Genomic DNA, 54604 nt, shown 5'->3' with positions numbered 1-54604 from the left:
GGGTTTCCTGGGCGCCTTCGTCGTAGCGACACGGCCACAGGGCAGCGCCTGTCCGCCGGGTGGGCGACCAACAGAAGTTCTACGCACTTTATGGTGCAACCAGCCTCCACCGAATTTCTAGGCGCAAGCGTTGCAAAGCGCCCGCCCGAGGGGGCGGACGGGCGCTGCCCGGCGGCGCCAAGGCGCCTTGATTCCGGGCAAGAAGCAGGGAGTTCAGGGCGGACAACGGAAAAGGCCGCCCCTTTCGGAGCGGCCTCTCTCATTCCATGAGCCCGAAAGCCCCCGCAGATCAGATCTCGTCCAGCGCCTCGATGGCCTTTTGCAGATCGTCCTTGCCGATTTCCTTGTCGGTGACCTTGGCCCCGGCAACGATGAAGTCCACGACCTTGTCCTCGAAGATCGGGGCGCGCAGCTGCTGCTGCACCTGGGCGTTCTTCTGCACGAATTCGAAGAACGCGCGCTCCTGCCCCGGATACTGGCGCGCCTGCGCGAGCACGGCCTGGGTCATCTCGGCATCGGTCACTTCGATCTTCTGCTTGCGGCCGATCTCGGCCAGCAGCAGGCCAAGGCGCACGCGGCGCACGGCGAGCGCCTTATGCTCGTCGGTCACCTCGACATTGCCGTGGTTGTGGTCATGCACGTCGGGGTTCTCTTCGTGCCACAGCTGGTGGGCGATCTGGCCGGCTTCGGCCTCGACCAGCGCTTCGGGCAGATCGAAGGTCACGAGGCCATCGAGCTGGTCCAGCAGCGCGCGCTTCAGCACGGCTCGGGCGGCGCCCTTGTATTCGGACTCGAGCCGCTCCGAGATCTGGGTCTTCAGCGCGTCCAGATCGTCGGCGCCGAATTTCTTGGCCAGCTCGTCATTGATCTCGGCGGCTTTCGGCGCCTTGACTTCCTTGACCTTGCACTCGAACACGGCTTCCTTGCCGGCCAGATGCGCCGCGCCGTATTCGGCGGGGAAGGTCACGGTCACGTTCTTCTCTTCTCCGGCCTTCACGCCGACCAGCTGCTCTTCAAAGCCCGGGATGAACGAGCCAGAGCCGAGGACCAGCGGGTAGTCTTCCGCCGACCCGCCCTCGAACGCCTCGCCATCGACCTTGCCGAGGAAGTCGAACACCACCTGATCGCCGTCTTTCGCCGCCGCGTTCTTCTTGCGGGGTTCGAAATCCTGCGAGGATTTGGCAAGGTTTTCCAGGGCCTCGGTCACCGAGGCCTCATCGGCCTTCACCACGAGGCGCTCCAGCGTCACCGCCGAAGTGTCCAGATCCGGAATCTCGGGCAGCGCGTCGTAGCTCATCGCCACGACCACGTCCTGGCCCTCTTTCCAGGTCTCGCCATCCTGCATCTCGACCTTGGGCTGCATCGCCGGGCGGTCGCCGGTGGCGTCGAAATGGTCCTTCATGGCGCCGTCAATGGCGTCCTGCATGGCCTCGCCCATCAGACGCTGCCCATACTGCTTGCGCAGCAGTGCCATCGGCACCTTGCCTTTGCGGAAGCCCTTCATCTCGATCTCGGGCTGCGCCTCGACGAGTTTCTCGGTGACTTTCGTTTCCAGCTCGGCGGCGGTGAGCGTGATGGTGTAGCCGCGCTTGAGGCCGTCTTTCAGGGTCTCGGTGACCTGCATTCGTATCCGTCCTTTTTCAACCTGGTGCGGGTGGAGGGACTTGAACCCCCACGCCTTGCGGCGCCAGAACCTAAATCTGGTGCGTCTACCAGTTTCGCCACACCCGCAATACCAAAGGAGCGGCCCTCCCGTAAGACCGCTTCCAAATCCGCGCCCTTCTAGCAACTCCGCCTTGCGGATGCGAGCACAAAAAGCGGCCCGGCTGCGGCCATGAAAATGCTCGCCAGAAACGGGTTCTTCACCTAATCTGGCGAAAAATGCCAAAGGCAGAGCAGAGACAGGAACAGGCCCATGACCGACAAGGATCAATGGCGCACACCCGGCCGGCAAGCCGGTGCGCACGCATGCGGCAATGCCACGGATTTCGGCGCAGGTCTGGCGCGCGGCACCCGGGTGCTGACGCTGGAGGGCGCGCTGCCGGTCGAGTATCTCTCGCCCGGCGACCGGGTGGTCACCAGGGGCGGCGCGCGGCTGCTGCGGGCGGTGCGCGCGGGGCGGATGACCGGCCAGATGGTGCGGCTGCGGGCAGGCGTCTTGGGGCTCGACCGGCCCGAGGCAGAGCTGCTGCTGGCGCCGGGCACCGGGGTGCTGATCCGCGACTGGCGGGCGCTGGCGCTCTATGGCGCGAAACAGGCAGTGGTTCCGGTGCGGCGGCTGATCGACGGTGATTTCATCGCCGCGGTCAGCGTGCAGGACCTGCCGGTCTATGCGCTGGAGTTCGATGCCCCGCAGGTGATCTATGCCGAGGGCATCGAGATCGAGGCGCTGCCGGCGCTGGTCACGGCGCGCTAGCTCAGGTTTCGCAATACGGCGGGAAGCTGCTCGGGCAAGTCCTCGGCGATCAGGCCGGGGCCGAAGCTGCGCGCCGCCTCGACATGCAGCCAGGCCGCGGTGCTGGCGGCGCTGAACGGCTCCAGCCCGCGGGCGAGGAGGCCGGTGAGGATCCCCGCCAGCACATCCCCTGCCCCGGCCGTCGCCAGCCAGGGCGCGGCGCGGTCGTAGACGGCGGCGTTGAGAGCGGCGCGGCCCGAGGGGGCGGCGATCACGGTATCCGGGCCCTTGAGCAGGACGGTGCAACCTGCGCGGGCGGCGGCCTCTCGGGTGGCATCTACCTTTGAGTATGCCGGGCCGGTGGTGGCGGGCGCCGCCAGCTTTGCCGCGATGTCCGGGAACAGCCGCGCGAACTCGCCGGCATGGGGGGTGAGCAGGCAACTGGCGTGGAGCAGGGCGAACAGCGCGGGGTCGCCCGCCAGCGCCGTCAGCGCGTCGGCATCCAGCACCGTGGCCCGCTTCGCGGCAAGCGCCACCGGCAGAAGCTCCCGCGCCCGTTCCACCCCCAGCCCCGGGCCGAGGCAGAGCGCATTGATCCGGGCATCCTCCAGCAGCGTCGCCAGCGCCTCCGCCTCGCTCTCGCCCCGCAGCGGACGCAGCATGATCGCGTCGAGCCGGGCGGCATTCTCGATCAGCGCCGAGGGTGGGCAGGCGACGGTGACCAGCCCCGCCCCGATCCGCAGTGCGCCGCGGGCGGCAAGGCGGGCGGCACCGCCCCGTCCGACGGCGCCGGAGAGGATGAGGGCGTGGCCGTGGGTGTATTTGTGGCCCGCCGCTTTAGCGACAGACTGGGCAACCGATGCTTGCGCGATAGCTTCGACCGTGTCTTGCCGGGGTGGCAACCCCGGCTCGCGCCCGCCCCGCCCCCCCGGGGCGGGCGCGAACGCCCACCCCGCGGGCCGGGCGCGAGCCTCTGCGCCAGGCGCCAACCGTTGCCCAAGGCCGATGTCGGCGACCACGAGCCTTCCGCAGCTAACCGGCCCATCTGCAAGAAGATGCCCCAGCTTGGGCGCGTGAAACGAGACCGTCAGGTTGGCCAGCGGGGCGAAATCGAGAGGCTGGTCATCACCGAGCCAACGGCCGCTGTTTGAACACAGCCCGCTCGGAAGATCGACCGCAACGACCTTCGGAGAAGGGCCGCCCTTGCGCGACAAGGACTGACAGCTGTTCAGGGTCATGGCGAGATGGCGATGCGCGCGATATGGGCGCACGAGGCCGGTGCCGAATATCGCATCGACGATGACAGCATGGCCGGACGCGGCGTTCGGCCAACCGTCGAACCTTTCATCGTCCAGCGGCAGCACCGCCCCCATCCCGCACCACCGCTCATAATTCACCCGCGCATCCGGCGGCAGCTTGCCCGGCTCGCCGTAGAGGAACACCTCCACCTCCCAGCCCCAGCCTTTCAGCAGCCGCGCCACCACGAAGCCGTCGCCGCCATTGCTGCCCGGCCCGCAGAGCACGACGGCGCGGTGCGGGGCGGCCGCCAGCGCCGGCCATTCGGCGAACACCGCCTCGACCACGCCCTGCCCCGCCCGCTCCATCAGTTCCAGCCCTGTGACGCGGCCCGAGGCGATGGCGGCGGCTTCGATGGCGCGCATTTGGGCAGATGTGAGGATCTCGGTCATGGTTCCGCCCGTCTTTTTCGCAAACTGCCTACGCCGCAGACAGGTTGCATATTTTTTAATCGCACCTCGCGGATTCCCGCCAAGGGACCGCAGGTGTCCAGCCTACCCAATTGTGGCCCTGCTGTGAAAGTGGTCTGACACGTCTCCGACAGGTCAGTTACCAAGGGAGTCGGCGGATGAAGAAGATCGAAGCGATCATCAAGCCCTTCAAGCTCGACGAAGTGAAGGAGGCCCTGCAAGAGGCAGGCGTCCAGGGGCTTTCGGTGATCGAAGTCAAGGGCTTCGGACGCCAGAAGGGCCATACCGAACTCTACCGCGGCGCCGAATATGTGGTGGATTTCCTGCCCAAGGTGAAGATCGAGGTGGTGCTGGCCGACGACATGGTCGATGCCGCCATCGAGGCCATCGTTTCGGCCGCGCGCACCGACAAGATCGGCGACGGCAAGATCTTTGTCTCGACCGTCGAACAGGCGATCCGCATCCGTACCGGCGAGACCGGCGACGACGCGGTCTGACGATTTCGCGGGCCGCGCCGGCAAGCGGCGGCCCCCATGCTCAATCTAAAAGGGAAGAAGGTCACATGAGCATCAAAGACGCCCTCCAGCTGATGAAGGATGAAGAGGTCGAATATGTCGACATCCGCTTCACCGATCCGCGTGGAAAACTTCAGCACGTGACCCTGGTCGCGGATCTGGTCGACGAGGAGTTCTTCGACGAAGGCTTCATGTTCGACGGCTCCTCGATCGCCGGCTGGAAGTCCATCGATCAGTCCGACATGAAGCTGATCCTGGACCCGGACTCGGTCTATATCGACCCGTTCTATGCCGAGAAGACCATGTGCGTGCATTGCACCGTGGCCGAGCCCGACACCAACGAGCCCTACAGCCGCGACCCGCGCGGCACCGCGATCAAGGCCGAGGCCTATCTGAAATCCTCGGGCATCGGTGACACCTTCTATTGTGGGCCCGAAGCCGAATTCTTCATCTTCGACGACGTGCGCTACAGCGTGAAGATGAACAAGGTCTCGTTCGAGGTCGATGCCGTCGACGGCGCCTGGAACACCGACACCCAGTACGAAATGGGCAACATGGGCCATCGCCCGGGCATCAAGGGCGGCTACTTCCCGGTGAACCCGGTCGACCCGGCGCAGGACCTGCGCGGCGAGATGCTGAGCACCATGAAGCGCATGGGCATGAAGGTCGACAAGCACCACCACGAGGTTGCTTCCAACCAGCATGAACTCGGGCTGATCTTCGGGCCGCTGACCAAGCAGGCGGACGAGCTGCAGAAGTACAAGTACGTCATCCACAACGTCGCCCATGCCTATGGCAAGTCGGTCACGTTCATGCCCAAGCCCATGAAGGGCGACAACGGCACCGGGATGCACGTGAACATGTCGATCTGGAAGGACGGCAAGCCGCTCTTCGCAGGCGACAAGTATGCAGACCTCTCGCAGGAAGCGCTGTGGTTCATCGGCGGCATCCTGATCCATGCCAAGGCGCTGAACGCGATCACCAACCCGTCCACCAACAGCTACAAGCGGCTGATCCCGGGCTTCGAAGCCCCGGTGCTGCGCGCCTATTCGGCCCGCAACCGCTCTGGCTGCGTCCGGATCCCGTGGACGGAATCGCCCAAAGCCAAGCGCGTGGAAGCCCGCTTCCCCGATCCGTCGGCGAACCCCTACCTGTGCTTTGCCGCCCTGCTGATGGCCGGCCTCGACGGGATCAAGAACAAGATCGATCCGGGCCCGGCGTCCGACAAGGACCTCTACGACCTGCCGCCGGAAGAACTGGCGGAAATCCCGACCGTCTGCGGCAGCTTGCGCGAGGCCCTGGACGAGCTGGAGAAGGATCACGAGTTCCTGCTGGCCGGCGACGTGTTCACCAAGGACCAGCTCGACGGGTACATGGCGCTGAAGTGGGAAGAGGTCTACGCCTACGAGCACACGCCGCACCCGATCGAGTACATGATGTACTATTCCTGCTGATTTCGGGAACAATGACAGCAAAGGGCGCCCTCGGGCGCCCTTTTCATTTGCGCGGACAATGCCGGACAGCGGGGGAAACCATCCTCGGCACGCTCGGGGAATGTTCTCGAAATCGCCTCAATCCCATCCAATTCGGAGCATATTCGATTCGTAATGTGAGAATGCACGAATAAGGAGAGTTCCGGCGATGCATCATGCTTCAGCAACGATCGTCGCGACCCTGCTGTATAAAGAAACAATGTTGAGTGAGTTCGAAGACCTCATCGAGCAGTTCGACGAGGCATTTCGCAGCAGGCCGCGCGCAAGCTATCACCACGGTCGTCCCTATGACGATTTCGCCACCTTCCAGATCGACGGCGCCCGCGTGGTGCTGGCCTATTGCGACCAGCCGACCGAAGGCTTTGGCGAGGGTTTCGGCTCTGGTCATCAGGCCGGGCTGGTGCTTGCGGTCAGCTTCGGCGTGAACGAGGGCCAGCCGGTCGTGCTGGCCGAACGGCGCGAGGCGCTGTGCAGGTCGATCTCAGCCAAGATCGCCGCGCGCTATCCGGCGGATCTGACGCTGTGGAGCGAGACCGGGGGCGAATTCGGGCCCGACGAGTTCGACGGGATCGTGCGCGATATCTGCCGGGTGCAGATGGAGGTGGCAGAGGCGTTTGCAGAGGCGGTTGCCGAGGCGGCGCCCGAGGTGGTTCCCGAAGCCGCGCCGGTGCCGATGCGCCAACCCATCGCCGCCCGCCTCGCCAAGGCCCGCGCCAAGATCAGCCTGCGCCCGACCGCCCCCGAGGCTTTCGCCAACTCGCAGCCCGACCTGCCGCATCCGATGGTGTCCGAGGCGGCACGGATCCGCGAGGCGCTGTATGAGGCGGAGGCGCGGGAAAACTCGGGCAAGGCCCCGCTGGTGCAGCGCCTGACGCTCTATTCGATGAACCTGACGCTGATCATCGTGGTGGCCCCGGTCGGCGCGGCGCTGCTGACCTACAACGCCCTTGGGCGCGAGGACCTGAAGCTGACCGCGCGGGCCCTGTCGCTGACCGGCATTGCGGTGGCCTGCGCGCAGACCCCGCTGGGGATGTCGCTGATGCAGATGATCTGAAAGATCTCAGGCGGCGTGGCGGATCGGGAACTCCCGCAGCAACGCCGCCTGTTCGGCGCTCAGCGCCTCGGGGCGCAGCACATAGGTGTGGACCGAGAAGACCACCGCACGGCTCTGCGGCAGCCGCAGCAGGCATTGCCGTTCGACCCGCAGGAAGGGCAGATCGCCGGTGATCGCCCGCCCCATCGCCTCGGTCCGCGGATTGAACAGCGGCGCGTTCGAGTGGTGGGCGGTGCCGCGCACCAGCGGCCGTCCCGGCTGCACCCCGTCCAGCAGGCGTTGGACACGTCTGGCCACATCCTCGGTATAGATCGCCACCGGCACATGGATGCGGCCCATCGGCTGGCCGAACTTCTCGGCCAGCGTCCAGCCCGCGGGGAAGCACAGCACCGCGCCGGCCAGAACATGCTCGGCAGACAGGCCATCCGCAGGTGGCGGGCCAGGCAGCATCAGCATCAGATCCTCTTGCACCAGCCGCCCCAGCGTCAGCAGCGGCTGGCTTGGGTCCAGCGGCACCGTCACCCCGTCGGGGCGCAGGGCCGTGCCCGGGCCGATGGAGAACCCCAGCCCCGGCAGCAGCGGCAGCAACAGCCCGTAAAGCTCCTCCGCAGCCGGGCGTGCCGCCTCGGCCAGCGCATGCACCGCCTTGGGCCGCTCCGCGATCAATCCATCCCGCAGCGCCATCTGCCCGGCATAGGCATCATCGATGTCGAGCCAGTCGGCCATGTCGAGCGGAATGATCCCCGGCAGCCGCCGCGTGCGCGGATCGGCCCAGGGGGCGAAGGGAAGGCGGGATTGCAGGACGGTGCTCATGATCGGCAGCCTAGCGCCGCGCTGCGGCGGGCGAAAGCCGAGGAGCGACGTGGCCCGCCTGTTTGCGGCACCTGTTTGCGGCGCGCGCGTGGCTGGCCAGACGGGGGCTTCGCGCCCCCGCACCCCCGCGGGATATTTGTCCCAGCAAGAAGGGGGGAGGCGCGACCTTGCGGCAAGGGCGGGTTTGGGAGTAACAGACCCGCGACCCCAGCCGCAGAAGGACGCCCCGATGATCCCGCGCTATTCCCGCCCCGAAATGGTCGCCATCTGGTCGCCCGAGACCAAGTTCCGCATCTGGTTCGAGATCGAGGCCCATGCCTGCGACGCGCAGGCCGCGCTTGGCGTGATCCCCAAGGCCAATGCCGAGGCGGTGTGGAAAGCCAGGGACGTGACCTTCGACGTGGCGCGGATCGACGAGATCGAGGCCGTCACCAAGCATGACGTGATCGCCTTCCTGACGCACCTCGCCGAGCATATCGGCGCCGATGATGCGCGCTTCGTGCATCAGGGCATGACCTCGTCGGACGTGCTCGATACCACGCTGAACCTGCAGCTGGTGCGCGCGTCGGACCTGCTGCTGGCCGGCATGGACCGGGTGCTGGCGGCGCTGAAGACCCGCGCGATGGAGCACAAGGATACCGTGCGCATCGGGCGCAGCCACGGCATCCATGCCGAACCGACGACGATGGGCCTGACCTTCGCGCGCTTCTATGCCGAGATGGCCCGCGGCAAGGCCCGCCTGCAGGCGGCGCGGGCCGAGGTGGCGACAGGGGCGATTTCCGGCGCGGTCGGCACCTTTGCCAATATCGACCCGGCGGTGGAGGAGCATGTGTGCAAGATGCTGGGCCTGACGCCCGAGCCGATCAGCACCCAGGTGATCCCGCGCGACCGCCATGCGATGTTCTTTGCGACCCTGGGGGTGATTGCCAGCAGCATCGAGAACATCGCCATCGAGATCCGCCACATGCAGCGCACCGAGGTGCTGGAGGCCGAGGAATTCTTCAGCCCCGGCCAGAAGGGATCTTCCGCCATGCCGCACAAGCGCAACCCGGTGCTGAGCGAGAACCTGACCGGCCTTGCGCGGCTGGTGCGGATGTCAGTGGTTCCTGCGATGGAGAATGTGGCGCTGTGGCATGAGCGGGATATCTCGCATTCCTCGGTGGAACGCGCGATCGGGCCCGACACCACCATCACCCTCGATTTCGCGCTGCACCGGCTGGCGGGGCTGATCGAGAAACTGGTGATCTATCCCGAGACGATGCTGGCCAACATGAACAAGTTCAAGGGCCTGGTGATGAGCCAGCGGGTGCTGCTGGCGCTGACGCAGGCGGGCGTCTCGCGCGAGGACAGCTACCGGCTGGTGCAACGGAACGCGATGAAGGTCTGGGAGAAGGGCGCGGATTTCAAGACCGAGCTCTTGGCAGATCCGGAAGTGACCGCGGCGCTGACCCCGGCCGAGATCGAGGAGAAGTTCGACCTTGGCTATCACACCAAGCATGTGGACACGATCTTTGCGCGGGTGTTCGGGGCGGCATGACGCGCTCAGGCCGCCCGCATGAGGCGGCCCCTGTCACGGCGCTGTGATTATGCGAGAATCGGCAGCCGTGGTCCCATCGGGAATGGACCGAACAAAGGAGGTTCCCGATGACCACCCGTGCCTTGACCACCACCCTTGCCGCGCTGTGCCTGTCCTTGCTGCCGATGGCGGCCTCTGCCGCCTGTGGCCATGACGAGGCGCGCATGAGCTGCGCCATGGGCACCGCCTGGGACGAGGCAAGCAAGGCCTGCATCGCCACCACCAGCTGAGGCAAGTAACGCGGCCTTAAGGGCCCGGCGTCCAGACTGCCCCGAGATGCGGGTTGCAGGAGGAACGGGATGGCGGGCTTCACCCCCCTTCCGCCATTGGGCGGCGGGGCAGGATTTGGTGGCTCCGGTTTCGCAGGAGCGGTGTTTGACGCGCCTGCCTTTGGCCTCGCCAGGGGCGCCAGCAGCGCGGGCCAGCTGACCGGGCCGCAGAAAGCCGCGATCATCGTGCGGCTGCTGCTGGCCGAGGGCGCGGAATTGCCGCTGGCGCGGCTGCCCGACCGGCTGCAGGCCGGGATCACCGAAGAAATCGCACGGATGCGCAGCGTGGACCGGGCCACGCTGGAGGCTGTTGTGCAGGAATTCGCCGAAGGGGTCGAGAAGATCGGTCTGTCCTTCCCCGGCGGGCTGGAAGGCGCGCTGGCCCTGCTTGATGGACATCTCTCGCCCGCCACCTCCAGCCGGCTGCGGCGCATGGCCGGGGCCTCGGGCACGTCCGATCCGTGGGAGCGGATCGCGGGGCTGGAAGCCGACCGCTTGCTGCCGGTGCTGGAGGAGGAGAGCATCGAGATCGGGGCGGTGCTGCTGTCGAAGCTGGCCGTGTCCAAGGCCGCCGATCTGCTCGGCCGCCTGCCCGGCGACAAGGCGCGCCGCATTACCTATGCCGTATCGCTGACCGGCAATGTCGATCCGGACACCGTGCGCCGCATCGGCCTGTCGCTGGCCGCACAGCTGGAGGCGCAACCTGCAAAGGCTTTCGATACCGGCCCGGTAGAGCGGGTGGGAGCGATCCTGAACTACTCGGCGGCCGCGACGCGCGACTCCGTGCTCAAGGGGCTGGAGGAGGAAGATGCCGGTTTTGCCGAACAGGTGCGCCGCGCGATCTTTACCTTCACCAATATTCCGGTGCGGATCGATGCGCGCGATATTCCCAAGGTCATCCGAAATGTCGATCAGGCCGTGCTGGTGACGGCACTGGCCGGGGCGCGGGGCAAGGAGATCGCGGCGGCGGAGTTCATCCTGACGAACATGTCGCAGCGGATGGCCGCCAGCCTGCGCGACGAGATGGCGAACCTCGGCAAGGTCAAGGACAAGGATGCCGAGGCGGCGATGGCCACGGTGGTGACCGCAATCCGCGAGATGGAGGCGGCGGGAGAGCTGTTCCTGGTGGCGGGGGACGAGGACTAGCACGTGCCACAACCAGGTATCGCTGCAGCGCAGCATCGGCAGGATCGGCGGAAACCTGCCCGGAACGCGCAACTTGCCGGCCGCTTGCGCGGAAAATGCCGCGCCCGCGCGCCCGTTAGCGCCACCACGATTGCGCGATGCCGCAGGCGCACCTAGACCTGCGTCAAGTCCATTCCAGTCGAGGAGACGACAATGCGCGCGACGAGAACCGTTCAGAAGATCCTGTCGAATTACGAGGGCGACAATGCCGGCGTGAAGGGCAACCTCTGCCGGATGCTGATGGAAGGCAAGCTCGGCGGCACCGGCAAGATGATCATCCTGCCGGTCGACCAGGGCTTTGAACATGGCCCGGCCCGCACCTTTGCGCCGAACCCGGCCGGCTATGACCCCCATTACCACTATCAGCTGGCGATCGATGCCGGCCTCAACGCCTATGCCGCGCCGCTGGGGATGCTGGAGGCCGGCGCCGACACCTTCGCCGGCCAGATCCCGACCATCCTGAAATGCAACAGCGCCAACAGCCTGATGTCCGACACCTCGGGCAAGAACCAGGCCGTCACCGCCAGCGTCGATGATGCGCTGCGCCTTGGCTGCGCCGCCATCGGCTTCACCATCTATCCGGGTTCGGACGCGCAGATCGAGATGTACGAAGAGATCGTGCAGATGCGCAAGGAAGCCGCCGCCAAGGGCATCGCCACGGTGATCTGGTCCTATCCGCGCGGTGAGGCGATCAGCAAGGACGGCGAAACCGCCATCGACGTCGCCGCCTATGCCGCGCAGATCGCGGCGCTGATCGGCGCGCATATCATCAAGATCAAGCTCTCGACCGACCATCTGATGCTGGGCGAGGCCAAGAAGGTCTACGAGAAGCAGGAGATCGACATCGCCACCCAGGCGGCGCGGGTCAAGCACTGCATGGAGGCCAGCTTCAACGGCCGCCGCATCGTGGTGTTCTCGGGCGGCGCCAAGAAGGGCGAGGACTCGGTCTATGACGATGCCCGTGCGATCCGCGATGGCGGCGGCAACGGCTCCATCATCGGCCGCAACAGCTTCCAGCGTTCGCGCGAGGATGCGCTGGCGATGCTGGCCAAGCTGGTCGACATCTACAAGAACCGCGCCTGATCTGCCCCAAGCGGCAAGGAAGGTTTCCCCCGCGCAAGTGACCGCTTGCGCGGGGTTTTCAATGCGAATCGCCTGTGGCATGATTCGAAAGGCAAAGGCCCGCAGCAGATGGGCCACAGAGGTAAGAGATGAGCGGACCCAAAAATCGACCGGCGCTTGGCGCCCTGTTCTTCTTCGCGCTGGCCCTCGTGCTTGGCGGCTACTTCACCTTTGCCGCCGTGCAGGGCGATTACGGCGTGTTCCGCCGCGTGCAGCTGGCCGCCGAGGCCGAACAGCTGACCGATGAGCGCGACCGCCTGCGGCTGGAAGTGGCGCGGATGGAAAACCTGACGCTGCGCCTGTCCGACGATTACCTCGACCTCGACCTGCTGGACGAACGCGCCCGCGCGATGCTGGGGCTGGTGCGCGGCGACGAGATCGTCATCCGCTGACGGCGGGGCCCTGCCGCTACGGCAAACGGGACTGGCTCTGGGTTGCGGGATCGGCTATGGATGGTTTAACGTTGAACTATCTGCCGCCACCCAGCCGACACGGAGGTTCCCCGCAATGGCCGCGCGCAAAGTCCCTGATTTGCCGAACGTCTCGAAAGACGACCTGCTCAAGTATTACCGCGAGATGCTGCTGATCCGCCGATTCGAGGAAAAGGCCGGCCAGCTCTATGGCATGGGTCTGATCGGCGGCTTCTGCCACCTCTATATCGGGCAAGAAGCGGTGGTCGTCGGCCTTGAGGCTGCGGCCGAGGAAGGCGACAAGCGCATCACCTCCTACCGCGACCACGGCCACATGCTGGCCTGCGGCATGGACCCCAAGGGCGTGATGGCCGAACTGACCGGCCGCGAGGGGGGATACTCCCGCGGCAAGGGCGGTTCGATGCACATGTTCTCCAAGGAAAAGCACTTCTACGGCGGCCACGGCATCGTCGGCGCGCAGGTGCCGCTTGGCGCGGGCCTCGCCTTCTCCGACAAGTACAAGGGCAATGACCGCGTCACCTTCACCTATTTCGGCGACGGCGCAGCGAACCAGGGCCAGGTCTACGAGACCTACAACATGGCGGAACTCTGGGACCTGCCGGTGATCTTCGTGATCGAGAACAACCAGTATGCGATGGGCACCAGCGTCAAACGCTCCACCAAGTCCCCGACCCTGTGGCAGCGCGGCGCCGCCTACGGGATCGAGGGCGAGGCCGTGGATGGCATGGATGTGCTGGCCGTCAAGGAAGCCGGCCAGCGCGCCGTGGCGCACTGCCGCGCCGGCAAGGGCCCCTATATCCTCGAGGTGATGACCTACCGCTACCGCGGCCACTCGATGTCGGACCCGGCCAAGTATCGCTCGCGCGAGGAAGTCCAGAAAATGCGCGAAGAACGTGACGCCATCGAACATGTGCGCGATCTGCTGATGCAGGGCGGCCACGCGACCGATGAGGACCTGAAGGCGATCGACAAGGAGATCAAGGCGATCGTCAACGAGGCCGCCGAATTCGCCAAGGACAGCCCCGAGCCCGACCCGGCCGAGCTGTGGACCGACATCTACGCCAAAGTGGCGCCGCAGACCGCCTGAGGGAGAGACACATGGCAATTGAAATCCTGATGCCCGCGCTGTCGCCCACGATGGAAGAAGGCACGCTGGCGAAATGGCTGGTCAAGGAGGGCGACACCGTCACCTCCGGCATGATCCTGGCCGAGATCGAAACCGACAAGGCCACGATGGAATTCGAGGCGGTCGATGAGGGCACCATCGGCAAGCTGCTGGTGGCCGAGGGCACAAGCGGCGTGAAGGTCAACACCGCCATCGCGCTGCTGCTGGCCGAGGGCGAGGATGCCTCGGCCGAGGCGCCCAAGGCGCCCGCGCCGCAGGAAACCGCCCAGAAGGCCGACGCGCCGCAGCCCGAGGGCAAGGTCACGTCGGCCGTCGAAACCCCGCCGCACCCGGCCAAGGCGGCGGATACCACGCCCGACTGGCCCGAAGGCACCAAGATGAAGTCGATGACCGTGCGGGAAGCCCTGCGCGAGGCCATGGCCGAAGAGATGGAGCGCGACGAGTCCGTGTTCCTGATGGGCGAGGAAGTCGGCGAGTATCAGGGCGCCTACAAGATCAGCCAGGGCCTCCTGGACCAGTTCGGCGCCAAGCGGGTGATCGACACCCCGATCACCGAGCATGGCTTTGCCGGCATCGCGGTCGGCGCGGCATTCGGCGGCCTGCGCCCCATCGTCGAGTTCATGACCTTCAACTTCGCCATGCAGGCGATCGACCACATCATCAACTCGGCAGCGAAAACGCTCTACATGTCGGGCGGCCAGATGGGCGCGCCGATGGTGTTCCGCGGCCCGAACGGCGCCGCCGCCCGGGTGGGCGCGCAGCACAGCCAGGACTATTCGGCCTGGTATGCGATGGTGCCGGGGCTGAAGGTGGTGATCCCCTACTCTGCCGCCGATACCAAGGGCCTGATGAAGACCGCGATCCGCGATCCGAACCCGGTGATCTTCCTGGAAAACGAGATCCTCTATGGCCGCAGCTTCGAAGTGCCGGTGCTCGAGGATTTCACCATCCCGTTCGGCAAGGCGAAGATCTGGCGCGAGGGCACCGACGTGACCATCGTCAGCTTCGGCATCGGCATGGCCCATTCGCTCGAGGCCGCCGACAAGCTGGCCGCCGAGGGGATCAGCGCCGAGGTCATCGACCTGCGCACCCTGCGCCCGCTTGACTATGACACGGTGCTGACCTCGGTGATGAAGACCAACCGCTGCGTGACGGTGGAAGAGGGCTGGCCCGTCGGGTCCATCGGCAACCACCTGTCGGCAGTGATCATGGAGCGCGCCTTCGACTATCTGGACGCGCCGGTGATCAACTGCACCGGCAAGGACGTGCCGATGCCCTATGCCGCGAACCTTGAAAAGCTGGCGGTCCTCACCTCGGATGAGGTGGTGGCCGCTGTGAAAAAAGTGACCTACCGCTGAGGAGGGGACAATGGCGACTGAAATCCTGATGCCCGCGCTGTCCCCGACGATGGAGGAAGGGACGCTGGCGAAATGGCTGGTCAAGGAGGGTGACACCGTCACCTCTGGCCAGATCCTTGCCGAGATCGAGACCGACAAGGCCACGATGGAATTCGAGGCCGTGGACGAGGGGATCGTCGGCAAGCTGCTGGTGGCCGAAGGCACCAGCGGCGTGAAGGTCAACGCACCGATTGCCGTGCTGCTGGACGAGGGCGAGGCGATGCCCGAGGCCGGTGCGGCCAAGGCCGAAGCGCCGAAGGCGGATGCAAAAGCCGACACCGCGGAAACGGTAGAGGCCAAGGCGACCACGCCCGCCGCTGCGCAAGGCGCTGCCCCCGCGTCGAAATCCGGCGACGGCACCCGCGTCTTCGCCTCGCCGCTGGCGCGGCGCATCGCGGCCGACAAGGGACTGGACCTTGCCACGCTGCACGGATCGGGCCCCGGCGGCCGGATCGTGAAGGCCGATGTCGAGGCGCAGGGCACTGCAGCGCCCAAAGCCGCCGCGGCCCCTGCCCCGGCTGCGCCCGCCCCGGCCCCGGCGAAACCCGCCGCCGCCGGCATGGCGCAGGGCATGAGCGCCGACACGGTCCGCAAGATCTATGCCGACCGCGAGCACACCGAAGTCACCCTCGACGGGATGCGCAAGACCATCGCCGCCCGCCTGACCGAGGCCAAGCAGACCATCCCGCATTTCTACCTGCGCCGCGAGGTTCGGCTCGATGCGCTGATGGCCTTCCGCGAGACCCTGAACGGCCAGATTGCCGCGCGCGGGATCAAGCTGTCGGTCAACGACTTCATCATCAAGGCCTGTGCCCTCGCCCTGCAAGCGGTGCCCGATGCCAATGCGGTCTGGGCCGGCGACCGCATCCTGAAGCTGAAGCCTTCCGACGTGGCGGTTGCTGTGGCCATCGAGGGCGGGCTGTTCACGCCGGTGCTGAAGGATGCACACCAGAAGTCGCTCTCGGCCCTCTCCGCCGAGATGAAGGATCTGGCGGGCCGGGCGCGCAACAAGAAGCTCGCCCCGCATGAGTACCAGGGCGGCAGCTTCGCCATCTCCAACCTCGGCATGTTCGGGATCGAGAATTTCGATGCCGTCATCAACCCGCCCCATGGCGCGATCCTCGCCGTCGGCGCCGGGCTGAAGAAGCCGGTGGTGGGCAAGGATGGCCAGATCGAGGTGGCGGTGATGATGTCGATGACGCTCTCGGTCGATCACCGCGTCATCGACGGCGCGCTTGGGGCCGAGCTGATGAAGGCGATTGTCGAGAACCTCGAAAACCCGATGGCGATGCTGGCCTGACGGCCGCTTTGCCCCTTGCAAGACAGGAAGGCCGCCCGAACGGGCGGCCTTTTGCCTGCGACACGAGGCCTGCGCCGACGGAGAGCCCTGCCCCGCGCAAGGCCGGGCCGTAGCCGCCGGCCCGGCAGCTGCGCCCTGCGCCCCGCCCGCGCCAGGCTGCTTGCAAGCGCCTCGATGCCGCGGCGCAGCATCCACCCGCCACCCACCTGACCACAGTGCCCTGTCCGTGCTGCGGGCCCGCAATACAAGGGACATGTTTCCCGCAGACCCCGGCCGATTTCTGCGCAGACCCTCGTTTTAGCTTGACCGTCCCGCCCCCGCGACGTCACAACTGACCCAGTTTTCTGCAGTTGCGAACGAGTGATCCAAGCGCGTTGTCGCCGCCACCGGAAGCAGCCTTCCGCCGCCGACAGGTGACGCGGGACGGGTTTGCGACCGGGACAGATGAGGAAAGACCGCCCATGCCCCCTCTCGTCCTTCTGTGGGACAACTTCGGCCCGCTTCACCTCGACCGCATCGCCGCGGTTGCGCGGCGGCTTGGGGACCGTCACCATGTCATCGGTGTCGAGCTTTGCGGCCAAAGCGACACCTATGACTGGGACCGCTCCGAAGGCGGCGATTTCGAGCGGATCCTGGTCTACCCTGATGCACAGCTCGACCGGCTCTCGGCGTGGAAGATCCTGCGCGGGGTGCTAGGGGCCATGCGCGGCCGCGGCCGGGGGACGGTATTCCTCTGCCACTGGAACGAACCGGGCATTGCCCTCGCGGCCCTGATACTGCGCCTGCGCGGGCACCGCGTCTTGACCATGTCCTGCACCAAGTTCGACGACCGTCCGCGCAATCTTTTCAAGGAGATGTGCAAGCGGCTGTTCTTCGTGCCCTACCAGGGCGGCCTTGCCTCGGGGGAGCGGTCCATCGCCTATCTGCGTCAGATGATGCCGCGGGGGTCGCTCGCGGGCGAATACAACACCGTCTCGTTGGACAGGGTGCGGGCAGAGGCAGGCTATGGTCCCTTTGCCGAGGCGACGGTCGAGGAAGGGGTGCCCCATTCCGCGCGGGATTTCTTGTGTGTCGCCCGACTGGTCCCGAAGAAGAACCTTCCGATGCTGCTCGACGCCTACGCGCTTTACTGTGCCGCCGAACCCGAGCCGCGCCGGTTGCGGCTCTGCGGATCTGGTCCCGACGAAGCAGCCCTGCGTGCGCAGGCGCAGGCCTTGGGCATCAGCGGGCATGTGGTGTTCGAAGGCTTCGTGCAAAGCGACGCGGTCGCCGCGCGCCTTGCGGGCGCGCTGGCGCTGATCCTGCCCTCAATCGAGGAACAGTTCGGCAATGTGGTGCCCGAGGCACAGGCCTTTGGCCTGCCGGTCCTGCTGTCCACCGTGGCAGGGGCGCGCGACAAGCTGCTGCGCAACGGTGTGAACGGCTTTCTTGTCGAACCCGACAACCCCGAGGGACTGGCGTGGTTCCTGACCCTTCTGCACCGTGACGAGGCACTTTGGCAGCGGATGCGCTCCGCTGCGTTCCGTCTCGCGCCTCTGGGGGATGCGGCTTCCTTTGCCGAAGGTGTCGAATCCCTGATCACGGCCGGATCGTCAGCACGGAGCATTAAATGAGAATCCTGCACCTTCTCGCCTCGGTCGATCCGGCTGACGGTGGGCCCGTCGAATACGCGCGGATCGTCGCCGCGGAACATGCGAAGGCGGGGCATGAAAGCGTGTTCGTGACCCTTGACGCTCCCGATGCGGCCTGCGTGCGTGATTTTCCGTTCACCGTTCATGGCACTGGCCCGGTCGCAGGGTTCTTGAAATCCACTCCGCGCTTTGCCAAAACCGTGGCGCAACTGGCTCCCCAAAGCGATGCGGCAGTGGTTCATGGGCTCTGGACCCATGCATCCATCGGCGCGCATGACGCCATGAAGACGGCAAACCTGCCTTGGGTGATCTTTTCCCATGGCATGCTCGACCCCTATTTCCGCAGCGCCAAGCCGGTCAAGCACTGGGTGAAGCAGGTCTACTGGCTGCTATGGCAAGGACGGATGCTGTCTGACGCGGCTGCAGTCATGTTCACCTGCACCGAGGAACAGCGGCTGGCGCAGGGCGCCTTTGCCGGTCATCAGAACTACCCGGCCCGTGTGGTGGCTTTTTGTGCCGCCGATCAGCGCCTTGATCCAGAGTCGGTGGCTGCCGCACGCTCCAGCCTCGTGACGGCGCTGCCCATGGTTGCCGAACGGCCCTACTGGCTGTTCTTGAGCCGTATCCATCCCAAGAAAGCGGTCGACACGCTGATCTCGGCCTACGCGCGGCTGGCACAGCGTCCCGATTGCCCCGATCTGGTCATTGCAGGCCCCGACAGTGTCGGCTGGCAGGCCACGCTCGAGCGCCTGGCAGAAACCGAAGGGGTGGCGCGGCGCGTGCATTTTCCCGGCATGGTGCGCGGCGCCACCAAGTCTGCCGCCTTCGCCGGGGCCGAGGCCTTCGTCCTGCCCTCTCATCAGGAGAACTTCGGCCTGGTCGTGGCCGAGGCGCTTTCGGTGGGCACGCCCGTACTGGTTTCCGACAAGGTCAATATCTGGCCAGAGGTCGTGCAGGCCGGCGCGGGTATGGCCGAACCAGATACGCTTGATGGCACCGAACGGCTGTTGCGGCGCTTCCTCGACCTGTCTGCTGACGAGCGCAGCGCGATGAAAGCGCAAGCGCGGCCCTGTTATGATGTGAACTTCTCGGCCCACGCCGCGGCAGGCGATCTGCTTGCGGTGCTGCAGGAGGTGTCGCAGGCAAAAGCTCGTCGATGACCCTGCCCACATCCTCACCGAACACGGCAGCGCGTCGGCAGCTTCGACGCGCGGGCTTTACCCCAGCGGGTTGTACTCGCGCCGCTTGACCGCCTGCGCCGGATTGCCCGCGTAAACCGTCCACGGCTGCAAACGCCCGAACACCACGGCCCGCGCGCCGATCACGCAGCCCTCGGGCACCGTCACACCGGGCCCGATGAACGCCTCGGACGCGATCCAGACATTCGCCCCGATCTCGATGGGCCGCACTTGCAGCGGGTTCGAGGCCAGCGTGAAGTCATGGGTGCCCCCACACAGCACCGCGCGCTGCGACACGATGCTGTTCTCGCCGATGGTGATCGGCGCCATGTTGTAGCAGATGACACCGTCCGCCATCACCGAATGCGGCAGCATCCGCAGGTTGGGCGGATACCAGATCTTCGCCCCCCGCCGCACCACGACGCTGTCCGCGATCTGCGCGCCAAAGGCCCGCAGCAGCGCCCGCCGCCAGGCATTCATCGGCGGGGGCGTCCACGAGGCCAGCACCAGCCACACGACGCCCCAGACCGCCCTCAGCGCCTTGTGCCTGATCGAGAAATTCGCGTTCCAGCGGGCATCGAGGATGGCCTGCCCGCGCGCGGCTTCACCGGGCGCCTGCGCCTCGGCCGGAGAATCGGTTCGCTGCATGCGCCTTCAGGACCTGTCTGAGTGATTGCTGCCCCAAGGGTATTGCGCATGGCGGCATATTCCAAGCGCTAAGCACGGGCGCGAGGGCCCCGCAGCGCGGGATCCTCCGGCAGATCACAGCCTGCCCGCCAGCGATTACAGCACCGCCCCGGATCTGGCGGCGGCCCAGGACTCAACTGCGGCGATCTGACTGTCGGACAGCGCCCTGTCATAGAGCGCGATGGCCGAGACCCGCGCCGGCGTGAACCATGCAGCGGCGTTGCGCGCGCCCAGATGCAGCGCATAGCTGCCAAGCGCCCCTGTACCCAGTTCCACCGCGCTGGTCGTCCAGGCCCCGCCGCGCAACCGAAACTGCACGGTGTCGGCAGAGACCTGCATCCGCCCCGTGACCACTTCGGGATTGGTGGTCGGGGTCACGGCCATGACCGCCCGCGACCCGCCCGGCGCACCCGAGCCGCGTCCGCGAAACTGCCAGAACTTCGTGTCCCCATTCGACACCAGGAAGGCGAAGGATCCGGTATTCGTGTCGGAAATCGCCGAGAACTCCAGAGGTACGCCAAGAAAGGGCAGCCCTGTCAGCCGCAGACCCATCACCGCCGTGACCGCATCACTCCCCCAGCCAAGACCGGGCACTGCCATGCTGTCATCGACGCCATCGAAGCTCAGGTAATGGCGGTTCTCGACTCCCGCCTCCGTCACATCCTCGCCCGTCACGACCTTCTGATAGGCGCCGAACCCGCCGCGCTCGATTTGCCATCTGTCGGCATTGAGGCTGACGTTGTCAGGACTCGAACTGTAGGATGAAAGATACAAGACGACAGCATAGGCATTGTCCCCACGGACAAATCGCGCGCGCAGCCGGTATTTCCCCGGAGTCGCCGAATAGGGCGTGAAGCTGACGTCAGCTATCGCCCCCGTTGTGCTGAAGGCCCCCGTGGCGCAGTCGAACAGCACCCGCCCCCCGTTGCTCCCCTCCTGGATCAGAACCCCGGTCGGAACCGACCCGGCCCAGACATCGACCGAGACATGGTAGGACTCGCCCAAAGCGATGCCTGGCACGGCTTGGCGAACGAAGCGCAGCTGCGAGCCAGTGCCGGGAATGGCCGTGATTAGCGAGCCAGAGGCCGTGACCTGGCCCCTGTTCCACGAGGACGCCCCCATGTCCTCGGAATGGGTCAACAGGTTGCGCCGTCCCGTGACCGGCTCTCGCCCGAAGACGGGACGCGCTGCGGTGACCGTCTGCACCATGTGCCGGCCGCTGCCGCTCTTGTCCGCCATCGCGGCCACGCTCTGCCCGGCTGCGGTCACAGGGACGGTCCGTGCCACATCCTGAAACAGCGTGCTCAGGTCGGACGGGTCATAGCAGGCCACCAGCCCGGCCAGTTGCGCGGGCGTGAAGGGGCGGCGCGGCCGCGCCGCCAGCGTCGTCAGGCCAAGGTTGCATCCCCACATGGCCTACACCAGCGCCAGGCCGTGAATGCCCGTCGCCGTAGTGCCCGTGGCCAGCACCCGGCGCACCCCCACCGGCAGGATAGCGCCATCCAGCAGCGTCACCGTGCGGGTCTGCCCGGCCTGCGAGACAAAGCGCACCGCGCCCCTGCCTTCGACATAAAGCGCGACCGCCACCACCGGCAGATCGGCCCCATCCGACGGCGTGACCGGGATCAGGTCGGTGGCGGGGCCGTTCAGCGACGGGGCGCGGGTCTTGAAGGGATCGGACATGATGGGTTCCTTCTGCGCGTAGGGCGCGGCTGTGCTCAAGAGGTTGGCTCCCTCTCTAGCCGCGGCTGCTGAAGATGCCCTTGCCGGGGCGCGCGCTGCCCATCCGCCCCGCGCAACACGAAAACGCCCGGCCACATCGGGCCGGGCGTCGGTCGCAAAGCCGGAAAGCTGCGATCAGTCGGCGCCGAACAGGTCGCGCGTGTAGACCTTGTCGGCCACATCGGCCAGTTCCGGCGCCGCCCGGTTGGCCACGATCACATCCGCCTCGGCCTTGAAGGCGTCCAGGTCCCGGATCACCCGCGAGTTGAAGAAATCCTCCGCCTCCAGCGCCGGTTCATAGACGATGACCTCGATGCCCTTGGCCTTGACCCGCTTCATGATCCCCTGGATCGAGCTTTGGCGGAAGTTGTCCGACCCCGCCTTCATCACCAGCCGGTAGATGCCGACCACGCGCGGTTTGCGCGCCACGATCTGGTCGGCGATGAAATCCTTGCGGGTGCGGTTCGCCTCGACGATGGCGCCGATGATCACCTGCGGCACCTCGTCGTAATTGGCCAGCAGCTGCTTGGTATCCTTGGGCAGGCAATAGCCGCCATAGCCGAAGGAGGGGTTGTTGTAATGGCTGCCGATCCGCGGATCGAGGCTGACCCCATCGATGATCTGCCGCGCATCAAGGCCCCGCGCGACCGAATAGGTGTCCAGCTCGTTGAAGAACGCGACCCGCATGGCCAGGAAGGTGTTGGCGAACAGCTTCACCGCCTCGGCCTCGGACGGATCGGTGAACAGCACCGGCACGTCCTTGTCCAGCGCGCCTTCCAGCAGCAGCGCGGCAAAGCGCTCCGCCCGCTCCGACCGCTCGCCCACCACGATCCGCGACGGATGAAGATTGTCGTGCAAGGCCTTGCCTTCACGCAGGAATTCCGGGCTGAAGATCAGGTTCTTGGTGCCCATCGCCAAGGATGCCGACTGGGTATACCCCACCGGAATCGTGGACTTGATCACCATCACCGCATCGGGTGCGACCTCCATCACCTTGCGCACCACCGCCTCGACAGAACTGGTGTCGAAGCGGTTGGTCGCCACGTCATAGTTGGTGGGCGTCGAGATGATGACGAAATCCGCGCCGCCATAGGCGTCGGCCGGATCGGTGGTGGCGCGGAAGTTCAGATCCCCCCGCGCCAGAAACGCCTCGCAATCCGCATCGACAATGGGCGAGCGGCCGGAATTCACCAGCGCCACCTTGTCCGGCACCACATCCAGCGCCACGACCTCGTTGTGCTGCGCCAGCAGCAGCCCGTTGGACAGGCCGACATAGCCGAGGCCCGCGATGGCAATCTTCATGATCCGATCCTTCGTCCGTTGATGCGGCCCGCCCGGGTCGGCATCACCCCTTGGCCCCCTGCCCGCGCGCATAGACATCGTCATAGCGCACGATATCGTCCTCGCCCAGATAGGTCCCGGTCTGCACCTCGATCAGCACCATCGGCACCTTGCCGGGGTTCTCCATCCGGTGCACGCCGCCAAGCGGGATATAGACCGACTGGTTTTCCGTCACCAGCTGTACGCTCTCGTCGATGGTCACCTTCGCGGTGCCCTCGACCACGATCCAGTGCTCGGACCGGTGGAAGTGGCTCTGCAGGCTCAGCGCCGCGCCCGGATGCACCACGATCCGCTTCACCTGGAAGCGGTTGCCAAGCGCCAGCGTCTCGAACCAGCCCCAGGGCCGGTGGTCGCGGGGGAAGGCCTCGGCCTGCTTGGCGCCCTTCTTCTTCAGCGCCGCCACTGCCGCCTTCACATCCTGCGCCCGGCTCATGTCGGCGACCAGCACCGCATCGGGCGTGGCGATGGCGAAGATGTTCTTCAGCCCGATGCCGACGACCTCCAGCCCCTCGGATTCCGACCGCAGCAGCACGTCCTCGCAGTCGATCGCCGTCACCGGCCCGCTGCTGCCGACGCCGCCCGCCGCCTGCGCACCCTCGCGCCAGACCGCATCCCAGCCGCCCAGGTCGGACCAGGCGCCGGTGAACGGCACCACGGCCAGGTTCTCGGCCTTCTCCATCACCGCGTAATCCAGCGAGATATCCTCGGCCCCGCCCCAAGCGGCCGGATCAAGGCGCAGGAAGCCCAGATCGGGCTTCGCCGCCGCCACCGCCGCCTCGACCGGCGCCAGCAGCGCCGGGGCATGGCTGCGGAAGGCCGCGATCATGTCTTTCGCCGCGAACAGGAAGATCCCCGCGTTCCACAGGAAGTTGCCCGCAGCCACCATCTCGGCCGCGCGCGCCGCATCCGGCTTTTCCACGAACCGGGTCAGCGGCACCGCAGCCCCATCGCCTTCCGGGGTTCCGGAAAGTTCAAGATAGCCATAACCGGTCTCGGCATGGCCCGGCGTGATGCCGAAGGTCACCATCTTGCCCTGCGCCACCGCCACAAGGCCCGCCGTCACCGCGCTGCGGAACAGCGCCGCATCGGGGATCACGTGGTCCGAGGGTGCCACCAGGATGATCGCCTCGGGATCGGCCGCCGCCAGATGCAGCGCCGCCGCCAGCACCGCCGGCGCGGTGTTGCGCGCCTCGGGCTCGATCAGGATCGCGCCGGGATCGATTCCTGCCTCGGCCAGCTGCTCGGTCACGATGAAGCGGAAATCCGATCCCGTCACCACCACCGGCGCCGCGAATCCCGGCCCCGACAGCCGCCGCGCCGAGGCCGCAAACAGCGTCTCCTCGCCGACCAGCTTCACGAACTGCTTGGGAAAACTCTTGCGGGACAACGGCCAGAGCCGCGTTCCCGAACCGCCACACAACAGCACCGGAGTAATCGACATGACAATCCGCCTTGTGAAATCCGCGCAGCGCGCGTCTGCATCGGGTGCAGACTAAAGTTTCTGCAGGTGCAAACAAGCCCTATCCCACCCGGCCGGCCTCCGCGGGGAAGCACTGTGGCAAAGATCAGCCAATTTGCCATCACCAAAGCACCGCGATGCCTGCGATGCCTGCGATGCCTGCGATGCCTGCGATGCCTGCGATGCCTGCGATGCCTGCGATGCCGCACCAGCCCCGCCTGCGCGAGAATCGGCAAGCTGCTATCGGCCAAGGCCTGGTCGCAACCAAAGCGGCGGCGCTACGTCCGGTCGACCAGGGCGATGTTGCGGATGACGCGGCAGGGATTGCCCGCCGCAAGGACGCCGGCCGGGACGTCGCGTGTGACCACACTGCCGGCGCCGATCACCGTGCCCGCGCCGATGGTCACGCCGGGCAGGATCAGCGCGCCGGCGCCGACCCAGACATCGGCACTGATGCTGACGGGCTGGCCGTATTCCTGCTTGCGCCGCAGGGCCGCATCCAGCGGGTGCATCGGCGTCAGGATCTGCACCCCCGGCCCGAACTGCGAATAGTCGCCAATGACGACCTTGCAGACATCCAGAACCACGCAATTGAAGTTGAAGAACACCCGCTCACCAAGCTCGATGTTGCTGCCATAGTCGCAGTGGAAGGGCGGCTGCATCCAGACCGACTCGCCACCCTTGCCAAAAATCTCCCGGCACAGCTGCCGGCGCAGCCCGGTCTCGCCCTCGCGCGAGGCGTTGAGCGCCTGGCAGAGGTGGCGCACCCGGCCCCGTGCCAACACCAGAGCCGGGTCGAACGAGTCGTACATCTCGCCCGCCAGCATCTTTTCCTGTTCGCTCTGCGCCACGGCGTCTCTCCCCTCCACCAAGGCGAGGGCAGCGCGAAGCCGCCCCACCCGCGTCACCCAAGCCGGTAGTTCGGGCTTTCCCGCGTGATCTGGACATCGTGCACATGGCTTTCCTTCAGCCCGGCACCGGTGATCTTAACGAAGCTGCAGCCGCCGCGCATCTCCTCGACGGTGCGGCAGCCGGTATAGCCCATCGCGGCGCGCAGGCCCCCGACCATCTGGTGGACCACGGCGGACACGGAGCCCTTGTAGGGCACCTGCCCCTCGATCCCCTCGGGCACCAGCTTGTCGCTGGCGGCATCCTTCTGGAAATAGCGGTCGGCCGATCCGCGCGCCATCGCGCCCAGGCTGCCCATGCCGCGATAGGATTTGAAGGACCGCCCCTGATACAGGATCACCTCGCCCGGGCTCTCATCGGTGCCCGCGATCAGCGAGCCGACCATCGCGCAAGAGGCGCCTGCCGCAATCGCCTTGGCGAAATCGCCCGAGAACTTGATGCCGCCATCGGCGATGATCGGGTAATTGCCCGCCGCCCCCGCCGCATCCATGATCGCGGTCAGCTGCGGCACGCCGACGCCCGCCACGATCCGCGTGGTGCAGATGCTGCCCGGGCCGATGCCGACCTTGACCGCATCCGCCCCGGCATCGATCAGCGCCCGCGTCGCCTCGGCGGTGGCGACGTTGCCGGCAATCACCTGCACATGGTTGGAAAACGCCTTGATCCGCGCCACCGCCCGCGCCACGCCCTCGGAATGGCCATGCGCGGTGTCGATCACCACGATATCCACGCCCGCGTCGATCAGCGCCTGGCTGCGCTCGTATCCCGCATCCCCGACCGTGGTCGCGGCGGCAACGCGCAGGCGGCCAAGGTCGTCCTTGCAGGCATGGGGGTTCAGCACGGCCTTCTCGGTGTCCTTCAGCGTCAAGAGGCCGGTCAGCTTGCCGCGGCCGTCGGTCACCAGCAGCTTCTCGATCCGCCGCGCCTTCATCAGGCTCTTCGCCTCGTCCAGCTGCACCGGCTCGGTCACCATCGCCAGGTTGTCCGAGGTCATCACCACGCTGACCGGCGTGCGGTCATCAGAGGCAAAGCGCATGTCGCGGTTGGTGACGATGCCGACGACATGGCCCCGCGCGTCCACCACCGGAAAGCCGGTGACGTTGTAGCGTTCCTGCAGGGCCTTGGCATCGGCGACGGTCTGGCCCGCGGTCAGGGTGATCGGGTTGTAGACCACGCCGCTCTCGAACCGCTTGACCCGCCGCACCTCGCGCGCCTGCTCTTCCACGCCAAGGTTGCGGTGGATCACGCCGATCCCCCCCGCCTGGGCCATGGCAATCGCCATGCGCGCCTCGGTCACCGTGTCCATCGCCGAGGACAGCAGCGGAATGTTCATGCGGATGGCCTGGGTCACGAAGGTCGAGGTATCGGCATCGGAGGGCAGCACCGAAGATGCAGCCGGAACCAGCAGAACGTCGTCGAAGGTGAGCGCCTCTCGAATCTCCATGGGAACCTCGTTCGGGGAGTTTTCGTTGGCGCTTCCCTGTTTCACGGTGTCGGGGGGATGGCAAGCCCTTATCGGGCAAATGGCGTGCTCTGCCTACGCAATCAGAGGGCAGCGCCCGTCCGCCGGGTGGGCGAGCAACAGGGGTTCTAGGCGCTTTATGGTTCAATATACCCCACCGAATTTCTAGGGGCTGACGTCACAAAGCGCCCGCCCGGGGGGGCGGACGGGCGCTGCCCGGCGGCGCCAAGGCGCCTTGATTCCGGGCGAGGAAGAAAGCGTTCACCCCCTCACGCCACCGCCGCATTGGTCTTCACCGCCAGCTGCCCCGCGGCCCACATCTTCATCACCCGGAACGCGATCGGCGGGATCACCAGCGTCGTCGCCACCAGCGCCAGCCCCCCCGGCAGCAGCCAGCCCGGCTCATCCACCGCCAGCGCCAGCCACAGCCCCGCGGCCGAGGCGAGCGGGAAGGTGAAGGCCGACCACAGCGGCGTGAACCCCGCCGCCGTCAGCCAGCGCCCTGCCGCCAGCAGCGCCAGCAAGATCCCCGCCGCGACGAATGCGAATACCGCCGCAACCAGATCCCATCCCAGCCCCAGCGCCACCGCCCCCAGAAATCCCGCCGGTGCCAGATGGATTGCCAGCAGCGGCCGCAGCGGCGCCGGCACCCGCGCCTTCGCGAATTGCGCGGCGCTGAGGCCCCAGACCGCAACCGCCGCCACCAGCGCCAGCCAGAACAGCCCCTGCGCCAGCCCCGGCATCCCCAAGGCGACCGCCGCCAGCGCCGCCACGACAAAGCCGGTGAACTGCAGATGCCAGACCGGCGTCACCTGCCGCTGCTCGGGCGGCCCGCCCGCCATGACCCGCAGCAACACCGCGAGCATCGCCCCATGCGCGACCAGCGCAAGCAGCAGCACCGGCCGCGCCTGCTCCGGCGCATAGGGCGCCAGCACCAGCGCAAAGCCGTAAAGGCACAGCACCGCCGCCGCCAGACCCGACCGCCCCGGCAGCACCCGCAGATCCTCGGCCACCACCCCCGGCCGCCGCGCGATCTTGGCACCGTAGGCCAGCAGCGCCAGCAGCCACAGCAGCGTCACCGCCCCCAGCAGCGCCTCCCCCAGTCCCGCCGGCACGCCGAACACCGGCCCCGCCGCGCGCCAGGCAAGCCCAAGCCCCAGCAGCCCCAGGATCGGCGGAAACACCGCCGGCGGCGTGCGGCGCCACAATCCGGGCGGGGTCGGGGTCGGGGCTTTGAAGGCCATGCCTGCTCTCCATCAGATGCGGCCCGTCACGGCCCGCCTTGCCTTGCATCTACGCCCGGCTTCGGGAAATCTCACCCCCGAAATGCATCCCGGGCGGCGGGGTGCGACACTGGGGACCCTGCGATGAGCGGACATGGCTATGAAACCGGGCGGCTGAACCTGCCCTTCGTCGGCATCGCCACCTTCGGCAAGCGGCCCTATGTCGCTGACTGGGACCGGATCGAGGCCGATGTCGCGGTCATGGGCGCGCCCTTCGACTTCGGCACCCAGTTCCGCGCCGGCGCCCGCTTTGGCCCTCGGGCGGTGCGCGAGGCCAGCACCCTCTTCAGCTTTGGCCATGCCGGCGCCTATGACCATGAGGATGACGCGACCTATCTGGGAGGCGACGTGCGCATCGTCGATATCGGCGATGCCGACATCGTCCATACCGATACCGAAACCAGCCATGCCAATATCGAGGCCGGGGTGCGGGCGATGCTGGCCGCAGGCGCGCTGCCGGTGGTGATCGGCGGCGATCATTCCATCAACATCCCCTGCATCCGGGCGTTCGAGGGTCAGGGCCCCATCCACATCCTGCAGATCGACGCGCATCTCGATTTCGTCGATATCCGCCACGGCGTCGTGCATGGCCATGGCAACCCGATGCGCCGCGCCGCCGAGCGCCCCCATGTCACCGGCATCACCGCGCTTGGCATCCGCAACGTGAGTTCCACCGCCAAGGACGGCTACGACGCCGCCCGCGCCATGGGCGGCGATTTCCTGTCGGTGCGGCAGGTGCGCAAGCTGGGGACCGATGCCGTTCTGGCCCGCATCCCAAAGGGCGCGCGGCTCTACGTGACCATCGACATCGATGGCTTCTGCCCCTCGATCGCGCCCGGCACCGGCACCCCCAGCCATGGCGGGTTCCTGTATTACGAGGTGCTGGAGATCCTGCAGGCCGCCGCCGAGGCGCATGACATCGTGGGGATCGACCTGGTCGAGGTCGCGCCGGACTACGACCATAGCGGATCGACCGCGATCCTCGCCGCGCAGGTGCTGCTGAACTTCCTGGGGTTCATCTTCCACGCCCGCCAGCAAAGGGGCTGACCTTGCCTTCCGGCGCGATCAGGTGACTTGCCAGTGGCAAGTCACCCGCGTCGGTTGCCCGGAGGCGCAAGCCGCAGGGCAAGGGGGGTGAAGCTTGGTCCGAAGGGTTCCAAATTCTGAGGTGTCCGCCCCGGTGGGCACGTATGTGCCCGCCACGGGGGGGCGGGCACATCAGAATTTCGTCGACGGCCGAAATTCTGGAAGGCAACCGTCCCGCCCATGCGCCGAAACCTGCTTGTCGCGGCGCCCGAACCCTGCCCCCACCCTTGCCCGCAACCCCCATCCCGCGCATCATGCGCCCAAAGGCCCCAGCAAGCGCGCCGCTCATGAGGATTGCAGCCATGACCCGCCTCCCCACCCTCCCGCTTCTCGCCCTCCCCCTTCTGGCCGCCTGCTCGCAGGATCCCGGCTTCGTCGGCGTTCCCGGCATCCGCGAGGCCGAGGCGCAGGACGTCGCCGCCTGCAGCTATGTCAGCAACATCTCGATGACCCCCGGCGTCTATGGCCCGCTGCTGGCGGAACAGGGCCTCCGCTATGCCCGCAACAAGATCAAGGAAGACGCCATCGCCGCCGGCGCCAATACCGTGGTCTTCGAGAAGGTCACCCCCGGCACCGATGTCTACCAGATCCGGGCCACCGCCTATCGCTGCTGACCAGCGCGGCTCGACAGGCGGCGCACGGCTGAGCGGGCGGCAGAAGGGGGGCCGTCTGCCCCCCTCTTGGCCGTGCCGGCCAATTCACCCCCCGAGGATATTTGGAAAAGGCAAAGCCGGGCGGGCGGGATGGTCAGCACCCCTTACCCACTTGCTGCATGGCGGCATTGCGGATCTGTCAGTTGTTGGCGCGCCCCCCCGGGTCTACTTCTTGGCGCAGGGCAGGAGATCCTGACGACATATCCCGGAGGCTTCCATGGCCTATACTGCACATCACGACACGTTCACCCCCACCACCGGCTTCAAGGCATTTCTCGCCCGCATCGGCGCCGCCTTCGCGCGCTACGCCGAACGCCAGTCCCGTTCGGACCAGATCGCCAAGCTGGACGCGTTGAGCGATGCCGAACTGGCAAAGCTCGGCCTGACCCGCGACGGCATCGTGCATCACGTCTTCCGCGACAAGATGTACGTCTGAAGGGTCCGGGAGCAGTTGGCGCGCGAAACACCTCGCGCGCCTTGATGCCCCGATCTCGGCCTTGCGCAGCGCCTGCCTGTGGCGCACGATCCCCTTCCCAGCCCCTGCGTTTGCTGTCATCACCGGCCCAGCCGGGGCGATGCACAGCCGCGGGGCGGATGCGAAGGAGAGACGACATGACAGGATTACACACACATCAGGTCCTGCGCGGGGCCGGACGCGAGACCGCGGATCTTGTCACGCTCGGCTATGCGGATCGCTTCTTGCGCCGCAAACGCCTGACGACCGAGGGCGGCACCAGCTTTCTGGTCGATCTGCCCGAAACCACCAGCCTTCATGAGGGCGACGCCTTCGCCCTGTCCGACGGCACGCTGATCGGCGTGCGCGCCGCGCCCGAGCCGCTGATCGAGGTCACCGGCCCGGACCTGCCGCGCCTTGCCTGGCATATCGGCAACCGCCACACCCCCTGCCAGATCGAACCCGCCCGCCTGCTGATCGCGCAGGACCATGTGCTGGCCGGAATGCTGGCCGGCCTTGGCGCCAGCTTGCAGGAGGTGACAGAGCCGTTCCTGCCCGAGGGCGGCGCCTATGGCCACGGCCGCACGATGGGGCATGACCATGGGTCCGAGGCGGCGCAGGACCACGGCCACGGCCATGAGCCCGGTCACCGCCACGTCCATGTCCATGTCAGCCGCGCGCCGGGGGATGACCCCGACGACGTGCCGCTGGATGTCTGAGGCGGCCCATGGCTGAAGCGGCTCTGGCCCCCGACAGCGCCCTGATGACGCTGGTGCAATGGCTCTCGCCCGCCTTCCCGGTGGGCGGCTATGCCTATTCGCACGGGCTGGAATGGGCGATCTCGGCCGGGCTGGTCGCGGACGCCGCCGGCCTGCAGGGCTGGCTGGCGGATGTGATCGCCCACGGCTCGGGCCGCAGCGACGCGGTGCTGCTGGCGCTGGCGCTGGCCCCCGGCGCCGACCACGCGGCGCTGGCCGCCTATGCGGGCGCGCTGGCCCCTGCGAAAGAACGCCTGACCGAGACGCTGGAACAGGGCCGCGCCTTCACCCTCGCCACCAACGCGCTGCTTTGCGCGGACCACCCCCCCGCGCCGCTGCCGGTCGCGGTGGGGCGCGCCGCCGCGGGGCTTGGCCTGCCGGTGGAGCGGGTGCTGGCGCTGTATCTGCACAGCTTCGCCTCCAGCCTCGTGCAGGGGGCGGTGCGCTTCGTGCCTTTGGGCCAGACCGAGGGCCAGCAGGTGCTGGCGGCGCTGCATCCGGTGATCTCTCGCATCGCCAATTGGGCCGCAACAGCGGGCCTCGACGATCTGGGCAGCGCCGGGTTTGGATCGGACATGGCGGCAATGGCGCATGAGGGGATGGAAGTCCGCATCTTCCGAACTTAATCAATAAGTTGCAAGGCGTTCTTCACAAAGAGGATGAACCATGACAAGCCCCCACGGCCCGCTCCGCATCGGCATCGGCGGCCCGGTCGGCGCCGGCAAGACCACGCTGACCGAACAGCTGTGCCGGGCCTTGCGCGACCGCTTTTCCATCGCCGTCGTCACCAATGACATCTACACCCGCGAGGATGCCGAATACCTGATGCGCGCGCAGGCGCTGCCGATCGAGCGCATCCGCGGGGTCGAGACCGGCGGCTGCCCGCATACCGCGATCCGCGAGGATGCCAGCATCAACCTCGCCGCCATCGCCGACCTGCGCGGCGCCTTCCCCGATCTCGACATCGTGCTGATCGAGAGCGGCGGCGACAATCTGGCGGCGACGTTTTCGCCCGAGCTGGCGGATGTGACGATCTACGTGATCGACACCGCCGCCGGGCAGGACATCCCGCGCAAGAAGGGGCCGGGCGTCACGCGGTCGGACCTGCTTGTGGTCAACAAGATCGACCTCGCGCCGCATGTCGGCGTCGATCCGGTGCTGCTGGAGGCCGACACCCGCGCCGCCCGCGGGCAGCGCCCCTATGTGATGGCGAGCCTCAGGGCCGGGCGCGGCGTGGACGAAATCGTCGCCTTCGTGCTGAAGGAGGGCGGGCTGTAGGCGCCCGCCCCCGCATTCACACCCAATAGGCGTTCGACCAGGCCCGCCGCCCGGCGGCGTCGATCACCGTCACCCGCAGCCAGGGCGAGGCGGCAAAGCGGTCGCGGCGGATGCTGGCGCGGGTCATCGACTGGCCGTTGACCGCGACCGCCGCTGTCGCCTGCCCCTGCACGATCACCGTGACGGCGGCCGAACATTGCACCTCCACCGTCGTCTTGGTGATGTCGATGCCGCGGATCTCGGGGCCTTGGCTGGAATAGAACATCCCCGCCTTCAGCGCCGCCAGCAAAGCCTCCGGCTCATTCGCCTCGGCCTTGACCATCACCCAGCCGCCGAAATGGTCCGGCTCGGTGAAATGCGCGTCATCGGTGGCGATCAGGCTGGGGCGGCGGCCTTCGGACAGCAAGAGATCGGCGATGACGAAGCCGTCGCCGCGATCGGCCCCGGTATGGCAGCCGTGGTTGTAGATCTCGACCGCATGGGCGGCCGTGAGGCTGCGCGCGTCTTCCAGCGTCAGCCCCGACCAATGCGGATGCGCGACGGCGACGAAGGCGCCGGCAGCCGCGGCGCGGGCGGCAATCTCGGGCCCGGTCTCCTGCCCCGGCACGGCGCGGAAATGCGGGGCGTTGCCGGGGGCGAACTCCTCGGGCAGGCCGACGGCGAGGATATGCCACAGATCGCCATTCGCCATCGGCCCGGAATGCAGCTCGGCCCCCAGCAGCGTGGTGAAGCCGGGCGCGCGGAACGGGCGCGTGTCGACGATGGGATAGTCGTAGATGCCGATGAAATGGTCGGTGAGGGCGAGGAAATCATAACCCTCGGCCCGGTAGCGTCGGCAGACCTCCTCGGGGGTCAGCACGCCGTCGGAGCGGTCTGAGTGGGTGTGCAGGTTGCCGCGGTAGAAGCGGCCGGGGGCGGTGAAGACGTCTTGCATCAGGGGCGATCCTTTGAGGCTGGGCCTGCGGGACGCCGGGGGGCCTTCTGCCCCCCGGACCCCCCGAGGATGTTTGGAAAAGGCAAAGGTCTGAAGACGCAGGCTGGCACGAAGGGTCAGGCGGCAGGATCAGGCGACCCGGCGGCCCTGCACCCAGGTTTCGCGCAGCACGGGGGTGGCGCCGGCGCGGGTGAAGCGGATCAGGTCGGCGCGGGCACCCGGGATCAGGCGGCCGCGATCCTCGAGCCCGGCGGCGCGGGCCGGGGCGGCGGTGACGGTGGCGATCCCGCGGGCCATGTCGTCCCAGATGTCGCCGAGCATCAGCGCCGCCGACAGGAGGGCGGCGGGGACGTAGTCGGAGGAGACGATGTCGAGCAGCCCCGCCTCGGCCAGATCGCGGGCGGCGACATTGCCGGAGTGGGAGCCGCCGCGGATCAGGTTCGGCGCCCCCATCATCACCTGGATGCCATAGGCGTGGCAGGCGCGAGCGGCTTCCTCGGTGGTCGGGAACTCCGCCAGACGGATGCCGTAGGAGGCGGAGGTGATCACCTGTTCCTCGGTGGTGTCGTCATGGCTGGCGAGCGTGGCGCCGAGGCGGCGGGCGACCGCGACCGCCGCCGCCTCATGCGCGTCGCCGAAGGTGTCGCGCAAGCCCTTGAGCCGCGCGACATGCTCGGCAAAGCCGGCCTCGGACATGCCATGCTTGCCCATCACATAGCGCGCCAGCTTGCTGACATCGCGGAACTGGCGCTGGCCGGGGGTGTGGTCCATCAGGCTGACGATGCCGACGCGGTCCTCGGGGGTGAACTCATCGAGCTCGGCGATCAGGGTTTCGGAACAGACCTCGGCGCGCAGATGCAGGAAATGGCTGATGCGGAGCGCCCCCTGGCCTCGAAGCTCCAGCAGCTCGCTGGCCAGCCCGCGCGCGTATTTGGCATAGTCGCCGCCCTGCTCGGTGCCCTTGGAGATCGATCCCACGCGCATCGCGTCGAAGACCGTGGTGATGCCGGTGCCGGCGAGTTCCGCGTCATGGGCGATGATCGCGGCGGCATGGGGCCAGTCGACGCCGGGGCGCGGCTGGATATGGCGTTCGAGGTTGTCGGTATGCAGCTCGATCAGGCCCGGGGCCAGAAAGTCACCGCCGCAGTCGATGGCACCGGGGGGGACGGCCGTGCCCGCGCCGATCTCGGCAATCCGCCCGTCCTTGAGGCAGAGGCTGCCGGAATGCGTCCGATCCGGCAGCACGAGGGTGGCATTGGCGAGAATGGTTTCGGTCATGGTCTGGTCCTTGGTCGGTCTGCACGTAAGGGTTGTGGGGCATCGGCGGGTTGCGGCTGATGGGCGTGGCAGCGGCTTCAACGGGCGGCCTGCCCGTGTCACATAGCCGAGACGCGGCGGCACTATGAGAGGGCGCATGAAAGACTTCCAGCGATATGCAATCTACTGGGCCCCGGAGCCGGGCTCGCTGGCCGAATTCGGCGCGGCCTGGCTGGGCTGGGACGCGGCGCGCGGGATTGACCGCGAGCATCCGCCGCTGCCGGGCCTGCCGCGCCCGGTGGCGGAGCTGACCGATACGCCGCGCAAATACGGCTTCCACGGCACGCTGAAGCCGCCGTTCCGGCTGGTGGAGGGCGCGAGTGCCACCGGCCTGCACGGCGCGGTGGAGCGGCTGGCGGAGAGCCTGGCGCCCGTCACGCTGGACGGGCTGGCGCTGCACCGGCTGGGCGGGTTCCTGGCGCTGGTGCCGACGGGGAACACCTCGGGGCTGGAGGCGCTGGCTGCCAAGGCGGTGCAGGACCTCGACCCCTACCGCGCGGCGCTGACGCCCGAAGCGATGATGCGCCGGCAAAGCGCGCGGCTGACCGATGCGCAGAAGGACCTGCTGGACCGCTGGGGCTATCCCTATGTGATGCAGGAATTCCGCTTTCACCTGACGCTGACCGGCGCGCTGCCCGACGATGAGGCGCGGGCGCTGGAGGCGCTGCTGGCGCCGGTGGTGGCGCCGCTGCTGCCGAGGCCGTTCGTGATCCGTGATATCTGCCTGTTCGGCGAGGCTGGTGACGGGCGCTTCCATATCCTGCATCGCTACGCCTTGTCCGGTTGAAGGGTGGCGGGCTGAAGCGCGGCCCGCATCGCCTCGGCCGCCGTCTCCAGCGCGCCATCATTGTCGATGTGGATCACCGGCAGGCCGGGCGGCAGGTCGAACTGCGCCCGGGCGAGGCGCGCCGCGATGTCCTCGCGCGATTCGCGGCCGCGGGTGGCGAGGCGGTCTGCGAGGGTCTCGGGGCTTGCCGTCACCAGCAGCACATTGAGCCCGGGGAAGACCTCGGCCGCCTGCGCCAGCATGGCGCGGGAGCCGTTGAAGAGCACGGTCGCCCCCGCCTGCTGCGCGGCGACCGCGCTGGCGGGGATGCCGTAATGCAGGTCATGCGCCTGCCATGTCAGCGCGAAGGCGCCCGCAGCGGCGCGGGCGGCGAATTCGGCCTCGGTGGCGCCTTCGGAGGGCTCGCCCCCGGCCGATTCGGGGCGGGTGATGACCCGGCGCACGAGGTGCAGGCCGGGCAGGTCCGCGACCGCCGCGATCAGCGTGTCCTTGCCGGAGCCGGAGGGGCCCACGACGGCGAATGCCCTGCCCAAACTCATCACGCCGCCTTCGGGGTGAAATCCGACACGTTCACCACCCGGTCGCAGACCCGGCTCCGCGCCGCCTCGTCATGGAAGATGCCGATGATCGCCGCCCCCCGCGCCTTGGCCTCCTCGATCAGCCCCAGCACCGTCTCGCGGTTTGCCGCATCTAGGCTCGCGGTCGGCTCGTCCAGCAGCAGCGCCGGGCAGGTATGGGCAAAGCCGCGGGCGATGTTGACCCGCTGCTGCTCGCCGCCCGAGAAGGTGGTGGGCGACAGCGACCAGAGCCGCTCCGGGATCCGCAGCCGCGCCAGCAGGTCGGCCGCCCGCGCCCGTGCCTCGGCCTCGGGCACCCCCAGCACCAGCAGCGGCTCGGCCACCACATCCAGCGTCGGCACCCGCGGCACCACCCGCAGGAACTGGCTGACATAGCCAAGCCGCCCCCGCCGCAGTGCCAGGATCTCGCGCGGTTCGGCCTTCGCCACGTCGGTGCCCGCCACCAGGATCGTGCCCGCAGCGGCAAGGTAGTTCCCCCAGATCATCCGCATCAGCGTCGACTTCCCCGCGCCCGAGGCGCCGATCAGGCCCACACATTCGCCGGCATGCACCGACAGCTCTGCCCCCTCCATCACCGGGATCACGGCGCTGCCCTGATTGTGCAGGGTGAAGGTCTTGGCAACACCCTCAAGGTGGATCACGGGATCGGTCACAGGATCGGTCATGGCATCCTCAAGCGGCTTCACAGCCATTTTTTCCATCTGAAGAACAGGTAGGTCACAAGCACCGATCCCAGCATCAGGATCAGCGCGAAGGGGTATCCCCAGCTTTGGCTCAGCTCCGGCATTGCCTTGAAGTTCATGCCGTAGATCGAGGCGATCAGCGTCGGCGGCAGGAACAGCGCCGCCACCACAGACAGCACCCGCACCGTGGCGTTCTGCGCCAGGTTGATCATCCCCAGCGTCGCATCCACCGCCAGCGCCACGCGGCTGGACAGGAAATCGGCATGAACCGCCAACGCCTCGATATCGCGCAGCGCGCCAGCGATCACTCCGGTCAGCTCTTCGGCGGGGGCGTTCGTCTCCTGCCCCTGGGCGTAGAAGGACAGCGCCCGTTCCAGCGTCAAAAGGCTCAGGCGGACGCGGCCCAGCAACTCGCCCTGCAGGCCCACCTGCTGCAAGGTGGCCTGCAGCGCGGCGGGCGCCGCCCCGCTGCCGCCGAACACCCCCGCCATGACGCCGGTCAGCGCGGTTCCGGCCGCCTCCAGCAGATCGGCGAGGCGGCTGATATTCTCATCGACAAGGCCAATGAAGATCCGCTCGGGCGTGGCGCAGCCGGCAACGCCGCCGCCCGCCCGGGCCGGAAAGGTCTCGAACGGGTGCGGGGCATGGTGGCGCACCGTCACCAGCCGCGCCGGCGACAGCAGGAAGGTCACCGGCCCCTCGACCGGGGCATGGGCCGCGGACAGGCCGGGCAGCACCACCGTCATCACGTCGCTGCCCCCGTCGCGGTAAAGCCGGCTCGAAACCTCGATCTCCTGCATATCCTCCAGCGTCGGCACGCTGACGCCAAGCGCCGCCATCCGCGCCACCTCGGCAGCCGAGGGGCAATCGAGGTCGATCCACAGCGCGCCCTCCAGCGGGGCACCTTCGGCAAGCCGGTCAAGGCCGCTGGCCCCGGGGGAATAGGCATGGATCATGTCAGACCTGCAGCACCGAGGAGACCAGAAGTTGCGTGTAGGCATGCTGCGGATCGTCCAGCACCTGATCGGTCAGCCCGGTCTCCACCACAAGGCCGCCTTTCATCACCATCAGACGATCCGCCAGAAGCCGCACCACCGCAAGGTCATGCGTGACGATCACCGCCGACAGCCCCAGCCGCCGCACAAGGCCGCGCAGCAGGTCCAGCAGCCGCGCCTGCACGCTGACATCGAGGCCCCCGGTCGGCTCGTCCATGAACACCAGCCGCGGGCCCGTCACCAGGTTGCGGGCGATCTGCAGGCGCTGCTGCATCCCGCCGGAAAAGGCCGCGGGGCGGTCGTCGATGCGGTCGGCGGCAATCTCGACCCGGCCCAGCCAGTCCTCGGCACTGCTGCGGATCTGGCCATAGTTGCGCGCGCCGACGGCCATCAGCCGCTCGCCGACATTGCCGCCCGCAGACACGCCCATGCGCAGCCCGTCGCGCGGGTTCTGGTGGACAAAGGCCCAGTCGGTGCGGGCGAGCATCCGGCGCTCGGGCTCGGCCATCGTCACTGTATCCACCGGACCCTTGGCCCGCGTGTCGAAGATCACCTGCCCTTGGTCGGGCGCGAGGTGCCCCGCGAGGCACGACAGCAGCGTCGACTTCCCCGAGCCACTTTCGCCGACGATCCCCATCACCTCGCCGGGGTAGAGGTCGAAGGAAACGCCAGTGCAGCCGATCCGCGCGCCATAGCGCTTCTCGATGCCGCGGACTTGCAGGAGCGGGGTCATCGGGCGGCCTTTCTGACTTCGAGTGTGGGGTGCGAGCACGACAGAGGACCGCGCCCGACCGAGGCGGGAGCGGGAACCGCGCCCGCGCAGAAACGTCTTTGCGGGCGGGCGGGCGCGGTCCGGACCGCAAGCGGTCCGGGAAACAGAGGAGAAGGAAGGAGGTGGATCATCACGCTGCCACCCCCAACCTGCCCACATGCCCCGCCTCGCGGCGGCAGCGGCAATGGTCGGTGTCGGAGCATACGAACATCCGCCCGCCCTGATCGTCCACGATCACCTCATCCAGATAGGTGTCGCTGGCCCCGCAGAGGTCGCAGTCATGGTCGGCCTTCGACGGCTCGAACGGGTGATCCTCGAAATCGAGGCTGACGACCTTGGTATAAGGCGGCAGCGCATAGATCCGCTGCTCGCGCCCGGCCCCGAACAGCATCAGCGCCGGCGAGCCGTCCAGTTTCGGGTTGTCGAATTTCGGGATCGGCGAGGGGTCCATCACATAGCGCCCCTCGACCTTCACCGGATAGGCATAGGCGGTGGCGATCTGGCCGTGGCGGGCGATGTCTTCGTACAGCTTCACATGCATAAGCCCGTATTCTTCCAGCTCATGCATCTTGCGCGTCTCGGTCTCGCGCGGTTCCAAAAACCGCAGTGGCTCGGGGATCGGCACCTGGAACACCACGATCTGGCCTTCGGTCAGCGCAGCCTCGGGGATGCGGTGGCGGGTCTGGATCAGGCTTGCCCCGGCCGTCGCCTCGGTCACCTCTACCCCCGCGGTGAGCTGGAAGAACTTGCGGATCGACACGGCGTTGGTGGTGTCGTCGGCGCCCTGGTCGATGACCTTCAGCACATCCTCGGGCGTCAGGCAGGCGGCGGTCACCTGCACGCCGCCGGTGCCCCAGCCATAGGGCATCGGCATCTCGCGGCTGGCGAAGGGCACCTGATAGCCGGGGATCGCCACGCCCTTCAGGATCGCGCGGCGGATCATCCGCTTGGTCTCTTCGTCGAGATAGGCGAAGTTGTAATCAGACATCGGGAGCGTCCTTGTTCGCCGCAATCGCCTCGGCCCGGATCTTGCGCACCAGCTCCAGCTCCGACTGGAAATCGACGTAATGCGGCAGCTTGATATGCTCGAGGAACCCGGTCGCCTGGATGTTGTCGGAATGCATCAGCACGAATTCCTCGTCCTGCGCCGGGGCGCCGGAGTCGTCCTCGCCAAGCTCGCGCCAGCGCAGGGCGCGGTCGACGAGGGCCATGGAGATGGCCTTGCGTTCATTCTGCGCGAAGGTCAGGCCGTAACCCCTTGTAAACTGAGGGGGTTCCGTCTTCGAGCCCTTGAACTGGTTGACGGTTTCGCACTCCGTCAACTCCACCTCACCGATCTCCACGGCGAAGCCGAGTTCCTGGATTTCCATTTCGATACAACAGGTTCCGATGCGAAGCTCACCTACGAACGCATGGTTGCGCGCATAGCCCCGCTGCGTCGAATAGGCCATCCCCAGCACAAACCCCTCATCCCCGCGCGCGAGCGATTGCAACCGCAGCGCGCGGCTGGCCGGAAGCTCCAGCGGCTCGCGGGTCAGGTCGCCGGGGGCGGCATCGGACTCGGGTTCCTGCTCAATCAGGCCGTCGCGGTTGAGGAAGCCGGTGACGTGGGGCACAGGAGCGGGCTCGACCGGCTCGCCGGGCGCAACAGGAGCCTCGCCCTCGGCCATCAGTTTGAAGTCCAGCAGGCGGTGGGTGTAGTCGAAGGTCGGCCCCAGCACCTGCCCGCCCGGCACGTCCTTGAAGGTGGCCGACACCCGGCGCAGGCAGTCCATCGCCGCCGTGTCCACGGGCTGCGAGGCGCCGAAGCGGGGCAGCGTGGTGCGATAGGCGCGGATCAGGAACACCGCCTCGATCAGGTCGCCCCGCGCCTGCTTGATCGCCAGCGCGGCCAGATCGGGATCGTAGAGCGAGCCCTCGGCCATCACCCGGTTGACCGACAGCGCCAGCTGCTCGCGGATCTGCGCCACGCCAAGCTCGGGCACCGAAGGATCGCCGCGGCGCTCCTCGGCCAGCCAGGCATGGGCATTGTCGATGGCGCGCTCGCCGCCCTTTACCGCCACATACATCAGTTCGGCTCCACTTTGGTGGTGCGGGGGAGGGCCGCCAGTTGGTCACCGGCGGTGAAGAAGAAATCGAGCCCGAGCGGGAAGCGTTGCGCATTTTGCAAGAAGGCTTCGGTTTCCGGCAGTGACAGCTGCGCCGTCTCCTTGATCCCCGGCCCGGTGAGCCGCACCCCGGAGGCGGCCAGCGCCGGCATCTCGACGATCAGCGTGGCAGAACGGTCGGGGTAATCGGCGCGGCCGATGGGGAAGCGGTCCAGCGGTTGCAAGGAAGCCCAGGTCCCCACGGCGAACACCGCAGCCTCGGGCCCGACCAGCGGCGCGCCGGTGTGGAAGGTGATCCAGTCGCGCAGCGCTGCCACGTCATGCGAGGGCGCAAGGTGGACGCCGGTGGTGGTGTCGGCCAGCGTCAGGATCAGCGCCCCGGCGGCGGGCGACAGTGGCGCGGGCGGCAGGGCGCCGGTCACCGTGTGCAGGGTGCCGGGGCGCGCCATCGCGTCAAGGCTGGCGCGGAAGGCGCGGGCGGCCTCGCGGGCCGTGTCGGCGAAGCCGCCGGACAGGGATGCAGCATCCATCAGTCTTCCCCCCGCACCATCGTGAAGAAATCCACCTTCGTCGCCGCAGCCTTGCCGGCGCGGGCGGCGCGGTCTGCCGCAGCCGCCGCCGCAAGCGGCTCCAGCACCGCGGCGCGCAGCTCCGCGGCGCGCGGCCCCTGCATCAATGCATCGACCAGCGCGGCGCGGGTGGCATGGGCCTTGTCGCGGCCCTGCACATAGGCATGGCCGATCTCGCCGCTGGCAATGCGCAGCGCGCAGCGCGTCACCGTCATCTCGCCAAGGTTGAACGGCGCGCCGCTGCCGCCCATGCGGCCGCGCACCATCACCGCGCCGGTTTCGGGCGCCCTCGCCCAGTCATGCGCCGGCAGGTCCAGCCCCGCCAGCGCCGCCGCCAGACGCTCTGGCCGCGCCTTGGCCAGCAGGCCCATCCACTGCGGACGGTCGCCTTGGCCTGTCGGCGGCAGGTCGCGGTGGGGAAAAGCAAAGTCGGGCATTTGCATCTCGTGATTAGGGGGCTAGGTGCAGACCAGACATCTTGCCGACCTGTCGATTTATTTATACAACTAGACAAGTGATTAGCCGTACCCCCCGAGTCGCACAACCCCGTTTCAATGAAGATTTGATGACATGTCCCGCACCGCCCTTTGGACCTCGATCGCCGAAACACTGACCGCCGAAATCGCCGCCGGACATTACGCCCCCGGGGACAAGCTGCCGTCCGAGGCGGAGTTCTCGGCGCGCTTCGGGGTCAACCGCCATACCGTGCGCCGGGCGCTGGCGGCGCTGGCCGAGGCCGGCCTGGTCCATGCGCGGCGCGGTGCAGGGGTGTTCGTGGCGGGGCGCCCCGTGGATTATCCGCTGGGGCGGCGCACGCGGCTCCACCAGAACCTTGCCGCATCCGGCCGCAGCGCGGCGCGCGAGGTGCTGCTGCTGGACACAAGGCAGGCCGGGGCGCGCGAGGCCGAGGCGCTGGAGCTGCCCGAGGCCGCGCAGGTGCATGTCTATGAGGGGATTTCGCTGGCCGATGGGGTGCCGCTTGCAGTGTTCCGGTCCGTCTTTCCGGCGGGACGCTTTCCCGGGCTGATCGGGGTGCTGCGCGAAACGCAGTCGGTGACGCAGGCCTTGGCGACTGAGGGGCTGGCCGATTACACCCGCGCCGAAACCCGGCTGACCGCCAAGCGTGCCACCGCCACGCAGGCGCTGCATCTGCGCATCCGCGAGGGTGACCCGATCCTGCGATCCGTCGCCATCAACGTCGATGCCGCGGGGCAGCCGGTCGAGTACGGGCATACCTGGTTTGCGGGCGACCGGGTGACGCTGACGGTTGCGCCGGACTGAGGGGCGCAAAAGCGGCAGTATCGTTCAGGTTGCAGGCGCTGTGTCATGCGGGCGACACAGAATGGCTTTATCCACAGGCAACCCACCACCAAGAAACGGCCGAGCAGCCCCTATCACCTCCCGCGAGTCGCCCATGCCCCTGTTGCCCCCCCTGCGTCTTGTCGGCGCCCAGATCCTGCGTGACGGCGAGATGCAGCGCCGGTCGCTGGCGATCGCCGGCGGGCGCATCACCAAGGGCCCGCTGCCCGAGGTGGACATGGCGGGCTTCTACCTGATGCCGGGGATCATCGATCTGCATGGCGACGCGTTCGAGCGGCATATCGCGCCGCGCCCCTCTGCCCCGTTCGATCTGGTGCAGGGTCTGGCCAGCGCCGACCGCGAGGCGGCGGCCAATGGCGTGACCACGGCGTTCTTTGCCCAGAGCTGGAGCTGGGAGGGCGGTCCCCGCGGCCCCGACTATGCCGAGCGGGTGATGGCGGCGCTGGACGCCTGGCGGCCCCGCGCGCTGACCGACATCCGCCTGCAGGTGCGGGCCGAGACGCATCTTGTCGATGCCGGCGCCCGGCTGATCGCGGCGGTGGAGCGGCACCGCATCGGCTATGTGGTGTTCAACAATCATCTGGGCGAGGCGGTGGAGATCAACGCCCGCGACCCGCAGAATTTCGCGATGTGGGCCCGCAAGCTGGGCCGCAGCGCCGAGGAGCATCTGGAAGCGGTGCAGGCGGCGGCGGCCCGGGCACGCGAGGTGCCCCGGCATCTGTGTACCCTGGCCGAGGCCTTTGACCGGCTGGGCGTGCTCTATGGCAGCCATGACGACCCCGATGGCGAGACGCGCGAGCGCTTCTCGATGATCGGGGCGCGGATTGCGGAATTCCCGACGGCGCGCAAGGCGGCGGCGGCGGCAAAGGCGATGAACGACCCGGTGCTGATGGGCGCGCCCAATGTGGTGCGCGGCGGCAGCCAGGCGGGGAACATCGCGGCGACGGACCTGATTGCCGCGGGGCTCTGCGATGCGCTGGTGTCGGATTACTATTACCCGGCGCTGGTGCAGGCGGTGTGGACGCTGGTGGACCGGGGGCTGGCCAGCCTGCCGAAGGCCTGGGCGATGATCTCGGCCCGCCCGGCAGAGATTTTGCGGATGCCGGACCGGGGCGTGCTGGACTTTGGCCGCCGCGCCGATGTGACGGTGGTCAACGCGGCGACGCGGCAGGTGGAGGCGACGATTTCCGGCGGGCGGCTGACCTATCTGGCGGGCGAGGCCGGGCGGCGGTTCATGGCCGGGCAGCAGCCGCTGCGGATGGCGGCGGAGTAACTAGCCCCCAAAGGCCGTCATTGCCAGAGGGCCTTGAGGATGGCGTCCAGCCCCTCGGTCAGCGCGGCAGGGCCGGGCTGCAGGATCAGCGGCGACTTGATCTCATGGATGCGGCCCTGCTGCACGGCGGGGATGCTGTCCCAGCCGGGGCGGGCGGCGATGCGCTCGGGGCGGACCTTCTTGCCGCACCAGGAGGCGAGGATGACATCGGGCGCGGCGGCGATCACAGCCTCGGGCAGGACGATGCGGTGTTTCGCCTTGCCCTGAAGCGCGAGGTCCGGGAACACGTCCTCGCCGCCCGCGATGGCGACCAGTTCGCTGACCCAGCCGATGCCGGAGATCAGCGGGTCATCCCATTCCTCGAACCACACGCGGGGGCGGATCGGCCTCGGGATGGCGGCGATGGCGGCAAGGCGGGCCGCGTAGCCGCTGGCGAGTGCCTCCGCCTTTCCCGGCACGCCGGTGAGGGCGCCGAGGGTGCGGATCATGGCGAGGATGCCCGAAATGCGGCGCTGGTTGAAGGCGTGGACGGCGATGCCTTCGGCGATCAGCTCGGCCACGATCCCCGCTTGCAGGTCCGAGAAGGTCAGCACCAGATCGGGGTTCAGGGCGAGGATCTTGGGGATATCGGCCGAGGTGAAGGCCGACACCCGCGGCTTTTCCTGCCGCACCCGCGCCGGGCGCACGGCATAGCCCGAGACGCCGACGATCCGATGCTCCTGCCCCAGCAGGTAGAGGGTCTCGACGGTCTCCTCGGTCAGGCAGACGATGCGCTCAGGCGGAAAGGGCATCAGAAGCCCCCGTGGTGGTGGAGGGTGTCGAGCGGCTGGAAGACCAGCCCATCGGGGGTGTCGGACAGATGGGCGCGGATGTCGAAGACCTCGGCCAGCAGGTCCGGGGTCAGCACCGCGCGCGGGGGGCCATCGGCCACCAGCCGGCCGGCCGAGAGCACGATCAGCCGGGTGCAGTGGCGCGCGGCAAGGCCGAGGTCGTGGAGCGAGGCGATGACCGCGCCGCCCTCTTCCGCCAGGCGCGCGAAGACCCGCATCGTGGCGATCTGCGCGGCGGGGTCCAGCCCGGCGATGGGCTCGTCGGCCAGCAGCAGGGGCGCTTCTTGCGCCAGCGCGCGGGCGATCAGGGCGCGGGCCTGCTCGCCGCCCGACAGCTGGGTGGCGGTGCGATCGCGGAACTGCGCCAGCCCCATGCGGCCAAGGGCGTGGGTGACGGCGCCGTCATCATCGAGCCCCCGGCCCAGATGCGGCGTGCGGCCAAGCCGCACAAGATGCGCGACGCTGATCCCCCAGGCAATCTCGCGCGCCTGCGGCAGCCAGGCGGCGGCGCGGGCGCGGGCATCCGGGGTCATCGCGGCAAGGGACGAATGGCCGGTGGCGGGCAGCAGGCCGAGGGCGCCGCGCAGCAGCGAGGTCTTGCCGGCGCCGTTGGGGCCGATCAGGCCGACGCATTCGCCGGGGGCGACGGTCAGGCTGACGGCTTCCACCACAGGGCAGAGGCCGCGGCGGACGGTGAGGTCTTGCAGGGTCAGCAGCATCCTACACCTCCCGCGCCATGCGGCGGACGAGGTGCAGGAAGAACGGCGCGCCGACGAGGGCGGTGAGCACGCCCAGCTTCAGGTCACGTTCCGGCGCGATGACGCGGGTGGCGATGTCGGCGGCCAGCAGGATCGCGGCGCCGGTCAGGGCCGAGGCGGCCAGCAGGCGCGAGGGGCGGGCGCCGACCGCGCGGCGCATCAGGTGCGGGGCGATCAGGCCGACGAAGCCCACGGCGCCGGCCACCGCGACCGAGGCGCCGACCAGCGCGGCGGTTCCCAGCACCAACTTGAGGCGCAGGCGGGTGAGGTTGATGCCGAGGCTGGCGGCCGCATCCTCGCCCAGTGTCAGCGCATCGAGGCCGCGGCCGGTGGTGGCGATCAGCGCGGCGCCGAGGGCCAGGAAGGGCAGCGCGAGGGCGACATGCAGCAAGGATCGGTCGGCCAGCGAGCCCATCATCCAGAACACGATCTCGGACGCCGCATAGGGGTTGGGCGCAAGGTTCAGCACCAGCGAGGTGAGTGCCCCGGCCAGCGAGGACACGGCGATACCGGCGAGGATCAGCGACAGCGCGTTGCCGCGCGGGCCCGCCAGCATCAGGATCACCCCGACCGACAGCCCCGCCCCGGCCAGCGCCATCAGCGGCAGCGCCAGCGCGAAGCTGGCATAGATGCCGGTATGGATCGCCAGCACCGCGCCAAGCGCCGCGGCGGCCGAGGTGCCGATCAGCCCCGGTTCGGCCAGCGGGTTGCGCAAGAAGCCCTGCATCGCGGCGCCCGCCAGCCCCAGCGAGGCGCCGATGGCAAGCCCGAGGATGGCGCGCGGCAGGCGGATCTCGCGCATCACCAGCACCTCGGCGCCGCCCTGCCCGGTGAACAGTGCAAGAAGGCCGCGGCCGGGGGGGATGCCGGCGGGACCGACGACCAGCGAGGCGATGAACAGCGCGACCACCAGCGCCAGCAGCCACAGGGTCAGGGCGCGCTGATCGGGCAGCGTCTTGGGCGTTGGCTCGGGGATCATTCGCGCTCCATCTGGCGGCGAAGCTGGGTCAGGGCGGCGATGGCGTCAAGCACCCTTGGCGTGGCGCAGATCCAGTCCTGATGCGCGACCACATCGGCGCGGCGCATTTGGGCCATAGCGGGGTGCGAGAGAACCGCCTGCGCGCGGGCGCGCTTGGTGCCGGGGCGGCCGGTTTCGGTGATCACCACCTCGGGCGCCGACATCACCAGCACCTCGAGCGGCATCCGCCCGCCCCAATCGAGCCCATGCTCGGTGGCGATATTGTCGAAGCCCGCGGCCTGCATCACCTGCCCCTCCAGCGTGCGGGCGCCCGAGGCATAGCTGCCCTCGGAATAGAGCGCGGCGCGGGGGCGGCGGAGGGGGGGCGCGCTGAGGGCGGCCAGTTGCGCATCGAAATCGGCCAGCAAGGCGGCGGCGCGCTGCGGCTGGCCGAGGGCGGCGCCCATGTCGGTGATGGCTTGGCGCAGCTCCTCCATCGTGGCGCCCGGGGGGTAGGTTTCTACGCGGAGGCCGAGCCGGTTCAGCATCGAGAGCGTGCCGGGGGAGGAGAAGGTGGAGGCAAGCACGAGGTCGGGCTTGAGCAGGTAGAGTTCCTCGGCGCGGCCGCGGTTCGAGGGATAGGCGGCGGCTTCGGCGGCCATGGCGGAGGCGGAGGGGTCGGAGGCCATGTAGGACAGCGAGACGATCTGGCCGGGATCGGCCAGCAGCAAAGCCAGCTGGTCGGTGCAGAGGTTCATGGAGACGACGCGGGCGGGAGTTTCGGCATGGGCGGTGCCGAAAAGCGCCAGCACCACGGCAAGCGCGGCCCCTGCCCTGCGGGCAAGGGCCGCGCCCGAGGGCGGGCGATCAGAAGCTGCGGCGCAGGCCGACATAGAAGGCCTGATCGGAGGTGCCGTAGCCGTCCCAGAGCTGGTATTGCTCGTCGAAGAGGTTCTCGACGCGCAGGTAGGCTTGGGTGTCATTGCCGAAGTCATAGGTCACAGTGGCATTGGCGACTGTGTAATCCGCCAGCGTCGGCCGGTCGGCGACATGCAGCACGGTCAGGCTGCCCGAGATCGCATCGGTCAGGTCGGCATCGACGCCAAGCGCGATCTGGTGGCGGCCGAAGCCGGAATTCCAGGTGCTGCCGGCGCTGAGCGCCGGGTTCGACGCCTCGGTGTAGGTATAGGCGCCGGTGAAGGACAGCCGGTCATTGAGCGCAAGTTCGCCCTCCAGCTCCACCCCGCTGCGGCGGGTCTTGCCGGGGATCTGGAAATAGGCCGGGAAGGCGTAGTCGATCAGGTTGTCGGTTTCGATCCAGAACAGCGTGGCGCGGACTGCCGCTGCATCGCCCCAGCGTTTTTCGATACCCAGATCGGCCGAGGTGCTTTCCTCGGCCTCCAGCGTGTCATCGCCGTAAGGGCCGTAGAGTTCGTAGAGCGAGGGCGCGCGGAAGCCGGTGCCGAGGGCGGCGCGCACGGTGATGTCGGGCGCGGCCTGCCAGGCCGCCGCGACGCGCCCGGTGGTGAAGCCGCCGAACTCGCTGTGATCGTCATGGCGGAGAGAGGCGGTGAGGTCGAAGCGCGCATTGGGCGCCCAGGCGTATTCGGCGAAGACGCCGGAGGTGGTGGCATCGCCCTTCGAGGCGCCATAGGTCGAGACCTCGGTGTAATCCTCATCCGTGGTGTCGGCGCCGAAGACCAGCCGCCCCTGGCCAAGGTCGGTGCCGGCCTTCCAGCTCAGGCCGCGCCGCTCGCCGGTATAGTCGTTGAAGGTGGCGCCGAAATCGGTGGAGCCGGAGAGGCCGCGGTCGATCTCGAACCAGGTCGCGGCGAGCTCATGGTTGATGCGGCCGGTGTCGAACTGGGTATAGAGGCGCAGGCCTTTGGAGGTAGCGTCAGACTCCTCGTCCGGCGAGCCGTCGGCGGGGAAGGAGGTATAGGGCGGGACCGAGAGGAACTGGGTCTCGTCATATTCGCCCGACGCATCCTCGGCGAAGGCCGAAAAGCCGAGGACAACGCCGTTCTGCAGCTCGGTCTCGCCGCGCAGGGTCAGGCGGGTGGCCTCGTAGCCGTCGGCTTCGGAGTTTCCGTCATTCTCGTCGGCGGCGGAAAAGCCGCTGGTGCTGATCTGGCTGAGGGTGAAGCCAAGCGCGCCGGCCGCGCCGCGAACGCCGTAGCCGATTGTGGCGGCATAGGTGTCGTAGCTGCCGGCCTCAAGCTGGAAGCGGCCCTCGCTGCCGATCTCTTCGGGAAGCTGCGTGCTGTCGATGCTGAGCACGCCGCCGACCGCCTGCCCGCCATGCACGGCGGAATGCGAGCCGCGGAGCAGCTCGACGCTCGACACGCCAAGCGTGGTCAGGCGGCCGAAATCATAGGCCGATTGCGGGCCCGAGGGGTCGGCGACGTCGATGCCGTCGACCAGCACCTTGATGTAGTTCTGCGACAGCCCGCGCACGGTGATGCCGGTCTGGGTGCCGAGCGGGCCGCGGGCGAGGATGCCGACGCCGGGCAGGCGCGAGAGGACCGAGGTCAGCCGGGTCTCGGCGGTCTTGTCCAGATCAGCCTCGCTCAGCACCGTGACGGAAACGCCGGTGCGGCGCGCCTCTTGCGGGTCTTGCGCGCCGGTGATGACGATCTCGTCCAGCAAGATGGTGTCCTGCGCGAGGGCGGGCATCGCGGCGAGGCCGGTCAGCAGCGCAAGGCAGGCAGTGGCGGGAAGCGGGAAACGGGGGGAGCGACGAGGGCTCATGGAAGTCTTGCCTTTCCGGAACGCGCGGGGGGACTGCCCCGGCGCATGACGATGTCTGTCCTTGGAAATGGCCTGGCCAACTCCGCCGACGGTGATGTCGTCACCACTGCGGATAGCCGCATCCAGGGCACGCCCCGCGCCCGGAATAGGGTGATCACCTCGGCAGGTCTCCTGACTTGCGGGTCAACGCTTCAAGCCGCCTTCCCGGGGGGTTCCCCAGTGGCATGTCGGCCGTCGCTCTCCGCCTACAGTTGCGGGGGCAGCCCCGGAGTTGCGCCGCAGGGGCGCGCACCGGGTTCCCTTTTCATCCTCCCCTCGCGAGGCGGAACCGAAGTGCGGCTTCTGTCGCCGGAAACGGGCGGGGGAGTCAAGCGGGAACGATCACGGGGGCGTGCGTGGGTCTGCTGCAAGACGCGGGGGGCCTCGGCCCCCCGCGCCCCCTCCCGAGGATATTTGGACCAAAACGAAGGGGCAAGGGAATGGCGGGTCAGTCTTCAGGCGAGGCGCGGAGCGGGCAACGCGCCGGGGGGCAGTCTGCGCGCCCCGACCGACGAAGGCGGGGGGCCTTCTGCCCCCCGGACCCCCCGAGGATATTTCCGCCAGCAAGAAGGAGGAAGGCAGGCGCGGGGTCGGCCGGGGGCAGGTTCAGAACAGGAAGTACCGCTGCGCCAGCGGCAGTTCCTTTGCCGGCTCGCAGGTCAGGAGTTCGCCGTTCGCGCGGACCTCGTAGGTTTCGGGGTTCACCTCGATCTTCGGCGTGGCGCTGTTGTGGATCATGTCGGCCTTGCCGATGGTGCGGGTGCCTTCCACGGCCACCGTCTGCTTGGCGAGGCCGATGCGGGCGCGCAGGCCGTCTGCCTCTGCCGCCTGTGAGATGAACAGGATCGCCGAGCGCTCGACGCTGCGGCCGAAGGCGCCGAACATCGGGCGGGTATGGACCGGCTGCGGGGTCGGGATAGAAGCGTTGGGATCGCCCATCTGCGCCACGACGATGGTGCCGCCGATCAGCACCATTTCGGGTTTCGCGCCGAAGAAGGCGGGGTTCCACAGCACCAGATCGGCGCGCTTGCCTTCCTCGATGCTGCCGATATGGCGGCTCATTCCTTGCGCGATGGCGGGGTTGATGGTGTATTTCGCCACATAGCGGCGCACGCGGAGATTGTCGTTGTCGCCGGTTTCTTCCGCGAGGCGCCCGCGCTGCAGCTTCATCTTGTGGGCGGTCTGCCAGGTGCGGATGATGACCTCGCCCACCCGTCCCATCGCCTGGCTGTCCGAGGAGAGGATCGAGAAGGCGCCCATGTCATGCAGGATGTCCTCGGCGGCGATGGTTTCCTTGCGGATCCGGCTTTCGGCGAAGGCCACATCCTCGGGGATGGCAGCATCGAGATGGTGGCAGACCATCAGCATGTCGAGATGCTCTTCCAGCGTGTTGACCGTGTAGGGCATCGTCGGGTTGGTCGAGGACGGGATCACGTTGGGGCTGCTGACCACCTTGATGATGTCAGGCGCATGGCCACCCCCTGCCCCTTCGGTGTGGAAGGCATGGATGGTGCGGCCCTTGATGGCGGCGAGGGTGTTCTCGACGAAGCCGGATTCATTCAGCGTGTCGGTGTGGATCATCACCTGCACGTCCATGTCATCGGCCACCGACAGGCAGCAATCGATGGCGCCGGGGGTGGTGCCCCAATCCTCGTGCAGTTTCATCGCGCAGGCGCCGGCGGTGACCATTTCGACCAGCGCGGCGGGCTGGCTCGCATTGCCCTTGCCCGACAGGCCGAAGTTCATCGGGAAGGCATCCAGCGATTGCAGCATCCGCTCGATATGCCAGGGCCCCGGGGTGCAGGTGGTGGCGAGCGTGCCATGGGCGGGGCCGGTGCCGCCGCCGAGCATGGTGGTGATGCCCGAATGCAGCGCATCCTCGATCTGCTGGGGGGCGATGAAGTGGATATGCGCGTCGAAGCCGCCCGCGGTGAGGATCCGGCCCTCGCCCGCGATCACCTCGGTGCCGGGGCCGACGACGATGGTGACGCCGGGCTGGGTGTCGGGGTTGCCGGCCTTGCCGATCGTGTGGATCAGGCCGGAGCGCAGGCCGACATCGGCCTTGTAGATGCCGCTGTGGTCGAGGATCAGCGCGTTGGTGATGACGGTATCTACCGCGCCCTCGGCCCGCGTCGCCTGGCTCTGGCCCATGCCGTCGCGGATCACCTTGCCGCCGCCGAACTTCACCTCTTCGCCATAGGTGGTCAGGTCGCGCTCTACCTCGATGATCAGGTCGGTATCGCCAAGCCGCAGCCGGTCGCCGGTGGTGGGGCCATACATGTCGGCATAGGTGGCGCGGGAGATCTTGGCGGGCATTCGGGCCTCCGAGGGGTGTTCGGGGCGATTTCGGCGCGAGGGCGCGGGGATGTCAAATGTGGGGTGCCGGTTCGGGGCAAGGCGCGCGGCGGGATTGGGCGGTTGCCCAAGAATTGGGCAGTGCGGGGGGCATTGCCTTTGCTGGCACCGCCGGGGTTGCGGGATGCCTTGTGGGTTGGCTTGGATTGGCGCCAGCGGCTTGCGGCCGGGATTGCGGAGGCGGGATTGCGGGGGCGGGCTTGCGTCAGCCTGGGCAGGCGCGCCCGGGCGCGAGGCTGTCCGGGCCGGTGTAGGGGCCGGCATCCTGGGGCGTGAGGCGACCGTCCTGCCAGATTGTGTGGAGGATCCGCTGCCAGCCGGCATCGGCGGTGACGATCACCGGGCCGCCGGGGCAGAGGCCGATGCCGCCCTGTATCTGCGGGTCACCGAAGCGGTGATTGGTCAGGCCGGGCAGATCGGCGAGCGGCACCAGCCGATCACCTTCCAGCCGAACGAGGCGCAGGGTGCGGCCCAGATGCGGGGTCTCGACATAGGCGATCTCGACCCTTCCGTCGCCATCGAGATCGGCGGCGCCGAGGAGGGCGAGCCAGCGGAAGCGGGTGCCGATGAAGGGGGTGGCGGCGATGCGCCCCCCGGGCCCCCAGACCGCGAGCCGGGCGCCTTGCGCGGCGTGGCTTTCGACCACGATGACCTCGGGCGCGCCGTCGCCATCCAGATCGGCGAGGCGGGGGGCGGTGTCCTCGAAGACCAGCGCGTCCGGCAGGGTGAAGCGGCGCTGCTGGCCGTCCAGCGTCAGCAGCAGCGCGCCCCATTCCAGATCATCGCCAAGCGCGCCATGGGGGTAGCGGCCGGTCGCATCGGCATAGTCCGCGGCGCGGATCGTTTCAGCCGCAGCGGCAACCGGCCAGAGCGCCAGCAGCGCGACCAGGGCCCCGCCGCGCATGGCTCAGATCTGCCGTTCGGGCAGATGCACCACGAGGCCGTCCAGCGCCGGGGTCACCTTGATCTGGCAGGTCAGGCGCGAGCGGGCCGGGTCGGGCTGCCAGGCGAAATCCAGCATGTCCTCTTCCATCGCGTCCTTGGCGGGCACGCGGTCTGCCCAAGCGGCATCGACATAGACATGGCAGGTCGAACAGGCGCAGGCGCCGCCGCAATCGGCCTCGATCCCCGGCACGCCATTGTCGCGCGCGCCCTCCATCACCGAGAGGCCGGGGGCGACCTCGACCTCGTGGCGCTTGCCGGTATGTTCGACGTAGGTGATCTTGGCCATCGCTGTGCTTTCCCTGCGGTCCTTTGCCTGCGGACATAGGACACCTGCGGCCGATTTGCCAGTGCTTCGGGGCCGCATCCCGGACCTGTGTGCGGGGCTTTCGCGCGGCCGCTCAAGCGGTTATCCTGCGCGGGCCCGGGTGCAGCGGACACGGCGCCCCACAGAAAGACCGCCCGACCTTGATGATGCCCCCCCTCCTGTCCCTGACGCTGCCGCGCGCCGCGATCCTCGCCGCGCTGCTGCTGGCTGGCTGCGGCCCGGGCCGGGTCGCCGCGCCCGATGTCGCGCAGGACTACGCGGGCGAGGCGGTGACACGCCCGCTTGGCAGCAGCGCGCCCTCGGGCCCCGAGAGCGCCTGCTGGGGCAAGCAGATCACGCCCGCGATGATCGAGACGGTGACCGAGCAGGTGGTGGACCGCCCGGCCAAGTTGGCGCCGGACGGGGCGGTGCTGCGCCCGGCCAGCTATCGCACCGTGACCCGGCAGGCGATCGTGCGCGAGCGGGCGGAGCTGTGGTTCCGCACCCCCTGCCCGGCCGAGATGTCGCCCGATTTCATCGCCACCGCGCAGCGGGCGCTGGCGGCGCGGGGGCTGTTCCACGGGGTCGTCACCGGCGAGATGGATGCCCCCACGGGGCGCGCCGTGCGGCGGTTTCAGGCGGAACGGGGGCTGGACAGCTCGGTGCTGTCACTAGTGGCGGCGCGGGACCTGGGGCTGATCGCGGTGGGCAGCAGCGAGGGCTGAGGCTCAGCGCAGGACCTGCGTCGCCGCCCACACGAGGGCGATCAGCACCGGCTGATGCACGAGGTAGACCGCAAGGCTGTGCTGGCCCGGCCAGGCCAGCAGCGTCAGCGTGCGGGAGGGGGTGGCGGGCCACAGGGCCAGCCGCGCCCAGACCCCAGGCCGGGCCAGCGTGTTGCCAAGCGCGATGCCAAGCAGCACCGGCGCGAACCACGGGAAGACCGGCACGAAATCGACCGAGCGCGGGATCAGCGTCCCAAGCCCCGTCCATTGCAGCCAGGGCGCGTCGAAGGCCGGCAGGAACAGCCAGCGCGGCGCCAGCCAGACCGCGACTGCGGCGAGCAGCGGCAGCGCGGGTGGCAGGCGCACGAAGGCGAGGCCGGCGAGGCTGGCGAAGGCGATGCTGTGCAAGATGCCGAAGAAGATGAACTGGTCCGGGATGGCGATGCGGGTGGCAACGGTGATGACTGCCGCCGCGCCCGCGATCATCGCCAGCCGCCGCAGGGCGCTGCGCCAGCGGATGCCATGGCCATGCGCCAGCGCGAGGCTGATGCCCGCAAGGAACAGGAAGCTGCCGGCGATGGCCCGCGCGAAGATCGCCCACCCGCCGCTGGTGGTGGTGCCGGAGGGCAGGTAGCCGAACATCTGCAGGTCGAAGGTGAAGTGGAACACCGCCATGCAGGCCAGCGCTACCGTGCGGGCGAGGTCGAGGGCGAGCACACGGGGAGCGCGGTGGGTGGGGGCGTGGGTCATGGGGTTTTGGTACAGGGCGACCAAGGCGGGGGCAATCGGTGCCCAGCCTCCCTTCTAGCTTTTGTGCGGTCGGGTCGGCCGGGAAAGGGCGAGGCACTGCCTCGCCCCCCGTGCGGGACATGTCTCCCAGAGCCGCCGGCAGCACGAGACCGGATGAGGACAGCGCCCGACCTGGTGGGCGAGAAGCGCCCGCCAGAGGCGGGGCGGGCGCTGGCTGGGCCCTTTGGGGGCCCGTCCGGTGCAGATTTACAGTTCGGCGTGTGGCGAAGGCGATGGCCTCCGCCACGGCAATGGGAGATTGGGGCGCCCGACCTGTCTGCAGACCAGTGTCTCTCAGCGAGACACCCGCGACTGGCGCACCCCTCCACCTCCAACAAAAAGGGCGCTCGGAGGCGCCCCTTTCTCATCTCATGCGGCCCTACTTACTCCACCGACAGCGCCACGAAGCGCGGCTCGCCCTCGCGGCGGATCAGCAGCAGCAAAGACTTGCGGCCCGCCTCCTTCGCCTCGTCGATGCGGTCCTGCAGGTCGTCCAGGGTCGCCACCTTCTGCTGGCCGGCCTCGGCGATC

55 protein-coding genes, 1 tRNA gene and 1 riboswitch (1 of these 57 only partly in view) are annotated in these 54604 nt (G+C 68.2%); of the genes, 24 read left to right on the top strand and 32 right to left on the bottom strand.

Going from position 1 to position 54604, the window contains the following annotated elements; all coding sequences use genetic code 11:
- Positions 1-289: 289 nt before the first annotated feature.
- The gene (gene tig, locus GVY41_RS03060) at positions 290-1624 is read right to left on the bottom strand and encodes a trigger factor (RefSeq protein WP_161343790.1); all 1335 of its coding nucleotides are present in this window, start codon (positions 1622-1624) and stop codon (positions 290-292) included.
- Positions 1625-1646: 22 nt separating this feature from the next.
- Positions 1647-1731, bottom strand: a tRNA-Leu gene (locus GVY41_RS03055).
- 184 nt (positions 1732-1915) lie between these two features.
- Here GVY41_RS03055 and GVY41_RS03050 point away from each other — a divergent pair.
- On the top strand, positions 1916-2416 hold the full coding sequence (locus GVY41_RS03050; RefSeq protein ID WP_161343792.1) for a Hint domain-containing protein: 501 nt from the start codon (positions 1916-1918) through the stop codon (positions 2414-2416).
- On the opposite strand, the gene GVY41_RS03045 is transcribed toward GVY41_RS03050, so the two are convergent.
- The gene (locus GVY41_RS03045; protein WP_161343794.1) at positions 2413-4083 is read right to left on the bottom strand and encodes an NAD(P)H-hydrate dehydratase; all 1671 of its coding nucleotides are present in this window, start codon (positions 4081-4083) and stop codon (positions 2413-2415) included. The genes GVY41_RS03050 and GVY41_RS03045 overlap by 4 nt on opposite strands.
- A 176-nt stretch (positions 4084-4259) precedes the next feature.
- On the opposite strand from GVY41_RS03045, the gene GVY41_RS03040 reads away from it, so the two are divergent.
- The 3 genes from GVY41_RS03040 to GVY41_RS03030 all read left to right on the top strand — a co-directional run bounded on the left by GVY41_RS03040 (position 4260) and on the right by GVY41_RS03030 (position 7163).
- Positions 4260-4598, top strand: coding sequence for a P-II family nitrogen regulator (locus GVY41_RS03040; RefSeq protein WP_161343796.1), 339 nt, complete (start codon positions 4260-4262; stop codon positions 4596-4598).
- A gap of 65 nt (positions 4599-4663) precedes the next feature.
- The gene (gene glnA / locus GVY41_RS03035; protein ID WP_161343798.1) at positions 4664-6070 is read left to right on the top strand and encodes a type I glutamate--ammonia ligase; all 1407 of its coding nucleotides are present in this window, start codon (positions 4664-4666) and stop codon (positions 6068-6070) included.
- 241 nt (positions 6071-6311) lie between these two features.
- The gene (locus tag GVY41_RS03030) at positions 6312-7163 is read left to right on the top strand and encodes a hypothetical protein (RefSeq protein WP_161343800.1); all 852 of its coding nucleotides are present in this window, start codon (positions 6312-6314) and stop codon (positions 7161-7163) included.
- Positions 7164-7169: 6 nt separating this feature from the next.
- On the opposite strand, the gene GVY41_RS03025 is transcribed toward GVY41_RS03030, so the two are convergent.
- A complete protein-coding gene (locus tag GVY41_RS03025) occupies positions 7170-7976 on the bottom strand; it encodes a heme-dependent oxidative N-demethylase family protein (protein ID WP_161343802.1) in 807 nt (268 codons plus the stop codon).
- 229 nt (positions 7977-8205) lie between these two features.
- On the opposite strand from GVY41_RS03025, the gene purB reads away from it, so the two are divergent.
- The 10 genes from purB (at position 8206) to GVY41_RS02975 (ending at position 19173) form a co-directional block, all read left to right on the top strand.
- Positions 8206-9513: an adenylosuccinate lyase gene (gene purB, locus GVY41_RS03020; RefSeq protein ID WP_161343804.1), complete on the top strand. Its 1308-nt coding sequence runs from the start codon at positions 8206-8208 to the stop codon at positions 9511-9513.
- 107 nt (positions 9514-9620) lie between these two features.
- Positions 9621-9782 (top strand): adenylosuccinate lyase, encoded by a 162-nt coding sequence (locus GVY41_RS03015; RefSeq protein ID WP_161343806.1) that lies wholly within the window; start codon positions 9621-9623, stop codon positions 9780-9782.
- A 69-nt stretch (positions 9783-9851) separates the two neighbouring features.
- The gene (locus GVY41_RS03010; RefSeq protein ID WP_161343808.1) at positions 9852-10967 is read left to right on the top strand and encodes a flagellar motor switch protein FliG; all 1116 of its coding nucleotides are present in this window, start codon (positions 9852-9854) and stop codon (positions 10965-10967) included.
- Positions 10968-11159: 192 nt separating this feature from the next.
- Positions 11160-12089 (top strand): class I fructose-bisphosphate aldolase, encoded by a 930-nt coding sequence (locus tag GVY41_RS03005; protein WP_161343810.1) that lies wholly within the window; start codon positions 11160-11162, stop codon positions 12087-12089.
- 128 nt (positions 12090-12217) lie between these two features.
- Entirely contained in the window at positions 12218-12520 is a 303-nt protein-coding gene (locus GVY41_RS03000) for an FtsB family cell division protein (RefSeq protein WP_161343812.1), read from the top strand.
- Positions 12521-12635: 115 nt separating this feature from the next.
- On the top strand, positions 12636-13646 hold the full coding sequence (gene pdhA, locus GVY41_RS02995; RefSeq protein ID WP_161343814.1) for a pyruvate dehydrogenase (acetyl-transferring) E1 component subunit alpha: 1011 nt from the start codon (positions 12636-12638) through the stop codon (positions 13644-13646).
- 11 nt (positions 13647-13657) lie between these two features.
- The gene (locus tag GVY41_RS02990) at positions 13658-15043 is read left to right on the top strand and encodes a pyruvate dehydrogenase complex E1 component subunit beta (RefSeq protein WP_161343816.1); all 1386 of its coding nucleotides are present in this window, start codon (positions 13658-13660) and stop codon (positions 15041-15043) included.
- Positions 15044-15053: 10 nt separating this feature from the next.
- A complete protein-coding gene (locus tag GVY41_RS02985; protein WP_161343818.1) occupies positions 15054-16382 on the top strand; it encodes a pyruvate dehydrogenase complex dihydrolipoamide acetyltransferase in 1329 nt (442 codons plus the stop codon).
- A gap of 461 nt (positions 16383-16843) precedes the next feature.
- Positions 16844-17995, top strand: a complete 1152-nt coding sequence (locus tag GVY41_RS02980; protein WP_161343820.1) for a glycosyltransferase family 4 protein — start codon at positions 16844-16846, stop codon at positions 17993-17995.
- Positions 17992-19173, top strand: coding sequence for a glycosyltransferase (locus GVY41_RS02975; RefSeq protein ID WP_161343822.1), 1182 nt, complete (start codon positions 17992-17994; stop codon positions 19171-19173). The genes GVY41_RS02980 and GVY41_RS02975 overlap by 4 nt, the downstream gene beginning before the upstream one ends.
- Before the next feature lie 57 nt (positions 19174-19230).
- Here GVY41_RS02975 and GVY41_RS02970 read toward each other — a convergent pair whose 3' ends face one another.
- The 8 genes from GVY41_RS02970 to GVY41_RS02935 form a co-directional block, all read right to left on the bottom strand.
- Positions 19231-19839 carry an LbetaH domain-containing protein gene (locus tag GVY41_RS02970; RefSeq protein WP_161343824.1) on the bottom strand — a complete coding sequence of 203 codons (609 nt, stop codon included), beginning with the start codon at positions 19837-19839 and terminating at the stop codon, positions 19231-19233.
- Between the two features lie 135 nt (positions 19840-19974).
- Complete coding sequence (locus GVY41_RS02965) at positions 19975-21291, bottom strand: LamG domain-containing protein (RefSeq protein WP_161343826.1); 1317 nt, start codon at positions 21289-21291, stop codon at positions 19975-19977.
- 3 nt (positions 21292-21294) lie between these two features.
- A complete protein-coding gene (locus GVY41_RS02960) occupies positions 21295-21561 on the bottom strand; it encodes a spike base protein, RCAP_Rcc01079 family (RefSeq protein WP_161343828.1) in 267 nt (88 codons plus the stop codon).
- A gap of 174 nt (positions 21562-21735) precedes the next feature.
- The gene (locus GVY41_RS02955; protein WP_161343838.1) at positions 21736-22902 is read right to left on the bottom strand and encodes a nucleotide sugar dehydrogenase; all 1167 of its coding nucleotides are present in this window, start codon (positions 22900-22902) and stop codon (positions 21736-21738) included.
- A 43-nt stretch (positions 22903-22945) separates the two neighbouring features.
- Positions 22946-24382, bottom strand: a complete 1437-nt coding sequence (locus GVY41_RS02950) for a mannose-1-phosphate guanylyltransferase/mannose-6-phosphate isomerase (RefSeq protein WP_161343840.1) — start codon at positions 24380-24382, stop codon at positions 22946-22948.
- 296 nt (positions 24383-24678) lie between these two features.
- A complete protein-coding gene (locus GVY41_RS02945; RefSeq protein WP_229725919.1) occupies positions 24679-25251 on the bottom strand; it encodes a sugar O-acetyltransferase in 573 nt (190 codons plus the stop codon).
- Positions 25252-25304: 53 nt separating this feature from the next.
- Positions 25305-26753 (bottom strand): IMP dehydrogenase, encoded by a 1449-nt coding sequence (gene guaB, locus GVY41_RS02940; protein ID WP_161343842.1) that lies wholly within the window; start codon positions 26751-26753, stop codon positions 25305-25307.
- Positions 26754-27040: 287 nt separating this feature from the next.
- Positions 27041-28015 (bottom strand): TDT family transporter, encoded by a 975-nt coding sequence (locus GVY41_RS02935; RefSeq protein WP_161343844.1) that lies wholly within the window; start codon positions 28013-28015, stop codon positions 27041-27043.
- Between the two features lie 123 nt (positions 28016-28138).
- On the opposite strand from GVY41_RS02935, the gene speB reads away from it, so the two are divergent.
- The 6 genes from speB to ureG all read left to right on the top strand — a co-directional run bounded on the left by speB (position 28139) and on the right by ureG (position 32283).
- The gene (gene speB, locus GVY41_RS02930) at positions 28139-29101 is read left to right on the top strand and encodes an agmatinase (protein WP_161343846.1); all 963 of its coding nucleotides are present in this window, start codon (positions 28139-28141) and stop codon (positions 29099-29101) included.
- A gap of 341 nt (positions 29102-29442) precedes the next feature.
- On the top strand, positions 29443-29754 hold the full coding sequence (locus GVY41_RS02925) for a hypothetical protein (RefSeq protein ID WP_161343848.1): 312 nt from the start codon (positions 29443-29445) through the stop codon (positions 29752-29754).
- A gap of 256 nt (positions 29755-30010) precedes the next feature.
- Positions 30011-30229: a DUF1127 domain-containing protein gene (locus GVY41_RS02920; RefSeq protein WP_161343850.1), complete on the top strand. Its 219-nt coding sequence runs from the start codon at positions 30011-30013 to the stop codon at positions 30227-30229.
- A 176-nt stretch (positions 30230-30405) separates the two neighbouring features.
- Complete coding sequence (gene ureE, locus GVY41_RS02915) at positions 30406-30966, top strand: urease accessory protein UreE (RefSeq protein ID WP_161343852.1); 561 nt, start codon at positions 30406-30408, stop codon at positions 30964-30966.
- Positions 30967-30974: 8 nt separating this feature from the next.
- Positions 30975-31631, top strand: a complete 657-nt coding sequence (locus GVY41_RS02910; RefSeq protein ID WP_161343855.1) for an urease accessory protein UreF — start codon at positions 30975-30977, stop codon at positions 31629-31631.
- A gap of 40 nt (positions 31632-31671) precedes the next feature.
- The gene (gene ureG, locus GVY41_RS02905) at positions 31672-32283 is read left to right on the top strand and encodes an urease accessory protein UreG (RefSeq protein ID WP_161343857.1); all 612 of its coding nucleotides are present in this window, start codon (positions 31672-31674) and stop codon (positions 32281-32283) included.
- Between the two features lie 16 nt (positions 32284-32299).
- On the opposite strand, the gene GVY41_RS02900 is transcribed toward ureG, so the two are convergent.
- Positions 32300-33217, bottom strand: a complete 918-nt coding sequence (locus tag GVY41_RS02900) for a CehA/McbA family metallohydrolase (RefSeq protein WP_161343859.1) — start codon at positions 33215-33217, stop codon at positions 32300-32302.
- A gap of 129 nt (positions 33218-33346) precedes the next feature.
- Entirely contained in the window at positions 33347-34495 is a 1149-nt protein-coding gene (locus GVY41_RS02895; protein ID WP_161343861.1) for an alpha-D-ribose 1-methylphosphonate 5-triphosphate diphosphatase, read from the bottom strand.
- Between the two features lie 136 nt (positions 34496-34631).
- Between GVY41_RS02895 and GVY41_RS02890 the strand changes: the two genes are divergently transcribed.
- Positions 34632-35321: a DUF1045 domain-containing protein gene (locus GVY41_RS02890; RefSeq protein WP_161343863.1), complete on the top strand. Its 690-nt coding sequence runs from the start codon at positions 34632-34634 to the stop codon at positions 35319-35321.
- On the opposite strand, the gene phnN is transcribed toward GVY41_RS02890, so the two are convergent.
- From phnN to phnG, 8 genes are all read right to left on the bottom strand, one after another.
- A complete protein-coding gene (phnN, locus tag GVY41_RS02885) occupies positions 35303-35860 on the bottom strand; it encodes a phosphonate metabolism protein/1,5-bisphosphokinase (PRPP-forming) PhnN (RefSeq protein WP_161343865.1) in 558 nt (185 codons plus the stop codon). The genes GVY41_RS02890 and phnN overlap by 19 nt on opposite strands.
- Complete coding sequence (gene phnL, locus GVY41_RS02880; RefSeq protein WP_170301104.1) at positions 35860-36564, bottom strand: phosphonate C-P lyase system protein PhnL; 705 nt, start codon at positions 36562-36564, stop codon at positions 35860-35862. The genes phnN and phnL overlap by 1 nt, the downstream gene beginning before the upstream one ends.
- Before the next feature lie 17 nt (positions 36565-36581).
- Positions 36582-37538 (bottom strand): magnesium transporter CorA family protein, encoded by a 957-nt coding sequence (locus GVY41_RS02875; RefSeq protein ID WP_161343867.1) that lies wholly within the window; start codon positions 37536-37538, stop codon positions 36582-36584.
- A 1-nt stretch (position 37539) separates the two neighbouring features.
- A complete protein-coding gene (gene phnK, locus GVY41_RS02870; RefSeq protein WP_161343869.1) occupies positions 37540-38310 on the bottom strand; it encodes a phosphonate C-P lyase system protein PhnK in 771 nt (256 codons plus the stop codon).
- A gap of 169 nt (positions 38311-38479) precedes the next feature.
- Positions 38480-39337: an alpha-D-ribose 1-methylphosphonate 5-phosphate C-P-lyase PhnJ gene (locus GVY41_RS02865; protein ID WP_161343871.1), complete on the bottom strand. Its 858-nt coding sequence runs from the start codon at positions 39335-39337 to the stop codon at positions 38480-38482.
- A complete protein-coding gene (locus tag GVY41_RS02860; RefSeq protein WP_161343873.1) occupies positions 39330-40418 on the bottom strand; it encodes a carbon-phosphorus lyase complex subunit in 1089 nt (362 codons plus the stop codon). Before GVY41_RS02860 ends, GVY41_RS02865 begins: the two co-directional genes overlap by 8 nt.
- The gene (phnH, locus tag GVY41_RS02855; RefSeq protein ID WP_161343875.1) at positions 40418-40987 is read right to left on the bottom strand and encodes a phosphonate C-P lyase system protein PhnH; all 570 of its coding nucleotides are present in this window, start codon (positions 40985-40987) and stop codon (positions 40418-40420) included. The genes GVY41_RS02860 and phnH overlap by 1 nt, the downstream gene beginning before the upstream one ends.
- On the bottom strand, positions 40987-41463 hold the full coding sequence (gene phnG, locus GVY41_RS02850) for a phosphonate C-P lyase system protein PhnG (protein WP_161343877.1): 477 nt from the start codon (positions 41461-41463) through the stop codon (positions 40987-40989). Before phnG ends, phnH begins: the two co-directional genes overlap by 1 nt.
- A 133-nt stretch (positions 41464-41596) precedes the next feature.
- Between phnG and phnF the strand changes: the two genes are divergently transcribed.
- Both phnF and GVY41_RS02840 read left to right on the top strand, forming a co-directional pair.
- Positions 41597-42307 carry a phosphonate metabolism transcriptional regulator PhnF gene (gene phnF, locus GVY41_RS02845; protein ID WP_161343879.1) on the top strand — a complete coding sequence of 237 codons (711 nt, stop codon included), beginning with the start codon at positions 41597-41599 and terminating at the stop codon, positions 42305-42307.
- A gap of 133 nt (positions 42308-42440) precedes the next feature.
- Entirely contained in the window at positions 42441-43619 is a 1179-nt protein-coding gene (locus GVY41_RS02840; protein WP_161343881.1) for an alpha-D-ribose 1-methylphosphonate 5-triphosphate diphosphatase, read from the top strand.
- 17 nt (positions 43620-43636) lie between these two features.
- Here the strand turns inward: GVY41_RS02840 and GVY41_RS02835 are convergent, their stop codons facing one another.
- The 8 genes from GVY41_RS02835 to GVY41_RS02800 form a co-directional block, all read right to left on the bottom strand.
- Entirely contained in the window at positions 43637-44410 is a 774-nt protein-coding gene (locus GVY41_RS02835) for a cobalamin-binding protein (RefSeq protein ID WP_202456071.1), read from the bottom strand.
- Positions 44410-45168: an ABC transporter ATP-binding protein gene (locus tag GVY41_RS02830; protein WP_161343883.1), complete on the bottom strand. Its 759-nt coding sequence runs from the start codon at positions 45166-45168 to the stop codon at positions 44410-44412. Before GVY41_RS02830 ends, GVY41_RS02835 begins: the two co-directional genes overlap by 1 nt.
- Position 45169: 1 nt before the next feature.
- Entirely contained in the window at positions 45170-46186 is a 1017-nt protein-coding gene (locus tag GVY41_RS02825) for a FecCD family ABC transporter permease (RefSeq protein ID WP_161343885.1), read from the bottom strand.
- Entirely contained in the window at positions 46183-47058 is an 876-nt protein-coding gene (locus tag GVY41_RS02820; protein WP_161343887.1) for an ABC transporter substrate-binding protein, read from the bottom strand. The genes GVY41_RS02825 and GVY41_RS02820 overlap by 4 nt, the downstream gene beginning before the upstream one ends.
- Positions 47033-48916 carry a TonB-dependent receptor plug domain-containing protein gene (locus GVY41_RS02815; RefSeq protein ID WP_161343889.1) on the bottom strand — a complete coding sequence of 628 codons (1884 nt, stop codon included), beginning with the start codon at positions 48914-48916 and terminating at the stop codon, positions 47033-47035. Before GVY41_RS02815 ends, GVY41_RS02820 begins: the two co-directional genes overlap by 26 nt.
- A gap of 144 nt (positions 48917-49060) precedes the next feature.
- Positions 49061-49264, bottom strand: a riboswitch (cobalamin riboswitch).
- A gap of 297 nt (positions 49265-49561) precedes the next feature.
- Positions 49562-51271 (bottom strand): urease subunit alpha, encoded by a 1710-nt coding sequence (gene ureC, locus GVY41_RS02810; protein WP_161343891.1) that lies wholly within the window; start codon positions 51269-51271, stop codon positions 49562-49564.
- A gap of 244 nt (positions 51272-51515) precedes the next feature.
- Positions 51516-52214, bottom strand: coding sequence for an FG-GAP repeat domain-containing protein (locus tag GVY41_RS02805; protein ID WP_161343893.1), 699 nt, complete (start codon positions 52212-52214; stop codon positions 51516-51518).
- A gap of 3 nt (positions 52215-52217) precedes the next feature.
- Complete coding sequence (locus tag GVY41_RS02800) at positions 52218-52541, bottom strand: 2Fe-2S iron-sulfur cluster-binding protein (RefSeq protein ID WP_161343895.1); 324 nt, start codon at positions 52539-52541, stop codon at positions 52218-52220.
- Positions 52542-52723: 182 nt separating this feature from the next.
- Between GVY41_RS02800 and GVY41_RS02795 the strand changes: the two genes are divergently transcribed.
- Positions 52724-53284, top strand: coding sequence for a peptidoglycan-binding domain-containing protein (locus tag GVY41_RS02795; protein WP_161343897.1), 561 nt, complete (start codon positions 52724-52726; stop codon positions 53282-53284).
- Positions 53285-53287: 3 nt separating this feature from the next.
- Here GVY41_RS02795 and GVY41_RS02790 read toward each other — a convergent pair whose 3' ends face one another.
- Positions 53288-54034 (bottom strand): heparan-alpha-glucosaminide N-acetyltransferase, encoded by a 747-nt coding sequence (locus tag GVY41_RS02790; protein ID WP_161343899.1) that lies wholly within the window; start codon positions 54032-54034, stop codon positions 53288-53290.
- A gap of 422 nt (positions 54035-54456) precedes the next feature.
- Positions 54457-54604, bottom strand: the final stretch of a protein-coding gene (locus tag GVY41_RS02785; protein ID WP_161343901.1) for a Do family serine endopeptidase. 1343 nt of this gene lie beyond the right edge of the window; only the last 148 of its 1491 coding nucleotides appear in the window; its start codon lies off the right edge, out of view; the stop codon is at positions 54457-54459.

The sequence above is a fragment of the Frigidibacter albus genome, from assembly GCF_009908165.1.
GTDB classification, from domain to species: Bacteria; Pseudomonadota; Alphaproteobacteria; order Rhodobacterales; family Rhodobacteraceae; genus Frigidibacter; species Frigidibacter albus.
This window is presented reverse-complemented; position numbering and strand designations above follow the sequence as displayed.

What these genes read in the sequence shown, in the direction of transcription:
- GVY41_RS03005 (WP_161343810.1), top strand. Translation starts at nt 11,160, where the DNA reads ATGCGCGCGACGAGAACCGTTCAGAAGATCCTGTCGAATTACGAGGGC.
- GVY41_RS02925 (WP_161343848.1), top strand. Translation starts at nt 29,443, where the DNA reads ATGACCCGCCTCCCCACCCTCCCGCTTCTCGCCCTCCCCCTTCTGGCC.
- GVY41_RS02920 (WP_161343850.1), top strand. Translation starts at nt 30,011, where the DNA reads ATGGCCTATACTGCACATCACGACACGTTCACCCCCACCACCGGCTTC.
- GVY41_RS02965 (WP_161343826.1), bottom strand. Translation starts at nt 21,291, where the DNA reads ATGTGGGGATGCAACCTTGGCCTGACGACGCTGGCGGCGCGGCCGCGC.
- purB (WP_161343804.1), top strand. Translation starts at nt 8,206, where the DNA reads ATGATCCCGCGCTATTCCCGCCCCGAAATGGTCGCCATCTGGTCGCCC.
- phnF (WP_161343879.1), top strand. Translation starts at nt 41,597, where the DNA reads ATGTCCCGCACCGCCCTTTGGACCTCGATCGCCGAAACACTGACCGCC.
- phnG (WP_161343877.1), bottom strand. Translation starts at nt 41,463, where the DNA reads ATGCCCGACTTTGCTTTTCCCCACCGCGACCTGCCGCCGACAGGCCAA.
- GVY41_RS02815 (WP_161343889.1), bottom strand. Translation starts at nt 48,916, where the DNA reads ATGAGCCCTCGTCGCTCCCCCCGTTTCCCGCTTCCCGCCACTGCCTGC.
- phnL (WP_170301104.1), bottom strand. Translation starts at nt 36,564, where the DNA reads ATGACCGATCCTGTGACCGATCCCGTGATCCACCTTGAGGGTGTTGCC.
- GVY41_RS02860 (WP_161343873.1), bottom strand. Translation starts at nt 40,418, where the DNA reads ATGTATGTGGCGGTAAAGGGCGGCGAGCGCGCCATCGACAATGCCCAT.
- GVY41_RS02835 (WP_202456071.1), bottom strand. Translation starts at nt 44,410, where the DNA reads ATGCCCTTTCCGCCTGAGCGCATCGTCTGCCTGACCGAGGAGACCGTC.
- GVY41_RS02790 (WP_161343899.1), bottom strand. Translation starts at nt 54,034, where the DNA reads ATGACCCACGCCCCCACCCACCGCGCTCCCCGTGTGCTCGCCCTCGAC.
- ureE (WP_161343852.1), top strand. Translation starts at nt 30,406, where the DNA reads ATGACAGGATTACACACACATCAGGTCCTGCGCGGGGCCGGACGCGAG.
- GVY41_RS02875 (WP_161343867.1), bottom strand. Translation starts at nt 37,538, where the DNA reads ATGATCCATGCCTATTCCCCCGGGGCCAGCGGCCTTGACCGGCTTGCC.
- GVY41_RS03000 (WP_161343812.1), top strand. Translation starts at nt 12,218, where the DNA reads ATGAGCGGACCCAAAAATCGACCGGCGCTTGGCGCCCTGTTCTTCTTC.
- GVY41_RS02975 (WP_161343822.1), top strand. Translation starts at nt 17,992, where the DNA reads ATGAGAATCCTGCACCTTCTCGCCTCGGTCGATCCGGCTGACGGTGGG.
- phnN (WP_161343865.1), bottom strand. Translation starts at nt 35,860, where the DNA reads ATGAGTTTGGGCAGGGCATTCGCCGTCGTGGGCCCCTCCGGCTCCGGC.
- GVY41_RS02960 (WP_161343828.1), bottom strand. Translation starts at nt 21,561, where the DNA reads ATGTCCGATCCCTTCAAGACCCGCGCCCCGTCGCTGAACGGCCCCGCC.
- GVY41_RS02890 (WP_161343863.1), top strand. Translation starts at nt 34,632, where the DNA reads ATGAAAGACTTCCAGCGATATGCAATCTACTGGGCCCCGGAGCCGGGC.
- speB (WP_161343846.1), top strand. Translation starts at nt 28,139, where the DNA reads ATGAGCGGACATGGCTATGAAACCGGGCGGCTGAACCTGCCCTTCGTC.
- GVY41_RS02970 (WP_161343824.1), bottom strand. Translation starts at nt 19,839, where the DNA reads ATGCAGCGAACCGATTCTCCGGCCGAGGCGCAGGCGCCCGGTGAAGCC.
- GVY41_RS03015 (WP_161343806.1), top strand. Translation starts at nt 9,621, where the DNA reads ATGACCACCCGTGCCTTGACCACCACCCTTGCCGCGCTGTGCCTGTCC.
- phnH (WP_161343875.1), bottom strand. Translation starts at nt 40,987, where the DNA reads ATGGATGCTGCATCCCTGTCCGGCGGCTTCGCCGACACGGCCCGCGAG.
- ureG (WP_161343857.1), top strand. Translation starts at nt 31,672, where the DNA reads ATGACAAGCCCCCACGGCCCGCTCCGCATCGGCATCGGCGGCCCGGTC.
- GVY41_RS02950 (WP_161343840.1), bottom strand. Translation starts at nt 24,382, where the DNA reads ATGTCGATTACTCCGGTGCTGTTGTGTGGCGGTTCGGGAACGCGGCTC.
- GVY41_RS02985 (WP_161343818.1), top strand. Translation starts at nt 15,054, where the DNA reads ATGGCGACTGAAATCCTGATGCCCGCGCTGTCCCCGACGATGGAGGAA.
- ureC (WP_161343891.1), bottom strand. Translation starts at nt 51,271, where the DNA reads ATGCCCGCCAAGATCTCCCGCGCCACCTATGCCGACATGTATGGCCCC.
- GVY41_RS02840 (WP_161343881.1), top strand. Translation starts at nt 42,441, where the DNA reads ATGCCCCTGTTGCCCCCCCTGCGTCTTGTCGGCGCCCAGATCCTGCGT.
- GVY41_RS02805 (WP_161343893.1), bottom strand. Translation starts at nt 52,214, where the DNA reads ATGCGCGGCGGGGCCCTGGTCGCGCTGCTGGCGCTCTGGCCGGTTGCC.
- glnA (WP_161343798.1), top strand. Translation starts at nt 4,664, where the DNA reads ATGAGCATCAAAGACGCCCTCCAGCTGATGAAGGATGAAGAGGTCGAA.
- tig (WP_161343790.1), bottom strand. Translation starts at nt 1,624, where the DNA reads ATGCAGGTCACCGAGACCCTGAAAGACGGCCTCAAGCGCGGCTACACC.
- GVY41_RS02910 (WP_161343855.1), top strand. Translation starts at nt 30,975, where the DNA reads ATGGCTGAAGCGGCTCTGGCCCCCGACAGCGCCCTGATGACGCTGGTG.
- GVY41_RS03025 (WP_161343802.1), bottom strand. Translation starts at nt 7,976, where the DNA reads ATGAGCACCGTCCTGCAATCCCGCCTTCCCTTCGCCCCCTGGGCCGAT.
- GVY41_RS02895 (WP_161343861.1), bottom strand. Translation starts at nt 34,495, where the DNA reads ATGACCGAAACCATTCTCGCCAATGCCACCCTCGTGCTGCCGGATCGG.
- GVY41_RS02820 (WP_161343887.1), bottom strand. Translation starts at nt 47,058, where the DNA reads ATGTCGGCCTGCGCCGCAGCTTCTGATCGCCCGCCCTCGGGCGCGGCC.
- GVY41_RS02935 (WP_161343844.1), bottom strand. Translation starts at nt 28,015, where the DNA reads ATGGCCTTCAAAGCCCCGACCCCGACCCCGCCCGGATTGTGGCGCCGC.
- GVY41_RS03045 (WP_161343794.1), bottom strand. Translation starts at nt 4,083, where the DNA reads ATGACCGAGATCCTCACATCTGCCCAAATGCGCGCCATCGAAGCCGCC.
- GVY41_RS02980 (WP_161343820.1), top strand. Translation starts at nt 16,844, where the DNA reads ATGCCCCCTCTCGTCCTTCTGTGGGACAACTTCGGCCCGCTTCACCTC.
- pdhA (WP_161343814.1), top strand. Translation starts at nt 12,636, where the DNA reads ATGGCCGCGCGCAAAGTCCCTGATTTGCCGAACGTCTCGAAAGACGAC.
- GVY41_RS03050 (WP_161343792.1), top strand. Translation starts at nt 1,916, where the DNA reads ATGACCGACAAGGATCAATGGCGCACACCCGGCCGGCAAGCCGGTGCG.
- GVY41_RS02900 (WP_161343859.1), bottom strand. Translation starts at nt 33,217, where the DNA reads ATGCAAGACGTCTTCACCGCCCCCGGCCGCTTCTACCGCGGCAACCTG.
- GVY41_RS03010 (WP_161343808.1), top strand. Translation starts at nt 9,852, where the DNA reads ATGGCGGGCTTCACCCCCCTTCCGCCATTGGGCGGCGGGGCAGGATTT.
- GVY41_RS02825 (WP_161343885.1), bottom strand. Translation starts at nt 46,186, where the DNA reads ATGATCCCCGAGCCAACGCCCAAGACGCTGCCCGATCAGCGCGCCCTG.
- GVY41_RS02830 (WP_161343883.1), bottom strand. Translation starts at nt 45,168, where the DNA reads ATGCTGCTGACCCTGCAAGACCTCACCGTCCGCCGCGGCCTCTGCCCT.
- GVY41_RS02865 (WP_161343871.1), bottom strand. Translation starts at nt 39,337, where the DNA reads ATGTCTGATTACAACTTCGCCTATCTCGACGAAGAGACCAAGCGGATG.
- GVY41_RS02800 (WP_161343895.1), bottom strand. Translation starts at nt 52,541, where the DNA reads ATGGCCAAGATCACCTACGTCGAACATACCGGCAAGCGCCACGAGGTC.
- phnK (WP_161343869.1), bottom strand. Translation starts at nt 38,310, where the DNA reads ATGACCCCGCTCCTGCAAGTCCGCGGCATCGAGAAGCGCTATGGCGCG.
- GVY41_RS03040 (WP_161343796.1), top strand. Translation starts at nt 4,260, where the DNA reads ATGAAGAAGATCGAAGCGATCATCAAGCCCTTCAAGCTCGACGAAGTG.
- GVY41_RS02990 (WP_161343816.1), top strand. Translation starts at nt 13,658, where the DNA reads ATGGCAATTGAAATCCTGATGCCCGCGCTGTCGCCCACGATGGAAGAA.
- guaB (WP_161343842.1), bottom strand. Translation starts at nt 26,753, where the DNA reads ATGGAGATTCGAGAGGCGCTCACCTTCGACGACGTTCTGCTGGTTCCG.
- GVY41_RS02955 (WP_161343838.1), bottom strand. Translation starts at nt 22,902, where the DNA reads ATGAAGATTGCCATCGCGGGCCTCGGCTATGTCGGCCTGTCCAACGGG.
- GVY41_RS02795 (WP_161343897.1), top strand. Translation starts at nt 52,724, where the DNA reads ATGATGCCCCCCCTCCTGTCCCTGACGCTGCCGCGCGCCGCGATCCTC.